Raw genomic sequence first — 57,516 nt, forward strand, 5'->3', positions numbered from 1 at the left:
GGAACAGGTACAGCAGCACCGAGGCGTCCTGGCCGGGGACGCCGCACTGGGCCGACAGCACGCTGCGGACCCCGCCCGCCAGGAACGCGGCGCCGAGGCTGAACGCCGGGTCGTGGCCGCGGCCGGAGCCGCCGGTGCGGCACGCGGCGAGCACGACGAGGCCGATGGCCCGCTCGGGTGCCTTCGCCAGCAGCGCCACGAGCTCGCCCGCGGTGAGCCGCCCGTCCGGTCCGGCCAGGAGCAGGTGGGACGTGGTGCCGTCCGCGGCCGGCTGGAGGGCGCCGTGGCAGGCGAGGTGCAGCATCGCCCCGGCGCCGGGGCGGCTGGTGGTCAGCCACTCGCGCACCTCCGCGGCGGTGCCGCTGCCGGACGCGCTGGGTGTGCCGCCGGCCCGCCTGCCGACGTACCGCGCGCCGGGATAGAACGCACGGTGGACGGCCTCCGCCGCGGCCCGTGCCGCGACCAGGTCGCCGGCCTGTCCGGAGGTCTGCGGGTCGGCGACGATCAGCCCCACGGGCAGGACCGGCACGGGCGGCGCCGCCGCGGAACGGCACAGCATCCGCGCCGACACGGCCTGCGAGAAGGCCACCAGCTGCACGGCGTAGGTCCCGTCGCCGCGCCGCGCCGCCTGCCACGGCACGCGGGCGAGGTCGCCCATCGGCACGAGCACGACCCTGGGCGGGCGGCCGGCCGGCGGGGGCGGCAGCGTCGGCAGGAAGCGTTCGACGAGCGGACCGACGACGGCCCGCCAGGCCCAGTCACACAGCCCATCGAGGCCGCCGCGAACCGTCCCGGGGGCGGAGTCACCCGTCGGGGCGGCGGTGATCAGGCGCTCCACGTCGGCGTCCGCGTCGAGGAGCAGGTCCGGCAGCGCCATCAGGCCGGGCGGCCCGGCGGCGGGCACCGCCACCGCCCAGCCGGCATCGCGGCCGGCGCCGGGCATGAGGTACACGAGGGCGTCGGCGTCCAGCGTCGTGAGCGCGGAGCGGATGTCGGGCAGGCCGGGCGGGTCGAGCAACCCGGCCGGCACAAGGTCGCCGCCGCCCTCTGACAGTGCGGCGCGGACGTCGGCACGCAGCGCGGCGGGGACGTCGCGGGCGCCGCCGACGGCCATCCGCCAGCGGGTGGCGAGGCCCTGCCGGTCGGCCCGCTCGAGGCGGGTGGCGACGTCGAGGAACCCGGTGGCGGCGTGGAGCGCCAGCCCGCACCCGGCGTCGAGCGCCTGGACGGCCGCGGCGGGATCGCCGGCGGCGAGGCAGGACCGGGCGATGTCCAGCGCGCCGGCCTCGCCGCCCGGGATGCCGGCGGCCGCCGCGTCGGGCTGCAGGAGCACGTCCCAGGCGTGGCCGCGCAGCCCGGAGAGCGCGGCGCGGCGCGCATCGGACGCGGGCCGGTGCACCGGGGTCCGCCGCTCGGGCACCGGCCCGCCGGCGCGGTCCCGCGCCTCCTCGTCGGTAACGGCGGCGGGACCGCCGGCCAGGCGGGCGACCTCGGCCGCCCGGCCAGGCCCGGCCTCGTCGTCGGGCACGCCCTGCATGCGGTTCTCCTCCGTGAGTACCGTGCGGCGCCGGGTCACTCCGGCGGGTCGATGCCGAGGATGTCCAGGGCCGCCTTGGTGATCCTGGACATCGCCGACTCGTCGGCAAGCAGGAGCGAGATCCGCTCGTCGGGCTCCGGACCGGTGCCGGGGACCATGTCGAGCCCTTCGGCGCCGGTACCGGAGCGGAACGTCTTGTCCAGGACGACGGCGACCGCCTTGACCGGGTCCTCCCCGGCCCGGATGCGGCGGTCGATTGCGTCCACTGCGGCCGCCGCGAGCTCGGCGAGCCGGGCGTCGTCCTTCTCGTGCCGCTGGCTGAGCGGCAGGTGGAGATGCTCGCGTGGCGAGTCGGGGTCCGGACGGGGCGATGGCGCCACTGGTGCCTGCTTTCTGCCGAGCGGGCGCTCGACGAAGTTCGCATACCACGTCGTGCTCTTCCGCATCGCCGCGAGAACGGTCTCCACATCCGCCGCGACGGCGCGCTCGTCGCCGAGCGGCTCCCCGGTCACCTTCGACCGCAGTTCGGCCCAGGCGTTGAGCGGCCAGAGGGAGGTGCCGGCCGTCGCCGTGACGCCGGACCAGGTGAGGATCTCGATGGCCAGCCTCGAGTGCCACGGGTCGCCGTTGAGTGCCGTGGACAGCCAGCCGGGCATGCGGGGGCGTTGCAGCGCGCCACGGGATCCGCGGCGCCGGCGGTGCCCGTCGACCGTGGCCGGGGTGAGCCGCCGGACGATCCAGCCTTCAAGGTTGTGGATGGGCACCTTGGCGTTGCGCAGGAGATCCTCCAGCACCGCTTCGACGTCATCGTAAAATCGATCCAGGCATTCGGGGCGCAGCCCGGCGATCGACGCCGCGCATCCCGGGTGCCCGCGCTGCAGCTCGAAGCCCTTGGTGCGCTGGTCGTAGACGAGCGGCCAGACGACGTCGTAGGCGCCTGCCGTGAGCGTGGTGTAGTCGCTTCCGGTGGCGTCGCCCGCCCGGTCCGCCAGCTGACCGAGGCGAGCCAGACCCCGCACGGTATCCGTCGATTCGGGCACCTGGAATTCCTTTCGTCTGGTAATGCTGCAAGCCTGCCCGAGGCCCCCCGCGCCAGCAAAGGCCATTACGCAAAAGATCCCACTACCCGCATCCGATGGCGGGCTTTCGGCTTTCCACCGTCCGTCGATCGGTCAAGGACCGGCAGCCGATATCACGACCTTTCATTGGACAAGTACTGGCCAACCTTTACGCAATAGTGCGGACATTGAAGAGTGACGTGGTCTCGACGGCGGAATCGGGGCTTACGCTGGCGCCCGTCAAATCTTTTCCGGTAGCAGTCCGAGAGGGGGGCCGGTGTCCGCAGAGGAGGAGCTCGTCCGCGAGCTGGTGCGGATCCGCCGGGGGTGGGGCCTGGACAGCCGCGATCTGCGCGGCCGGGTCGGTGAGCGGCTGGCGCGGCTGTGCGGTGTCCAACCGGCCGACAGCGACCGCGACGTCCGCGACCGGTTGCTCGCCTGGCTCGGCTCGCACGTCGTGGAGCTCCCGGCGGAACTGGCCCGCGCGACGGCGGTGGCGTTCGCGCTGGAGCGCGACGTCCAGCACCGGCACCTCACCCAGCGGGTCGCCTGGCTGGCGAGGGAGCAGTCGTGCGCTCCGCGCACGGTGCGCCGCCGGATGGATCACGCGCTGCGCCTGGTCGTCCGGGCGGCGCTGGACGAGGAGGCCACGCAACGGGATCCGGCCGGCCGGCGGCTGCGGTCGCTGCGCGCCGTGCTGCACCTGGGCGGCGGCACGCTGCAGCTGGACGAGACCTGCGAGACCGTCGTGACGGCCGGAGGCACGGGGTCGCCGGACCGCCAGGGGCGGCTGCCGGCGACGCACGAGTCGTGGCTGGCCGAGTGGACGACGGGGTCCCACTACACCGTGGTGCCGCTGGTGCCGTGCGAGCGGTTCGAGGTCGAGGTGCGCATGTCGCCGGGGACCCGGCTGCGGGTGCGCCGGCTGGAGGCGGTGCCTCCGGGCCGGGCCGGCCGCGACGAACCGCCGGTCGTCGAGCCGGCCGACCGGATCGAGGGCTCCACCGGGCTGCGGCTGATCTTCGACGACCTCGTCCCACGGCTCGGCTACGGGCTGATGTGGGCCGCCGGCGGTCACGTGCCGTCCCCCTCCCTTCCGTCGGACTAGTCATCGTCGCCGCGGGGTCTAGTCAACCCTGCCAATATCGGCAGTCTCCGCTGGTCGAGACGCTTCTTGCGTACCTTCTCGAAGCGGTGAGGAGCACGCCGATGACGACCATCCGAGCAACGGCCGACCCGGCGCCGGAGCCACTCCACGCGGTCCTGGCCCGTCTGGTGAACCATGTGCTGAACGGTGCGGTCGCACCGACCACCCGGCGGCTGCTGCACACCGCGTCCGGCGGTGACCCCGCGCTGCTGCGGGCGCTGGTGGCGATGGCTCTGGCCGACGGGACCCTGGTGTGGCAGGAGGACCGGTGGCGCTGGGCGCCGGACCTGTCCCAGGCGAGCCGGACGACCGGCCTGATCGAGTCCCGGGCGGCCACCATGAAGCCGGAGCAGCTGGCCGCCCTGCGCACCGTCACGGCGGTGGGTGCGGAGCCGTTCGCGGTGGTCACCCAGGCGCTCGGTGACCAGCCCCAGCCCGAGGGTGCGAACGACGAGACCCGCCTGACCCGGCGCGAGCGTGAGGTCCTCACGATGCTGGGCAGTGGTCTGAGCACCCGGGGCATCGCCCAGCGGCTGTGCCTGTCGCAGCGGACGGTGGCCAAGCATCAGGAAAAGGTCTACCGCAAGCTCGGCACGTCCGACCGGCTGACCACGGTCCTGCGGGCGCAGCGGCTCGGGCTGCTGAAGCCGGCCGCGGCCACCGTCGGCGACCGCTGAGCGCAGGCACGGCAGGGCCCGGACGCCGGTGCGGCGTCCGGGCCCTACGGCTCAGGAGATCTCGCTCGGCCGGGACTCGCGGTCCAGGCCGTCGTCGTCCACGACGACGACCTCGGCGACGCGGCCGTTGAAGTACACGGTCACCGGCCGCTCCTCCTTGTCCAGCAGGGCCAGCCGGGCGGTGGTGGCGCTCTCCATCGCGGACTGGACGTTCTGCAGGACGGAGGTGTACTGGTCGGCGTGGATGGCGTACTCGCGCTGGCCGATGAGGATCCGCTTGTGTGTCATGACGGTCTTCCCTTCTGTGGTGGATCGTTTCGCGGTGGGTTGAGCTGACGTCGGGGCAGGTCAGGCGACCGCTTCGACGGTGAATGAGAACGAGAAGTCCTGCGCGCGGCGCAGCGACCCGTCGGCCGGGTGCCGCCCCGCCCCGAACCTCTCGTGGGCCAGCAGGGATGTCCGGTAGAGCCCGATGCTGTCGCCGACGGCGCGTCGCAGCAGCTTGTAGGCGACATTGACGACGACCGCACCGGCGGCCACCGAGGCGACCGCCAGGGCCGCCTGCGGCGCGGCCAGCGCGAGCCCGGCCAGCTGCGCCGCCGCGCCCTGGACCTCGGCGTCCCCGAGCTCGGCGCGCATCAGGTCGCTGAGCTCGAGACTTCCGGTCGAGTCGCGGGACACGAAGACCGCGATGTCGAGGAAGTCGGTCGCCGGGCCGTGGTAGACGAGCAGCTTGTCCAGCGGCAGCCGGTCGCCGTCGCGGACGTTGCTGAACCGCTGGGTCTGCGCGGTGTAGACAGGCGCACCGGGGTGCGACCCGCCGGTCAGGACCACGGCGTCGACCCGGACGTCGGCGCCGAACACGGCCCGGTTGCGGTGCACGACCAGCTCACCGAGGCGGACGGCCACCCGTTCGGGTGCCGCACCGCGCGGGGTGAACAGCCGGACCGACGGGTCGGGACGGTCGTCGATCGCAAAGGCGACCTCCTCGGCGGTGGGTGCCGGCACCGGGCTCATGTCGAAGTCGATGAAGCGGACGGTGTACCGGATCTGCGGGCCGGACGGCATCACGACGGCGCGCGTGCCTCCGACCGCTATCTGACGGACAAGCTGCTCGAGCGGGGACTCCGGTGCGGTGCCGGAGCGCTGCGCGTGCACCCCGTCCTGCTCCAGGACGCTCAGGTCCTGCGGGCGTTCGGAGGTCAGGATGAGGAGGGTCTCCGGGCGCTCGGTGTCCGTCTCCACGCCGTCCGGCCAGGTCAGTGACACGCCTTCCAGACGGCCGGTCAGGTCGTCGAGGCCGAAGACGTAGGACTGCTTCGGGTCGAGCCTGATGCCCGACGGGCTGAACCTGGTCTGCAGGCTGATCTCCCCGCCGACGCCGATGTCGACGAGCGAGACGTAGACGGTCTGATCGCCGTCGTTGGCGATCCGCACGAAGACCCGGTCGCCGCGGTACAGGATCTCCCCGGCCGGGCGCAGCGGCTGCTCGACGCCGTCCACAATGCGGCCCCACCCGACGGTGACCTGCGCGGGCAGGGCGAATCCCGGGTCCTCGCGCAGCTCCCGCAGCCTTGCCGCGCGGGCGAGGCGCACCAGGTCGGCCTTGATCAGGCCGGCCTGCGTGCCGTCCGCCGGCCGGGGCGGGTGCAGCGGGCCGAACCGGTCGCACAGGGTCATGCCGCCGTCGTCGTCGATGCGGACGTCGGCGACGGTGGTCTCGCCGGGGACCGCCGTGCGCAGCAACGCCGTCGTGCCGATGGCCAGGACGAGGTCGGCGGCCCGCGGGTCGTCGGGGACCCCGACGGGCACGCTCGGCGCGGACGACCGGGTCTGGAACGCCCGCGCGCCGGGCGGCACCGCGGTCCACGTGCCGTGGAAGGTGAGCCTGGCGTGCACCTCCATGGATCCGGCCCGGTCCACGACGGCCGTGGCGATCGCGCCGGCCGGGTCGGCCTCCGTCGCCTCGGCGGGCATGACCGCGAACTCGTCGTCGAGCTTCACCCCGAGCAGCGGCGCGACCTGCAGCGTGATCCGTTCCGGGTTGGCGCCCGGCAGGATCCGCAGGGCACCCGCCGCTTCCAGGGCTTGGGTGCCGAAGAGCACCCGCGAGGCGGGCCCCTCGGCCTCCGGCCGCTGCTCCGGGGTGAGGGCGAGGACCGCCCGGCGGACCCGGTCCATCAGCGACGACCAGGCCACCGGCAGGTCCCCGGCGTCCTGCAGCGCCTGGACGAACGCCTCGGTGAACATGCCCATGCGTGGCCCACGGGCGGTCGTGTGCTCGAACGCGACCTCCTCCGGGGCGCAGGCGACCAGCCGGACCGCCAGGTCGTTGCCCAGGAACCGCCGGGGGCTCCCCCGGTACCTGGTGAGCTCCTCGGCGACGTGCTCCGCCGCCCACTCGTAGGGGTAGTGCAGCGCTTTGACCCGATGGTCCGGCTTGCGCGAGGCGAGCGCGGAGTGGCAGCAGTCGAGCATCACCGCGACGTTGCCGGTCCTGGCGGTGAGCAGCGCGAGCAGGCTCGACAGGGTGGCCGCGGTGATGCCGCGGAAGTCGCCCTCGGTCGACTTCTCCAGGTCGTTCGGCACGATGAACTGCACCGCCGGCCGGTCCTCGCGGGTCGGGTGCAGCTCGTCCGGCGGGGCGAGGAGCCGGCCGCCGTGACCGCTGTAGTAGACGAAGACCGAGTCGTCCGTGCCGGTCTCGGCTATCAGCTGTTCGTAGGCGGCGAGAATCCCTGCCCGCGAGGCCTCCTCACCCGTGCACCGGCGAATGGTGAATTCCCGCCGTGAGAGCGCCTCGTCCATCGCGTCGACGTCGTTTTCAACACCTGCCAGCCCGTTGGTCTGCGCGCCGATCAGCAATGCTTTCCGCGCCACAACGCCCCCTTACAAGGTGGGAGAAGAATTCCACCTGGGACGTTATTGGTTGCGTCGTGCGGCCGTCACTAGCGGAAGACTACGTTGGTTCACGTATTGTGCAGGACCGCCCTTGCGGGCGGGCGGTCGCGGTATCGGCCGAGGTGGCTTCCTACGAATCGGGGAACAACTGCAGCCGTTGCGCCGCCATGGCGGCCATCTGCCGGTTTTCGACATCCGACTTGCGCAGGATGTTGCCGACATGGACCGCCACGGTCCGCTCGGCGATGTGGAGCTTGCGGGCGATCATGCGGTTGGTGTCGCCGGCGTACACCAGCCGGAGGACCTCCAGCTCCCGCACCGTCAGCCCCCAGGGGTCGGCCGGGCGGCGTTGCTGCGGGATGCTCTGCTGTGCGTCCTCGCCGGGCGGCTCGACCGACTCGAGCGGGACCGCCGCCGACTCGGCGAGCGCCTCGACCGCCCGCGTCAGCGGCTTCGCCGACCGTTCGCGGGCCAGCCGGTACGCGCCGCCGGCGTCGCGGGCCACCGCCTCGCGCGGCCCGGCGCGCAGTGCCGCCTCGGCCGCCCGCCACAGCGCGTAGGCGCGGTGGTAGGGCCGGTCCAGCCGATGCCAGTCCGCGGCGATCCGCTCCCACTGCTCGGCGGTGTCGGCGGACCCCGCGCGGTCCAGCTCCGCCCGGCACTGCGCGGACAGGACGCCGACCTCCGACCCTGGCTCGACCTGGGTCGGCTCGATGAGCAGTTCCAGCTCCGCGAGCCGGCCGGCGAGCTCCTCCTGGTGCTGCTGCCGCGACAGCCGCCGCGGGGTGTCGGCGACGGCCCGCAGCGCGACCGCGCGGAAGCGCAGCAGCGACAGGACGTGTTCGGTGCCCTTGATCAGGCCGATCCCGCGCTCGACGGCGGCCGCCGCGGCGGCGTGGTCGCGCTGCCAGAGCGCCAGCTCGATGAGGCAGCAGGCGAGCGGGCCGAGGAACCGGGGATCCGTGCCGGCGTCGACCTGCAGCTCCCGGAGCAGCTCGGCGGCCCGGCCGAAGCGGCCGCGGGCGACGTGGATCTCGGCGAGGGTGAGCCGCGGGTACCGCGTCTCGCGCACCGGCCGGTCGTGGATGGCCCTGGTCAGCAGCGACTCGGCCTCGTCCCACCGGCCGAGCATGACCAGCGTCGTGCCGGCGTTGTTCGCAAGCACTCTGGTGCTCTTGGTCTGCGGCAGCCCGGCGGCCTCGCAGCGGTCGAGCTCGTCCAGGGCGACCTTCGCCGACTCGGTGAGCCGGCCGGCATGCTCCAGGGCGACGGTCAGGTTGCCGTACGCCCGGTGCAGGTCCTCGAGCTGGTCGACCTCCTTGGCGATCGCGACGGCGGAGAGCAGGTCCGGCACGCCCTCGTCGGGCTCGTCGAGCAGGGTCAGCGCCATGCCGACGGTGTTGAGGGCCCGGCCCTCCTCGGCCCTGGCGCCCGCCCGGCGGGCGTGTGCCACGGCGGTGCGGGCCGCGGCGAGCCCGTCGCGGTAGTGCCCGGACTGCACCTCCACGGTCGCCAGCGCGGCGAGCACCCTCGCCTTCGCCGCGCTCGGCGGCTCCTGCGGCAGCAGCGTGTCGGCCTGCCGGTAGGCGGCGATCGACGCGTCGTTGACGCCCTGCTCCCACAGGTACCGCCCGCGCCGCTCGTGCAGCTCCCCGGCGCGGACCGGCCGCTCGCCGGCGTCGACGGCGTCGATCGCGCGGCGCAGCAGCCGGAAGGCCTGGTCGAGGTCGCCGGCCCAGCGGGCGGCCTCGGCGGCGGAGCTGAGCAGCCGGTCCTCGGTCATCCCGGCGACCGTGCCGGCGTCGGGCACCAGGCGCCACAGCCGGTCCAGCACCCGCTCGTACTGGATCTGCGCGACCCGGTACGCCTGGCTGCGCTGCGCCTCCTCAGCCGCGACGACGGCCGCCCGCAGCGCCTGCGGCCAGCGGCGTGCCTCGAACCAGTGGTGCGCCAGCATCGCGGCCGGGTTGCCGTCGGCGGCGAGCGTGGGGTCCGCGGTGAGCGCCTCGGCGAGACCGGCGTGCAGCTCGCGCAGGTGCCCCGGGCCGAGGTCGTCGAGGACGACCTGGCGCAGCAGGGCGTGGCGGAAGTCGTACGTCTTGCGCTGCGGGTCGAGCCGCAGGATCTGCTGGTCGTCGCAGGCGCGCAGGGCGTCGTCGAGCTCGCGCGGGCGGATGTCGCAGACCTCGGCGAGCAGGTCGTAGCCGACGGCCTGGCCGGCCACGGCGGCGACGTCGACGACGCCCCTGGCGTGCGGACCGAGCTGGTGCAGCCGCGAGCTCAGCAGGTGCTCCAGCGACAGCGGCAGGTGGCTCGCGGTCGGGTCGGTCAGCCGCCCGTCGACGATCAGTTCCTCGGCGAAGAACGCGTTGCCGCCGGTGAGGCGGTGGTACTGCTGCACGACGGCCGGTTCGAGGGCGTCGTCGACGGACGCGCTGAGCAGCTCGCCGAGCTCCTCCTCGGTGAAGGCGGGCAGCTTGATGTGCCGGGTGCGGCGGCTGAACGTGGTCTCCGCCAGCAGGTCCATCAGCCGGCTGCCTTCGATCTCCCTGCCGGGGCGGTAGCTGAAGACGAACAGCACCCGCTCATCCGTCTGGGCCTGCACCAGGTACGGCACCAGGTCCAGCGTCGACGGGTCGGCCCAGTGCAGGTCCTCGAAGACGAGGATGGTCGGCCCGTTCGCGCCGAGGTGGTCGAGCATGCGCAGGACCGCGCCGAAGACCCGCATCTGGGAGACGGGTTCGGCGGCGGCGCCGGCCGCCGGCCCGCCCCCGGGTAGACCGGCGATCAGCTTCGTCAGTTCGGTGTAGGCGGGACCGCCGTACTTCGTCAGGTACCCGTCGCCGCGTTCCCGCACGAGCCGCCGGATCGCGTCGACCAGCGGCGCGTACGGCACGCCGACACCCAGGTTGATGCACGCCCCGGACAGCACGTGCAGCCTGCCGGACGGCCCCGCGCCCGCGCTGGCGGTCGCGGTGAACTCACTGATCAGGCGGCTCTTGCCGACGCCCGCCTCGCCGGCGATCAGGACGGTGCCGATGCCGGCCGGCGTGCCGACGGCGCCCAGGAGCCGCCGGAGCTGCTCCAGCTCCCCGCGCCGCCCGACGAACGCCGCACGGGCTGTCCGATCGCCTGCCATGGCGCCATCGTGCCGTGGACGGCTGACGATGTCAGCTGGACTCGGCGGATAGTCCCCGTCGGATACCAAACGTCAGACCGAAGCGGTGGCGCCCGGTAGCGACACGGACGGCAAGAGCCAGGAGAACGGGGGTGGCGATCAACGTCTGTCGTCGTTGACGGTACTGAGCCGCTCGGCGACGATCGCGCAGAGGTCGGCCGGATCGGCCCCGGCCGCGACGGCGGCGTCCCAGGCGCCGGCGAGCTCGCCGGCGAGCAGCCCGGCCAGTCGGCACTGGACGGTGCACGGCAGGCCACCGTCGGTCTCGTTGTCGCACATGTCGATCTCCGGTCGCTGTTGTCGCGCCCGCTTCGCCGGCCGCCTGGCCGGGCGCGGGACACACACGTGGTCATAACCGTTCACCGCAGGCCTCCTGTGGTCAGCAACCGGTCGAGGACGGTCGCGATGCCGTGCCGCTGCACCGCCTGGTGCACCATTCGGAATCCGCCCCCGTAGACCGGGTCCGGGTTGGCGCCGAGCCGGCTGCGCAGCTGCAGCGCCATCGGGGTGCCGCGCCGCCGCAGCCACGCGTAGGCGAAGAGTTCGCAGACGCCCTCCTCGACCACGTCGTCGACCGGCGCCCGCCCGCGCAGGGCGAGCCAGGCATGGCCGATCTCGTGGGCGACCGCCCGGCCGAAGTAGGTCGGTGGCATGCCCGCGACGATGCTGATCCCGGTCACCCGTGTCCCCTCCTCTCCACCGATCAGCTGTTCCGTGAGCCCGAGCAGGACCCCCGTCGCGAGCGGTCCGGCGACCGCCTCCGCCTCCTGCGGGCTCACGATGCGCACCCGCACCCGCTCCGGCAGCTCCAGCCCGATCTCGGTCATCTGCCGGCGCACCGACGGCAGGTGCAGCCGGGCCTCCCGTTGTGTCTCCACCGCGTCGACGAGGCAGCGCGGGCAGCGCATCATCCCCGCGGTGAACGGCCGCCACCCCGGCGGCGCGGGGTCGTCGTGGGTCCGGGCGCAGAACATGCACTCGGCCCGGACCGGATGCTCGGCGCAGGTGACCTCGCCGCGCAGCGACAGCCGGTACGCCGTCACCGGCCGGCGCCCGCAGACGGTGCACACCGGCGCCGCTACAACGGTGTCCATCGGCCGGTCACCTTGTCCCGGACCCACCCCCGCGTGGACGTGGTCTGCGAGGTCGACACGGCCACCGGTTGCCGCTGCTGGGGCGCGGGCGCGCCGATGTCGTGCGGCGGCGGCTTGCCGGTGAGCCGGTACCGGAAGTAGAAGCCCCAGTCCTCGATCGGCGGCCGGGCGCCGGGCACCTCGCTCAGCGTGGCCCGCAGCAGCCGCCGTCCGTCGGCGTCGAGCACCGCGTCGGCCCGCGCCGGGTCCCGGGTCGTGGACTGCTGATCACCGGTACTGAACACGCGCAGGACGAACAGGCCGAACTTGTAGCAGTCCGACTGCGTGGTGAGCCAGCGCTCCGGCCCGTCCCAGTCCGGGGCGTCGAGCTGGGCGATCTCGGCCATGCTGCCCTTCTTACGGATCCCGTCGCAGTCCACGAGCATCACCGACGGGTACTCGCCGATGCGGAACAGCTCGTTCTTGGCGTTGAGGTCGCCGAAGACCAGTTGCTCGGAGTGCAGCAGGTAGAGCGCGGCGGCCAGGTCCCGGCAGACCGTCATCCGCTGCTCCTCGGTGACGACCGGCATCCCGACGAGCATCGCCCGCTGCGCCGGGACCAGCAGGTTCTGCACCTCCCGCGGCGAGGTCTTCTTCGCGCCGGTACCGGGAAGCTTCCGCGTCTGCATGAACGACTTGTCGATCAACGGCATGAGCACCCCGCTGACCTGTGAGCCGTTCTCCACGACCCGCAGCGGCCAGGCCGTGCACCTGTCGAGCTTGGCGCGGCGGTCCGGGTCGAGCGCGTTGCGGAACTTGACCAGCTGCCGCGGCCCCAGCCGAGCGTCGTGGCCGGCCTTGTACTCCTTGTAGACCAGCGGTCCCGGCGCGTCGGGCAGCTGGATATTCGGCGCCTTGAAGACCCGCGCCTGCCCGCCCGTGCCGAGCAGCTTGCCGACGCTGCCGAGCTGCTGGAGGGTGACGACTTCGACGGCCACCGCGTCACACGGCCCAGACCGCGACGGCGGTGCGGTCGTCGTCGTGGGTCTTGCGGGCGAAGTCGACCTGCGCGGCGAACTGCAGCGGCGCCGGCGGCTCCCGCCACGCCTCGGCGAGGAACCTCCCGACGGTGCGGCTGCCGTCCTCCAGCGGATCGCCGATGCCGTCGCTCATGAGCACCACCACATCGCCCTTCTTCACCGTCGTGGTGACCCCGCGGGGGGCCGGGGGCCGGCTGAGGGGCAGCGCCTTCGTCACGGACGACGCCGCTCCTTCCCCACCGTTCTTGACCTCGAACATCGGCTGCCAGACGTGGCCGTCGCGCAGCACCCACGCCGAGGAGTCGCCGACGGCGTAGAAGTACGCGTCCACCTCCGGTTCCACCGGGCGCAGCTCGATCACCCCGAACAGCGCCGTGGCGGCCAGATGGTGGGCGACCTCGCCGACGCTGAGCTCACCGCCGTCCGGCGCCGGCTCGACGAGCTTGTGCCCGAGCCGGACGATCTCGTCGCTGAGCTGCGTCACGATCTCCGCCCACTCGATGCGTGCGGGGGATCTGCGGGCCAGCTCCAGCGCGACGAGCTCGGCGCCCAGCCGGGACACGACGGCCGCCGCCTTGTGCGAGAGCTTGCTGTTGGAGACGCCGTCGGAGACGACGACCACGAGGTGGCGGCGGTCCTCGGTGCAGCGGAACGCGTAGTCGTCCTGCCGGACGGTGCCGTTGTAGCGGTGGCTGAGGCCCCGCACGCTGGCCGCGCGCAGCTGCAGGACCCGGCGGTCCAGGTCGTCGTGGAGGTACACCCCGTCGAGGACGGTGTCGCGCCGGTCCCATTCGGTCGGATCGGGTCGCGGTTTGACCTTCAACGCGGCGGCGCCCGGTTCCCCGACCGAGTAGGGCGCGAACCCGCCCACCCACGCCGGCGCCGGCCGCACCGGCTGCTGGACCGGCCGGTGCACCACCTGCTGGACCGGCTGTTGCTCGGGCTGCTTCACCATCTGGTGCACGGGTTGGTGAGCCGGCTGTCGCGTGGGTTGGTGCACCGGCTGTTGCGTGGGTTGGTGCACCGGCTGTTGCGCCGGCTGTTGTGCCACCTGTTGTGCCGGTTGCCGCGCCGGGTGGGGCGCCGGTGACGGGGTGGGGGACGGCCGCCGTGGCGCCTGCGGGGGCGTCGCGGCGTGCGTCCTGATGATCGCCTCCGCCGCGACGACCGGGTCGAGCAGCTGCTCCGGCACCTGGCCGTGCTCCTCGTCCTGCGGCCAGCGCAGCGCACTGCCCCAGCTCTGGCCGTTGAAGTGGTAGACGGGCCGGACGACGACGGTCGGGTTTGCCTTGACGAGCGCGTTGAACGCCGCCTCCCAGTCGTCGCCCGGGATCGGCGCCGCGTCGGTGAGCACCAGCAGCAGCGGCGGCCGGCAGGCCGTGCCGGAGGACTCGGCCTCGGCCCGGTCCTCCTGCATCCACCGGTTGACCCACTCGAAGGCCATGGCGTAGCAACGCTCCCCCTCGACCTTCATGGGCACCCCCTCGATGTGCCCCGGCTGCGCCTGATTGAGCAGCCGCCGCACCGCCCGGCTGAACCCGATGGCGGTGAGCCGCACCCGGGACGCCAGGTCGGGGTCCGTCTTCAGCAGGTCGACGAACCCGCGGACGAACGCGTCGACCGACGCCTGCTTCGCCGGGTCCGCCCCGTCGCCGGCCGAGTCGACGAGCAGGTACATCGGCAACAGTTCCGGGCTCATACGAAGTCGTCCGGGTCGTACTGCTTGATGCCGGCCGGCAGGCTCGACTTCGGCGGCAGGATCGTGCCGGTGCTGCCGCTCGCGAGGCTGTACCCGGACTGGATCATGCTGGAGATGAGGATCTCGGCCATGCCGGTGATCGCCTTCGCCGGGTCGTGGCCCTTCTCCATCATGTACAGCGCCATCTTCTTCGCGCCGGTCGCCGGGTGGATGAGCGAGCCCATCACCTTGAGGTCGGCCTGGTCGACGCCGCACGGGATGAAGTTCGGGTAGATCTTCGCGTTCCTGAGCTGGTCGAACGCCGCCCGCCACACCGGGCCGTGGTCGGTGGGCTCGCCGTCGCTGATGAACCAGACCGCCGGGCGGTGCACGACGTACTGGTCGGCCTTCAGCTGCGCGACATTGGCGTCGATCTCCCGCTGCAGGGTCTGGAACGCGGCGGCGTAGCTGGTGCCGCCACGCACCGACAGCGACGGCAGGGTGAGGTTGGGGTCGAGCAGGTCGCACAGCGGCAGGCGGACCTGCGCGTCGTCGGAGAAGTCGATGAGCCCGAACCGCACCTTGTCGGACAGGATCGGGTTCTCCGACAGCGCGTCGACGATCGCCGGCATGATCTTGTTCGCCTCGTCGAGCTTGCTGCCCTGCATCGACAGCGATACGTCGACGACGAGGTAGAACGGCAGGAGCTTCGCTCCGGAGTGTTCCATGGTGTTCCTCTCCTTCGGTTGTTCGGTCACGGCCCGGCGACGGATGTCACGGGGCCTCGCAGCACCGGACGTGCCGTCGACGATCAGCGGCGCCCAGCCGTCCCGAGGTCCGGGACGGCCATGTCAGGAGGCCCCGGCGTTGGAAAGGCGCAACCCGGCGGACAGGCCGCTCACGGTGGCCGACAGGTCGGCGGTGGCGCGCGCCTGCTCCTGCAGCCGCTCGAGGTCGGCGGCCAGCCTGGCGTTGCCGCCGTCGAACCGCAGCGGCCAGATCGACCGCAGGTTCGGACGGCACAGGTTCTCGTAGTCGCGCTCGCTGCGGTTGGTACGGATGGCGGAGTCGAAGAACCGGTCGGCGGCGGCGGCGAGCGTCCGCGTCATCAACCGGACCTCGGCCAGCAGCGCGGTCTCCAGCTCGGCGATGCAGTGTTCGACCACGGCGGTCAGCTCGTCGTACAGCCCGTCGACGCCGACCTTGGCGGTCCGCTGGAAGCCCTGCGCATCCGGGTCCTGCCCGGCCGTCGGCGTCACGGACCGGGACACCCGTCTGCGTGACCCGTCCGGCATCACGACCCACTGGCTCCCGGTCGTCGCCGCCGCCGGAGCCGGTTGCGGAGGCACGGGCTGCGGCGGCACGGGCTGCGGCGGCACGGGCTGCGGCTGCGGCGCGACCGGCCTCGGCACGGCGCGCGGCGGTGGCGGCGACGCGAACGCGGCCGGCGCGGTGTCCCAGTGCACCCCGCGGATGACCGGCTGGGTCACCCGCAGCACGACGCTGCCGTAGTCCTCCTTCAGCTCGCACAGCCGCTGCAGCGCGTCGGCGATGACCGCCGCCCGCCTGCTTTCCGCGGTCACCCGCAACTGGTGCAGCGCGCGGGAACCGTCCGGGACGAGCTCCTGCGTCAGCCGCGCCCGCAGTACCGCCGCCACGTCGTCCCACAGCTGCTGCACCGACTCGTCCAGCGACGGGTCGATCCGGCTGAAGATCTTCGTGATCTCGGCCTTGGCGCGGTAGTACTCGTCCTGCTTGGCCTCCAGCGCCCCGTACACGTACTGGCCGCGGACCTTGCTCGTCCAGGTGGCCCGGTCGCCGTGGCCGAGGCCGCCGCGCACCCAGGCCCGCGCGTCGCCGACGGCCTCCGTGATCGCCTCGGTCAACGTCCGCCCGGCGTCACCGACGACCAGCGACGCGTCGTACCGGTCGACGAGCTTCGAAAGGTCGTCGGCGAGGTCGTTGCGCAGTTCCTCGGCGAGGGTCCGGAACTCGTCCTCCTGGTCGGGCAGCAGGTGCGCCAGCTCGCGGCCGTCGCGCAGCACGTCACCGGCGAACGCGGCGATGTCGGCGGCGACCTCGGACGCGACCGACAGCGCCTCGCGCACGACCGCCCGGTCCATCTCCGCCAGCCGGGTCGCCAGGTGCCGCAGCAGCGGGTGCAGCAGCTCGTCGAGGACCTCGTCGCGATCGGCGACGTCGGCGCTCAGCACCCGGATGTTGCGCTCCTGGGAGGCGTCCCGGACGCTCTTCACCGTGTTGTCGAAGTACTCGCCCTCCGGGTCGTTGGCCCGGTCGCGGTTGACGACGACCACGTAGTAGTCGTCGAGCGGCACGCCCCCGCGCGCGGAGTCCGCGAGGTTGCGCGTGTAGGAGTCCTCCGCCAGGTAGCTGGCGCCCTTGCGGTCGCCGCGCTTGACCATCACCAGCAGATCGATCTCGCTCTTCACCTGCTGCAGGAACTGCCGGTCGATGTCCAGCCCGGCCTCCCCCGACCCGGGCAGGTCGATGAGCCCGAGCCGCGTCGCGGCGCCGTCGAGGAACGACTGCTCGATCCGCACGCTGCGCACCGCGTGGTACGGCTGGATGTTCAGCGGGTCGCCGGTCTCCTTGCGCGGATAGGCGAGGTACGGCCGGAGGTTCTCGAACGGCACGGTGACCGTCCGCGCCCCGGCGAGCAGCAGCGCCTCGTAGCTGGCCAGCGACCGGTGCGCGGCATCCAGCTTGCGCAGGTAGTCGTCGGCCTTCGCGCCCGCGGCGTCGTTGCTGCCGGCGGCCGGGTACCGGTAGGCCCGGAACCCGTCGATGTCCCTGGGCGCCGGCCCCAGCCCCGCCTGCTCGTGCAGCGGGGCGAGGTACCCGTCCCGGAACGACTCCCAGGTGTGCAGCATCAGCGTCGCCGACGGCTTCCCCTCGGTGTGGTAGATGCTGCTGGCCGACGCGGTCGTGGGATTGAACCGCGTCGACGGCACCACCGTCTCCGGCAGGTTCGTGATCGTCCGCAGCAGCGTGCTCTTGCCCACCTTCGTCGAGCCGATCACCCCGACGTTGACGGTCTCCCGCTGCACCCGCGCGGTCGCCGCGTCGATCTGCCGCGCCGCGTCCCCGATCCGCCCGCGCACATCGGCCAGCCCGCGGCCCTGCCGCAGCAGCGCGTCGAAGGCGGCCCGGAACCGCGCCCGCTCCGGCACACCGGTCTCCTGCTGGACCGTCCGATCGGCCGTCTCCAGCATCTCGACGATCCGGTCAAGCCCGCCGACCATCGCCGACCAGCCCACACTGAGCTGATCCACGAACGCCCGCTGGCTGCGCCGCCCGGTCAGCGCCTCATTGATCCGAAGATGGATGTCAGTCTCGGTCACGCCCCGGCTCCTTCACTCGTCGCTCATGGCTCACTTGACGGACAGCACTCCCGCAACCGCTGTCCGTCAGAAACCGGGCGTCCGACACCCCGAACCGGGAAAGGGTCTGAGCGGCCCTGTTCGTCCTCGTGACGCTGCTGGTCACGGTGATCGCCGGGCTGACGTTGTACTTCGACCACTCCGGGGACGCCACGACGGCGGTGCCGATGCTGATCGCCTGCGTCCTGGTCGCTTTCGGCTTCGTCGTCGCCACCGGCCGGCTGGCGGCCGCCTACCGCCGCAGCCAGCGCCTCGCCGAGGAGCACCAGGTGCCGCCGAGCCGGGCCCTGCACGCGCTGATCCTGCGGCAGTGGCTGATGCTGCTGGTGGGCGTCACCGTCGTGGCCATCGCCACCGGCGCGCTCACCGGCGTCCGCATCCTGGCGGCCGACCAGATCGACCCGGTCGTCCCCGGGCCACCCCTCGCGGCGTCCGCCGCCACCACGACGAACGCGCGACCGCAGCCGTCACCGATCCGCCGACCCCGTCTCCGACGCCGTCGCCGTCACTGTCCTTCAGCGCCTCGGCGGACCCAGCGGCAGCGCCGACCCGAGCCCTTCGCTGGCGCCACGCCCGGGCAGCACCAAGTACCTCGACGGCGAACCGGAACTGGCCGGCCGCTCCGACGCGAAGGCGATCAACTTCTCGGCGCAGCGCTACCCGCGGCATCTCGTTCTGGTGCTCCACGGCCACCAGCAGCTACCTGCAGTGGAACGTCGCCGGCTCCAACCGCTTCGAGGCGGTCGGCGGCATCGACGACAACACCCAGAACGCCTTCGGCGCCGTCGTCGAGTTCCTCTTCTACGACCAGGACGGCCACCAGCTCGTCCCGAAGGCCGTCGAGGCCTCGGTCGGCCACGCCCAGGCCATCAAGATCGACCTCACCGGCGTCGTCAGCTTCCGCATGACCTGCTCCGGCCGCGACGCAAAGACCAGCAAGCAACCCAGCACCTACGCCGCTTTCGGCGATCCCATCGTCGTGCACGCCTGAACGCAGCAGAAACGCCCCTCACCTGCAGGTGAGGGGCGTCGCGTTGCCAGAGCCGCCTAACGGAATCGAACCGTTGACCTGTTCATTACGAGTGAACCGCTCTGCCGACTGAGCTAAGGCGGCAACGATGACCAAGTGTACGGCACGCCGTGGGGGCGCGCGCGAGGGGTTTCCCGGGTAACGTCCGGCGCGTGATCCCCGATGATCTGCCGGCCGCCCCCGGCGAGCTCACGGCCGAGCCCGGCGAGCCGCTCCTGCCGATGCCCGGCGTTGAGAAGCCCGTCGCGCAGGTCGGTGACCGGCCCAACGCGCTGGACCCCGACCAGATGGGCTTCACGCCGCGGCGGGCTGTGCCGTGGCTGAGTCCGGTGCTGCTCAGCGGCACCGCGGTGCGGGTCGTGCTGGCCGACCTGTTCGGGGCGTACCTGGACAAGCGCGAGCTGCAGGACTCGATGCCGGACCGGATCATGCGCGAGGCGCCCGGCTTCACCGGTGAGCTCGGCAGCGACGCCTCGGAGATCGTCGAGATCCCCGACGGCGAGCTGTGGGTCGACTACTGCGCCGACACCGGCGACGGGTTCAACGCCACCTACTCGGTCGCGTACCTGCTGGCGCAGGGATCGCTGAGCGTCGAGGGGCATGAGTTGCCACGCGGCGAGGTGCTGGTCCTCGGCGGGGATCAGGTCTATCCGACGGCGAGCGGCCAGCAGTACGAGGACCGGTTCAAGGGGCCGTTCCGCGCCGCGTTCCCCGACCCGCCCGTGGAGGGCCCGCGTCCGCGCATGTACGCGGTGCCCGGCAACCACGACTGGTACGACGGCCTGACCGCGTTCCTGCGGCTGTTCGTCCGCGGTGGCGAGGGCAAGATCGGGGGCTGGCAGACCCGGCAGTCGCGGTCCTACTTCGCGATCCAGCTGCCGAACCGGTGGTGGATCCTCGGCACGGACGTGCAGGCGGGCGCTTACATCGACGACCCGCAGCTGCGGTACTTCAACCGGGTCGCCGCACGCCTCGGCCCCGGCGACAAGGTCATCATCTGCCCGCCGTCGCCGAGCTGGGTGGAGGCGCACGAGGACCGCAAGGCGTACGACAGCCTTGACTACTTCGTGCGGACCGTGATCACCCCGACCGGCGCCGACGTGAAGCTGATGCTGTCCGGCGACCTGCACCACTACGCCCGCTACGAAGGGGCCGACCGGCAGCTGATCACGTGCGGGGGCGGCGGCGCCTACCTGTACCCGACGCATGAGCTGCCGCAGCGGCTCGAGGTGCCGCCGCGCCGTTCGCTGGTGCGCAACGCCAGCCCGTCGCAGTGGTTCGACTTCAAGGCGGCGTACCCGAGCAGGGCCCGCTCGCGCGGCCTCTCGCTCGGCGTGTTCTGGCGGGTGCCGTGGCGCAACCCGATGTTCCTCGGGCTGCTCGGCGTGCTGCAGACCCTGACGATGCTGGCCTTCGTCAACGCCGCCGACCGGGTCATCTCCGGCACCGAGCAGCGCCTGGTCACCATCCCCGCGATCATGATGGTGCTGATCGACGTGCTCAGCGCGTACTTCCTCGCCATGCCCGGGGTCGCCGGAAAACGCAGACCCAGGCACTGGATCCTCGGCCTGGGGCACGGCGCCGCGTTCGTCGGCATCGCGGTGCTCGGCACCTGGGCGTGGCTCAACCTGCCGTTCGTCGACCAGTCGTGGCCGCTGCCGCTGCTGATCGCGATCGTGCTGTACTTCCCGCTGTCATGCGTCGCGGCCGGCGAGCTGTTCGCGCTGTACCTGCTGATCGCCTCGAAGTTCGGCGTCAACCTCAACGAACTGTTCGCCGGCCAGGGCATCACCGGCTACAAGGGCTTCCTGCGGCTGCGGTTCGGCGCCGACGGCACCCTGACGATCTACCCGATCGGCGTGGACCGCACCGCCCGCCGCTGGCACGCGCAGCCGGCGGGCTCCTGGTTCGCCCCGCGCAAGCCGATGCAGCTGCGGCTCATGGAGCCCCCGATCGAGATCTCCTAGCCCAGGCCCACTTCCGGTGCCAGCGCGCCGGGCTGGGCGAGGGCGCGCAGGTCCTCCTCGACGGACCACACGTCGTCGGTGAGGTGCGTCGCGTAGTCCGAGTCGAGGATCTCGCAGTCGTTGCCGGCGAAGTCGAACCCGTAGGAGTGGTCCGACACGTCGACGACCCACGGCAGCACGCAGGAGCGCACCCGGCGGTCGAACGCGGCGAGCGCGGCGGCCGCGTCCTGCGGAAGCCGGGCGAGGAACGGCTCGACCGGCCGGATCGGCCCGGCGGTCCGCACCGGCGGCCGGTCCGGAAACCAGCGGGCCAGGTCGGCGTCGAAGTCACGGTCGCCGTACCCGGCAAGTCGATCGAGGGTGGGCGACATCCGGCGATCGTCGTGCGGCCGACCGCCATGACGCGGCCGACCGCCATGACGCGGTCGCTGGCCGTGACACGGCCGACCGCCGTGACGCGGTCGACCGGCTACAGCGCGACGCGGGTGGTCGGGGAGACGCTGCCGGCCGGCGGCGCGCCCGGCTCGGTGTACCGCAGCTCGGTCAGCTCCGGCGACCAGCGGGCCTCCAGGTCACGGGCGGCGCTGAACGCGTCCGCGACCGGCTGGAGCACACGGACGCCGATCCGCGCGGCCGCCGCCAGCGCCGCCGCCGACGGCGGGCTCCCGGCCCGGTCGCCGCGGATCGTGACCGCCTCGGCGGAGCCGGCGACCCGGCGACCGCCTCGGCGAGCTCCGTGCGCAGGCCTTCGGACCAGTCGGCGAGGGCGTCGGCGTAGGACGCGGTGGCCCGCAGCCGGCCGGTGACCGTGGCGGGGTCGGCGCCGTCGCCGAGGTGCCCGGCGAGCGACTGCCACCGCGCCGCGAACGCCTCCGCCCCCGCGCCCTCCCACGCCCCGGCGGCGGGACCGAGGTCCGCCGCGAGCCGGTCGCGGCGCCGGGCGAACCGGTCGGCGTCGGCGCGCAGCTGTGCCGCCGCCGACCGCAGCGGCTGGGGGGTGAGCTTCAGCCCGAACTCCAGCGCGTCGCCGGGCAGCGCACCGACCAGGCGCAGCAACGGCCACAGCGGGTCGCCGACCGGCGCTCCGCCGGCGACGAGAGCGGCGTCGACGCGGTGCAGCAGGTCGGTCCCGATCCCGGCGAGCCGATCCAGGGCGTCCATCACGCACCTCCCTGCGGCTGATGCCACCGCCGCGCGTCACGGCCCGGGCGCAACGCCGCCGCGGTCCCGGCGAGCCGATCGAAGACGTCCATCACGCACCCCACCCGCGGCTGATGCCACCGCCGCGCATCACAACCGGCGACCCGGCCCAGGGCGTCCATCACGCACCCCCGTGCGGCTGATGCCACCGCCGCGCGTCACGGCCCGGGCGCAACGCCGCCGCGGTCCCGGCGAGCCGATCGAAGACGTCCATCACGCACCCCACCCGCGGCTGATGCCACCGCCGCGCATCACGACCGGCGACCCGGCCCAGGGCGTCCATCACGCATCCTCCTGCCGCTGATGGTGCCGACGGGCGTCCTGGTCGGCGGTCCGGTAGCCCTGAGCGGCCAGGCGCAGCGCCTCCGCGGTCTCGGCGAGGCGGATGCCGTGGGCCGAGGCCTCGCGGGCGCGGGCGGTCAGCGCGGTGGTCAGGGTGCGGTGCAGGGCGCGGCCCAGCTCGCCCGGGCCGCCCGGTGCGTCGCCGCCGAGCGCCCGGGAGCCGGGGTCGGCGAGCGCCATCGTGGTGCTCGCCGAGGCCAGCTCGTCGCCGGCGGCGTCCAGCCGGCCGGCCAGATCGTCGAGTCGCATGCGGTCCCCCCGCCGTGTCCACGGTGCGCTGTCAGCAGGCCCCTATGCCAGGGAGCGGTAGTCGCCGAACGTCTCGGCGTGCAGCTTCTTGCGGGCCCAGGCGGCGGCGTCGGTGGCGGCGGTGACGGCCGCGCGGACCGAGCGGGACAGCTCGGCGCCGGTCTGCCCCCGCACGTGGTCGATCCGCACGTCGCGGATCGTGCCGTCGGCGGTGACCACCACCTCGACCACGCCGTCAGGGGAACGCACGCTCACCTCGACGGTCGCGACCGTCTTGTCGAACTCGGCGAGCAACGCATCGATGCGGCGATAGCGCTCCACCGCCTGCTCGATCCACGTCTCGTCGATCTCGCGCCCCATGTCGGCCCCTCCCCCGGGTGACCGTACGGCACCAGCCAGTGACACGAAACCCCGAACCGCGGCCTGTGGATAACTTCAGCCGCGCCACAGGGAGAGCATCATCGCTTCGACGGCGATGCGGGGTTTGACGTTGGTCTCGATCGCGACGCGGCACTCCAGGACCGACTCCAGGCGGCGCAGCGTGCTCTCCGGCGGCCACTTCTGCGCGGCGGCGGCGGCCAGCTCGTCGGTGTCGCCGTGGACCGGCTCGACCCCCGCGTTGAACGTGTGGACCAGCACGTCACGGTAGAAGCCGGCCAGGTCGACCAGGGCCCGGTCGAGGGCGTCGCGCTGGGCTCTGGTGGCGCGGGACTTCTGCCGGCGCTCCAGGTCCTTGAGCTGCCCGGCGGAGCCGCGGGCCGCCCCGGCGGCGCCCTTGCCGGTGCCGCCGGCGCCCAGGGCGGTCTCCAGCGAGGAGCGCTCCTTGGCGTCGGTCTCGACCACTGAGGCGGCGGCCTCGGCCTCGGCGGCCTCGATGAGCGCGGCGGCGGCGTCGAACGCGGCGCCGATGCCGGTCAGGCGGCGCGGCACCGCGAGGACCGCCTCCGGCGGGCGCGGGCCTGCGGGTCCCGGGCGAGGCGGCGGGCCCGGCCGACGTGGCCCTGGGCGGCCGCCGCCGCCCACGCCGCGGTCTGCTCGTCGAGGCCGTCGCGGCGGCGCAGGAGCGCGGCGATCGCGTCGGCCGGCGGCTGGCGCAGCGGGACGACCCGGCACCGGGAGCGGATCGTGACGGAGATGTCGTCGGGGTGGGTGCTGGGCGTGCACAGCAGGAAGACGGTGCGCGGCGGCGGCTCCTCGATGGCCTTGAGCAGCGCGTTGCCGGCGGCCTCGGTGAGCCGGTCGGCGTCCTCGACGAGCAGGACCTGCCAGCGGCCCTGGGTCGGCGAGCTGGCCGCGCGCAGGACCAGGGCGCGCATCTCGCCGACCGCGATCGACAGCCCTTCCGGCACCACGAAGCGCACGTCGGCGTGGGTGCCGCCGAGCGTGGTGTGGCAGGCCTGGCACTCGCCGCAGCCGCCCGTGGGGCACTGCAGTGCGGCGGCGAAGATGCGGGCGGCGACGGACCGGCCGGAGCCGGGCGGGCCGGTGAAGAGCCAGGCGTGGGTCATGCCGGCCTCGGGGACGTCGCCGCGGACGATCGCGCCGGCCGAGGCGACGGCGCGGGTCAGGGTCGCGACCGCGTCGTCCTGCCCGACCAGCTCGGCGAAGATCGGCGGCACCGTGCCCACGTCCACGCTCATACCCGCGACTCCCGGCTCCCGCCGGAATGCAGCCCGCCCGGACGCAGCTCGTCGGAGGGCAGCTCGTCGGTCAGCTCGTCGCCCGTGAGCACGGTGACCGTCTCGGCCACGTCCTCGAGGACCTCCACGATGCCGAACTCGTCCTCGGCGGGCATCAGGTGCCGGACCCGCTGCAGCACGCCGGTGGCGAGCGACTCGGCCGGCAGGGACGCGTCGAGCACCAGGTAGCGGCTCGGGTCGGCGTGGGCCAGGTCGAGGAACGCGTAGCGGACCCGCTCGTGGAACGCGAGGGACTCGCTCTCCAGCCGGTCGGCGTCGCCGCGGCGGCCGGCCCGGGCCAGGCCGACGGCCGGCTCCAGGTCGAGCAGGACGACCAGGTCCGGCTTGAGCCCGCCGGTCGCCCACTTCGACAGCCACGACACCTCGTCGACCGGCAGGGTGCGCCCGGCGCCCTGGTAGGCCAGGGACGAGTCGACATACCGGTCGCTGATCACCACGGCGCCGCGGGCCAGGGCGGGCCTGACCACGGAGGCGACGTGGTGGGCCCGGTCGGCGGCGTAGAGCAGCGCCTCCGCGCGGGGGGTCACCACCTCGCCGGTGATCTCCGGCGGGTCGAGCACCAGGCTGCGGATGCGCTCGCCGAGCGGGGTGGCGCCGGGCTCGCGGGTGACGACGACGTCGCGGCCGAGCGCCCGCAGCGACTCGGCGAGGTGGCGGACCTGGGTGGACTTCCCGGCGCCCTCGCCGCCCTCGAAGACGATGAAGATCCCCTGGGCCGCGAGGGGCTCGTCGGGGCTGAGCGGGCGGCCGCGGATCGAGCCGAGCACGTCGGCGAGGAGGGGCACGCCCTTCTTGTCGTCTATCTGCCGCAGGGCGACGATCCCCGCGATGACGCCGAAGATGCCGGCGATGGCGAGCAGCGGGCGGGTGCTGGAGACCTCGAAGTCCTTGAAGCCGAGGTTGAGGTGCCGCGACCCGCCGGCGCCGACGATGACGCTGGACACCGAGATGGTGAGCATGAGCACCACCCGGGTGCCCATCTGCACGAAGGCGAACGCCCGGCCTCGCATGTCGTCGGTGACCTCGCCACCGAGCAGGGTGGTGCCGGACAGGAACGCCATGCCGGCGCCGACACCGACGAGCAGCGCCCCGCCGACGGCGACGGTCAGGTGGGTGGCGAGGGCCAGGATCAGCACCGAGCCCGCCGCAAGGATGATCGACAGGCCGAACCAGCGGCGCCGTGACAGCGCCCCGACGATCCGCGGGCCTGCCGCGATGCCGACGCCGAGACCGAGGAAGAGCGTGGCGAAGAGCAGCGCGAAGCCGGCGTCGCCGGCGCTGAGCGACACGGCGTAGAACTTCGCGGTGCCGACGACCACGCCGCCGCCGGCGAAGGCGCCGAAGATGCCCAGCACCAGGCCGCGCACCAGCGGGGTCCGGCTGACGAACGCCCAGCCCTGGGTGAACTCCTTGAGCATCCCGGGCTTGCGCTGCACGGCGGCCGTGCGCCGGCCGCTGATCTCCTTGATGCCGAAGAACACGGTGACGGCGGTGGCAAGGAAGGTCAGCGAGTTGAACCACAGCGCGACCTCGCTCGGCTCGACGCCCTGCGGCCGGACGTCACCGCCGCCGAAGATCGCGACGACGAGCTTCTCCAGGCCGATGAGCACCAGGCCGGCCAGCACCGGCGTGATGCCGTACGTGGTGGCGAGCGTCAGCTGGTTGGCGGTCTCGAGCCGGGCCCGGGGCAGCAGGTTGGGCACCGCCGCCTCCTTGGCCGGCGTCCAGATCATCGCGGTGGTCTCGATGATGAACGTGGCGATGGCGGCCCAGGCGATCACGAGCGTGCTGTCGTCGACGATCAGCGCGGCGGCCGGCATCGAGGCGAAGAAGAGGAACCGGATCAGGTCGCAGACGACCATGGTGAGGCGCCGGTCGAACCGGTCGGCGAAGACGCCGGCGACCGGGCCGAGCACCAGCGCGGGCAGCAGGCGCACGGCGATGACCGAGCCGAACGCCACGCCCTGCGCCGCGGAGTTGTCCACCTGCGCGGCGGCGAAGGTGGAGGCGGCCAGCAGGCCGAGCCAGTCACCGAGGGACGAGAGCCCCAGCACCGCCCACAGGCGACGGAATGCCCGGATGCGCAGGACCGCCTTCAGCTCCCCGAAGCCGGACAAGTCGCTGCTCGCGATGGCGGCACCTCCTCAGTAGACCGCTTACTGTAACCACGCTACCGGTCCTCGGGTGTCGCGCACGTGGGGGCAGAAGCACGGACGCGAGGTTCTTTCATATTCACCGCGGACTCGGTACGGTGAGTCGTGTCCAGCTCACGTGCCGCCTTGCGGGCCCGCTACGACCGGGCCACCGCCGACCTCGACCCGCCGTTCGCGATCGTCGACCTCGATGGGTTCGACGCCAACAGCGCCGCGATGGTCGGCCGCGCGGCCGGCAAGCCGCTGCGGATGCCCAGCAAGTCGGTGCGGGTCCGGGCGCTGATCGACCGGGCCCTGGCCCAGCCGGGCTGGCACGGCGTCATGGCGTTCACCCTGCCGGAGGCGATCTGGCTGGCGGAGCACGGCACGTCCGGCGACATCCTGGTCGCCTACCCGACCGCCGACCGGGCCGCGCTGCACCGCCTCGCCACCGACGAGAAACTCGCCGCGACCGTCACCGTCATGGTCGACAGCCCCGCCCAGCTCGACCTGATCGACGCCGTCGTCCCGGCCGGTGAGCGGGCCGGGGCGGTGCGGGTCTGCATCGACCTGGACGCCTCCTGGCGCCCTGCCCGGGGCGTGCACATCGGCGTGCGGCGCTCACCCGTGCACAGCGCCCGGCAGGCCGGCGACCTCGCCGCCGCGATCGCCGCCCGGGCCGGGTTCCGCCTGGTGGGGCTGATGTCCTACGAGGCGCAGATCGCCGGCCTCGGCGACGCGCCGCCCGGACGCCCGGTGCGCGGCGCGCTCATCCGCATGATCCAGTCCCGCTCGTTCCCCGAGCTGCTGGCCCGGCGCGCGGCCGTCGTCGCCGAGGTCCGCCGCCACGCCGACCTGGAGTTCGTCAACGGCGGCGGCACCGGCAGCGTCCAGGCGACCGCGCAGGACCCGGCGGTCACCGAGGTCGCCGCCGGCTCGGGGCTGTTCGGCCCGTGGCTCTTCGACGGGTACCGCCGCTGGCGCCCGCAACCCGCGGCGTTCTTCGCGATGTCGGTCGTGCGCCGCCCGAACCCGCAGGTCGCGACCGTCCTCGGCGGCGGCTGGATCGCGTCCGGCGAGACCTCACCGACCCGGCAACCCCTGCCGTGGCTGCCGGAAGGGCTGAAGCTCATCGGCACCGAGGGCGCCGGCGAGGTCCAGACCCCTCTCGTCGGTCCTGGCGCGGCCGGCCTGCGGCTCGGCGAGCGGGTCTACTTCCGCCACGCCAAGGCCGGCGAGCTGTGCGAGCACGTCAACGAGGTCCACCTGGTGTCCGGCGACACGATCGTGGACGTGGTGCCCACCTACCGGGGAGAAGGCAAAGTGTTCCTGTGAGCGTGGGCATGCGGTGGCGGGCGGCGATGGAGCGGGCCCTCTACGGTGACGGCGGGTTCTTCGTGCGGCCTGACGGCGGGCCGGCCGCACACTTCCGCACCAGCGCACACGCCTCGCCGCTGTTCGCCGGTGCGATCGCCACCCTGCTGGAGCGCCTCGACGAGGCCCTGGACCGGCCCGCCCGGCTCGACCTGGTCGACGTCGGCGCCGGCCGCGGCGAGCTGCTGCGCGGCATCCTCGCCGCCCTCCCGCCGCCCGTGGCCGCCCGGGTCGCGGCCGTCGGCGTCGAGCTCGCTCCCCGCCCGGGTGACCTGCCCGACACGATCGGGTGGACCTCCACGATCCCGTCCGGCATCACCGGACTGCTGGTGGCCACCGAGTGGCTCGACAACATCCCGGTCGACATCGTGGAGCTCGATTCGCATTTGCGGCCGCGGTACGTCCTGAGCTCCGCCGACGGCACGGAGACCCTCGACGAGGCACCGCTGACGCCGGGTGACGCCGCCTGGCTGGCCGAATGGTGGCCGCTCGACGGCCTCCCCGAGGGCGCCCGCGCCGAGCTGGGCGGGCCGCGCGACGAGGCATGGGCGAGCGCCGCCGGCAGCGTGACGCGCGGGCTGGCGCTCGCCGTCGACTACGGCCACCTCGCCGGCTCGCGGCCGCTGTTCGGCACGCTCACCGGCTTCCGCGACGGCAAGGAGACCCCGGCGGTACCGGACGGGTCGTGCGATCTGACGGTCGCGGTCGCGTTGGACGCGCTGGGCGTACACCACCTGCTGATGACGCAGCGGGAAGCCTTGCGGCTCCTGGGGGTGCACGGCGGGCGGCCGCCGATCGCGCTCGCCTCCACCGACCCGTCCGGCTACGTGCGCGCCCTGGCGCGGGCCGGCGAGGCGGCGGAGCTCACCGACCCCGCGGGCCTGGGCGGCCACCACTGGGTCATGCGGTGGGTATGAACATTTGTCATACCCGCGGTACACTGGCGATCATGACGGCCAAGGTGACGTTGTCGTTCTCCGACCAGACCATCGCCGACGCCCGACGCTGGGCCGAGCGCGACGGCGTGTCGCTCAGCGCGTGGATCGACCGCGCCGCGCAGGAGCGCGCGCTGCGCGAGATCTTCACCGCCCACGCCGAGGCGGTGCGCCGGGCCAAGCCCGACCTGGAGCGCGCCGCGCTCGCCGACGAGGAAGAGATCGCCCTGGTCGACGCGGAGCTGTTCAGCGGGCGCCGTGCGGCGCGGTGAAGTCTGGCTGATCAAGGGCGCCCGTGAGCGCCTCGGACTGATCATCAGCTCCGACGTGTTCAACAGCACGGACGTGCCCGTCGTCATCGTCGCCGAGGTCACCGACCAGGAGGAGCTGCGCGACTCGCCGCTCGCCGTCGAGCTCGACGACCTGGTCGTCATGCCCGACCGGCTCTCCTCGCCGCTGAAGCGCTGGTTCACCGAGCGCGTCGCCGTCGCCGACACCGCCACGATGCACAACGTCTCGCGGGCGCTGCGGATCCTGCAGGACCTGTAGTGGCTTTAGTGTTACAAGCATGACCTCCGAGTTGACGGTCGGCACCGGCGCGGGCCTCGACACCGCCGACATGGTGCTCAACATCGGCCCGCAGCACCCCTCCACGCACGGTGTGCTGCGGCTCAAGCTCGTCCTGGACGGCGAGCGGGTGCTCAGCGCCGAGCCGATCATCGGCTACATGCACCGTGGCGCGGAGAAGCTCTTCGAGGTCCGCGACTACCGGCAGATCATCATGCTGGCCAACCGGCACGACTGGCTGTCGGCGTTCTGCAACGAGCTCGGCGTCGTCCTCGCCGTCGAGCGGCTCATGGGCATCGAGGTCCCCGACCGGGCCGTCTGGCTGCGCACCGCCCTGGCCGAGCTCAACCGGGTGCTCAACCACCTGATGTTCCTCGGCTCGTATCCGCTGGAGATCGGCGCGATCACGCCCGTCTTCTACGCCTTCCGCGAGCGCGAGACGATCCAGGCCGTCATGGAGGAGGCGTCCGGCGGGCGGATGCACTACATGTACAACCGCGTCGGCGGCCTCAAGGAGGAGGTCCCGGCCGGCTGGACCACCCGCGCCCGCGCCGCCATCGACCAGGTCCGCCGCCGCATGCCCGACCTGGACAACCTGATCCGCCGCAACGAGATCTTCCTCGCCCGCACCGTCGGCGTGGGCGTCCTGTCCGCCGCCGACGCCGCCGCCTACGGCGCCTCGGGCCCCGTCGCCCGCGCCTCCGGCCTCGACTTCGACCTGCGGCGCGACGAGCCCTACCTGGCCTACGGCTCGCTCACCGTCCCCGTCGTGACCCGCACGACCGGCGACTGCCACGCCCGCTTCGAAGTGCTCCTCGACCAGGTGTATGCCTCGCTCGACCTCGCACAGACCTGCCTCGACGAGGTCGACAAGCTCACCGGCCCGGTCAACGTGCGGCTGCCGAAGGTCGTGAAGGCCCCCGAGGGGCACACCTACGCCTGGACCGAGAATCCGCTCGGCATCAACGGCTACTACCTGGTCTCCCGCGGCGAGAAGACCCCCTGGCGCCTCAAGCTGCGCACCGCGTCCTACTCCAACGTCCAGGCCCTGTCGAAGCTGCTGCCCGGCACCCTGGTCCCCGACCTGATCGCCATCCTCGGCTCGATGTTCTTCGTCGTCGGCGACGTCGACAAGTAGCCTTCGCCGAAGCCACCCCGGACAGCCACGGGGCGACTTCGATCTGTGCAGGCTTGTGTCAATCGGTGACTGGACCGGTGGGTACCACGCTCCAGACGGCGACCTTCCCCGCCCCGCTTGATCGAAGGACACCCCCGGCCACCGGGACGACCACCGCCGTCCTTCGATCACGGTCGCAAGATCGTCCGCTGGCACCGAACCGTGGCCGCCGGCAGGAACACTCCGGTGCGCGGGCCGCCACCCCGCCACCCCGCCGCTCCGCCGGACCGGGTGGGTGCCGGTGCCTCCCCGATCTGTGCAGGGTTGTGTCAATCGGTGACTGGTCCGGTGGGTACCACGCTCCAGACGGCGACCTTCCCCCGCCCCGCTTGATCGAAGGACACCCCCGGCCACCGGGACGACCACCGCCGTCCTTCGATCACGGTCGCAAGATCGTCCGCTGGCACCGAACCGTGGCCGCCGGCAGGAACACTCCGGTGCGCGGGCCGCCACCCTGCCACCCCGCCGCTCCGCCGGACCGGGTGGGTGCCGGTGCCTTCCGGATCGCCGCGAAGTCGCGGCCACCGATGACCGGACCGGGGAGTACCACGCTCCAGACGGCGACCTTCCCCGCCCCGCTTGATCGAAGGACACCCCCGGCCACCGGGACGACCACCGCCGTCCTTCGATCACAGCCGCAAGGTCGTCCGGCGGCGAGCCGCGCCGGCCGCGGCGACACTCGACGACGGCAAACACCAATCATGGGCGGGCCGGACCCCGCGGCAGGCGCTCGCCCCGCCGCCGAACGCGCAACCACCGGCAAGAACGCTCCAGAGCGCCCGCCGCCGCACGCTGCCTTGCCAGGGATCCGCCGGATTGCCGTGGGTCCGGTCGACGCCGGCTGGCGCTCCCACCATGCCGCTCGGGTCGTCCGGCTCGTCCCGCACCGGCGCCACCGTGATCGAAGTCGCTGGCCGGCCGCCGGGACGGCTTTGGCGGCGACGCTGACAGCGCGAGCGCAGCGAGCATGGGGGCCGCGGGTGGGAACCCGCCGCAGCAGCCTTACCGCCAGCGGTCGTCGTTGCCTTCGAAGTCGACGATCTGGCGGGCGGGGCGGGAGCGGGCGTCGTCGCGGGAGCCGTTCCAGCCGTAGTCCTCGTCGTCGTCCTGGCGGGCGCGGCGCGAGACGCGCTCCTCGTCGGGGGCGGGGGCGGGGTCCTGCCAGCGCGACACGGGAGCCGCGGGCAGGGCGGCCTGCGCGGCGCCGAGGGCGGGCCGGTCGCGGCGGACCTCGGACCAGCGGGTCGTGCCGGTGTCGTCGCGGCGGGCTTCCTCGTAGCTGCTCTCGGACCACTGCCCGTCGGTCTCGCGCTGGCGCTCGCGCTCACGGCGGGCCTCGGACCGGCGTGGGCTCTCCCGGTGGGGCTCGTCGTCGGGGGTGGCGGGCACGTACTCCTCGTGCCGCACCGACGCCCAGCGGTCCTCGATCCGCACGTGGGTGCCGGTCTCGTCGGCGTGGACCGCGGCGCGGCGCTCGCCCATGCGCAGCTCGCGGCCGCCGCGCTCGTCGCTGTGCACCGACGCCCACCGGTCCGTGGTGCGGACCCCGGTCACGCTGCCGGCGTCGTCGTCCGGGTCGTGCGCGCGGCGGCGCCCACCCGGGCGTTCGACCTCCCGGGACGGCCCGTCGCCGGCGGCCCGCGCCATCCGCTCCCGCAGCAGCTGCTCGGTCCACGATTCCTCGCGGGGCGCCTCACGGGGTGCCTCACGGGATGCTTCGGTGCGTTCGATCCACTCGGACCGTTCGCTGCGTTCCGTCCATTCGGATCGTTCGGTGCGCTCGGACCGGCTGATGCGCTCGGCGCCCCAGCCCCGCTCGGTGCGGTCGGACTGCTCGTCCCGGCCCCCGCGGTCAGTGTGCTCACCACGTCCGCCGCGGTCGGCGTGGTCCCCCCGGCTTCGTTCGCCCCGGTCGGCGCCGTGCTCGCCCCGGTCGCCCCAGTCACCGCGACCCGAGTGCTCGCCGCGGCCGCGCTCGGCCCGGTCGTCGCCGCGGGCACCGTCGCCGCGGTCGGTCCACTCGGCCCGCCGCCTCCGCCCGCCGCCTTCGCCGTCCGCGCCGTCGCCGCGGGCACCCCACTCGCCGCGGGTGCCTCTGTCGCCCCGGCCGGGGTCAGCGTCGGCCCGGCCGCCGCGCGCGCCGCGGTCCGCCCGGTCGCCGTCGGCCCACTCGCCGCGGGCCGCGTGCCCGCCGGCGTCGCCACGGTCGGTCCAGTCACCACGGCCACGGTCGGCCCGGCCGGTGTCGCCGTCGTCGCCACGGTCGGTCCAGTCACCGCGACCGGTGCGGTCGGACTGGTCGACCCAGTCGGGGGCGTCGCGGCCGCCACGCCCGCGGTCATGCGACCCGCTCCGCCCGCCACGGTCACGCTCGGCCTGGTCGGGCTCGTCATCGCGGTCGGCCCAGCCGGCCCGGCCGGCGCGCCCGGCCCGGTCGGGCGCCTCGCTCCAGTGCCCGCCGTCGACGACCCGGCCGGCGTCCCTGCCGCCGTCGTGGCGCCCCGCTCGGCGGGGTCGTGCCAGTCCTGCCCGTCGCGGTCGGACCACTCGCCCGGGCGCTGGGGCCAGTCGGCGTCACGCTCGGCGACGCGCTCGGCGACCGGGCGGCGCTGCTGCGGGATCTCGACGGGGCGGGCGCCGTAGACGGTGCCGTCGCGGCGCTGGTCGGTCGGGTCGACGACCATGGTCTTGGTGGTGACCTGCACGGTCTCGGTGTGCCGCAGCACGCCCTGTGGCACCGCGGCGGAGCCGACCGGCTGTGGCCCGGCGTGCTGGGCGGCGGCCTGCTGCGCGGCGCGGGTGGCGCGTTCGAGCTGGCCGCGCATCATGTCGACCTGGTTGCGCAGCGCGTCGACGGTCTCGTGCAGCACGCCGATGCGCTCGACGAGCTGACCGTGCGTGGCGCGGGCCGCGTGCGTGATGTCGCCACGGATGTCGTCGCGGAGCGTGTCGAGCTCCTCGAACATCGCCTCTTCGATCTCGCTGCGCACGTTGTCGTTGTCGGGGCGCAGCGCGATGGACAGGCCGATGAGCACGACGACCCCGACGGCGAGCACCGCGGCGAGCTGCAGGACGAACCCGCCACCGAACAGCAGCAGCAGCGCGGCCAGCGGAGCAAGGCCGACGCCAGCCCAGAAGAGGATCTGGAGCACCTTCGCGCTCGGCCGTCCTCCGGTGGTTTCCGCGGCTGGCATGAGCAGAGACCTTACCTAGTCTTCAGAGCAAGGGAAATGCCCGCCCTCGGCGTCGAGGACGGGCATTCCACCACTACCGTGCGTTATCGGCGCGGCTAGGCGAGCGAGCCGTCCGAGGAGAAGACGAGCGCGATCGTCGCCGTGCCCTTCTTCAGCGCGTCGAGGCTCTGCGGGCCGCCCGCGTCGAGGCTGACGAACTTGCCGAACTGGATGCTGTAGGTCTTCTCCAGACCGGGCTGGCAGAACGGCCGCTGCGGGCACTCGGCCGGGCCACCGAGGACGGTGTCCTTGCCGGAGCACTTGGTGGCGAAGTCGCTGAGCGTCTTCACGCCGTTCTTGTCGGCGAACGCGGTGGTGACCGCGAACGCGTTCTGGTCGGCCGCCTTCGACGCCTTGCCGAAGGTCAGGCCGGCCTTGCCGCCGATGTCCTTGAGCGCGGTGACGGTCTTGTCGACGTCACCGGAGGCGAGGGTCTTGGCGTCCTTGCCGTTGACCTGCCCGTTGATGAACTCGGTCAGGGTGCCCGCATACTCCGGGACGACCTGGATGTCGCCCTTGGTGAGCTGGCCGTAGTAGACCTCGCGCTTGCCGATGGTCTGGACGGTCGCGTCGTAACCGGCGGCGTCCAGGGCGATCTCGTAGAGCGCGCCGAGCGTGGCGTTCTCGGCGAAGTCCGCGGCGCCGATCTTGATCGCCCCGCCCTTGCCCTTCTCGAGACCGGTCGTGAGGTTCTCGGCCTTGGCGAAGTCCTCCGCCGCGACCTTGGACGTCTTGCGGTCCACGACGACCGCCTTGTTGAGCTGGATCAGCTTCTCCGTGGTGAGTGCGTCGGAGACCTTGTCCAGCGCCGCGACGAGGGCCGGGTCGGCGGCCTTCGTGTTGATCGCGGCGATGATGTTGTCCGCCGTCTGGAGCTGCTTGTCGTCGGTGAGGACGACGAGTTTGTCTCCGGCGACCGGGGCACAGCCGGCCCCGCTCACACTCGCCGGCGCCTGGGTGCCCGAGGAACCCTCATCGCCGCAGGCCGCGAGGCCTACGGTGGCGAGGCCCAGAAGGACCCCGAGCGTGGCGCGCATGGCAGTTCGCAAAATGGCCCGCCTTCCGTGTCCCGGCGCGATCACTGTGACCGGCCGCGTGTCCGACGGACGGCGCATCGGCTTGAAGCCCGCCCGCTCCTCAATAGGCAACTCCGCCCATGTGGAATCGGCAACCGCAACCAGGCACGGTTTCGTAACGACCGGTCACACTCTGCCTGCGGCCTGCCGTAACACCTTGGGTGTGACCTTGCGCTCCACCAGGGCCATCAGGCCGTCGATGAGCAGCGCGAGCAGGGCGACGAGGACCGCGCCGGCGAGGATCTGGGCGTCGCCGCGGCCCGGGCCGAGCCCGAACCCGGCGGAGATGATGTTGCCCAGTCCGCCGCCGTTGACCAGGGTGGCGAGGGTCGCGGTGGCCACCACCTGGGTGGTCGCGATCCGCAGGCCCGTCGCCAGGTAGGGCACGGCCAGCGGCAGCTCCACCCGGAACAGCAGTTGATCCGTCCGCAGACCCATGCCCCGGCCCGCATCGCGAACCTCCTCGTCGATCGCCCGCATGCCGGTGTACGCGTTGGCCAGCAGCGGCGGCAACGAGAACACGGTCAGCGCGACCACCACGGCCGACTTGCCGATGCCGAGCGGGCTCAGCGACAGGATCGTCAGCAGCGCGATGACCGGCATCGCCTGCGTGATGTTGGACAGGATGACGACCACGCCGGAGCCGGCGCCGACGCGGCCGAGCAGGATCCCGACGGGCCACGCGACCAGGCAGCCGAAGAACACCGACAGGAACGAGATCTCCAGGTGCTCCTGCAGGCGGACCAGCACACCGTCGGGATTGGTCCAGTTCAGCGGGTCGTTGAACCACAGGAACATGTCATTGATTGCGCTCATGATGAGCCGCCTCCGCTGCGCTCCGGACCGCTCATGCCTTCGCCCTCCTGGTCCACGGCGTGAGGGCCCGGGTCAACGCGACCAGCAGCAGGTCCAGCACCAGCGCGAGCAGCACGCAGATGAGCGCGGCGGTGGCGATCTGCGCCTTGTAGAAGTTGTTGCGGAAGCCGCTGAGGATGAGCGCGCCGAGGCCGCCCTGGGAGCCGACGGCCGCGCCGACAGTGACCAACGCCACTGTCGAGACCGTCGCGAGCCGCAGCCCCGTGAGGATCGACGGCAGCGCGAGGGGCAGTTCGACGCGCAGCAGGCGGGCGGCCCGGCCGTATCCCATGGCGGTGGCGGCTTCGCGCACGTCGCCGGGCACCTGCTGCAGTCCGGTGAGGGAGTTGCGGATGATGACGATCAGCGCGTACATCACCAGCGCCACGATGACGGGGGTGCGGCCGGTGCCCAGGAACGGCGCCAGGAAGGCCAGCAGGGCCAGCGACGGAATCGTGTAAAGCACGCTGGCTGATGTCAGAATCGGCGTGGCGAGCGGGCGCACCCAGTACGCCAGCACCGCCAGCGGCACCGCGATGGCCACCGCGATCGCGACCGACCACACGGTGATGGCCACGTGATCCAGCAGCGCGTCCCGGATCGTGTCGGAGTTGTCCCGGACGTAACTCCAGGAAAACCAGGGGTTGCCCGCCTCACCGCGAGCCAGGAAGGACATGCGTGGACCGTACCGCGAAGGCCGACGCCGCGCCGATCACCCTCGATCGGCTCAGCAAGACGTACCCGAACAGCACCACGGCGGTCGACGAGCTGAGCCTGGACATCGCCGCCGGCGACGTGACCGTGCTCATCGGCCCGTCGGGCTGCGGCAAGTCGACCGTGCTCAGGATGGTCAACCGGCTGATCGAGCCGACCAGCGGCCGGGTGCTGGTCGCCGGCGAGGACGTGACCAGGGTCGACCCGGTGCGGTTGCGGCGCACGATCGGCTACGTGATCCAGAATGTGGGACTGTTCCCGCACCAGACGGTCCGGACCAACGTCGGCACCGTGCCGCGCATGCTGGGGTGGGACAAGGCCCGCGTCGCCGCGCGCACCGACGAGCTGCTGGACCTGGTCGGTCTCGAGCCGGGGCGGTACGCCGCCCGGTATCCGCACGAGCTGTCCGGCGGTCAGCGCCAGCGGGTCGGGTTCGCCCGCGCGCTCGCCGCGGACCCGGTGGTGCTGCTGATGGACGAGCCGTTCTCCGCGGTCGACCCGATCAACCGGGGCCGCCTGCAGGACGAGTTCCTGCGGCTGCGGCAGAGCGTGCGCAAGACGACGATCCTGGTCACGCACGACCTCCAGGAGGCGATCAAGCTCGGCGACAAGATCGCGGTGCTGTCCGACCACGCGCACCTGGAGCAGTACGCGACGCCCGCGGAGCTCCTGGCCAACCCCGCCAACGCGTTCGTCGAGCAGTTCATCGGCGAGGACCGTGGCGTGATGCGCCTGTCGGTGACCCCGATCCCCCGCGACCGGCTGCACCCGCTCGACGGCGCCCCCGACGGCCTGCCCAGCGTCCCTGCCGGCGCGACGCTGCGGGTCGCCTTCGGCACCATGCTGGCAGCGGGGACGGGCTCGGTGGTGGTGCGGGACGGCGACGAGCCGCTCGGGTTGTTGTCCGCCGCGGATGTACAGGTGGCGCTCGCCGAGGTCGACACCACCGCCCGTTGATGCGCGAAGACCGGCGGCGGGGGTGGCCGCCGCCGGTCTGTTCGCGGTGCCGTTACGTCCGCCGGCCCGCCATGGAGGCGATGCCGACGATCCAGCCGACGATGAGGCCGTAGCCGGCGCCGCCGGCGGCGTTGACGACCGCGGTCCCGAAGGACGCGTTCGCCAGCAGGAACGCGGTGAGGAGGGCGGCCAGCGCGGCCGCGAAGATGAAGGCGGCCCAACCGGTCAGGATCGCCGAGATGGTGCCGCGCGCGCTGGACAGCTGCGCGCCGACGAGCAGTGAGATGAACACCGCCGTGAACAGGATCAGCAGGATCGCCTTCAGGTCGGCGGCCAGCAGCTCACGGAACGACTGATCGCTGTCGATGTTCCATTGGGGCCACGCGAGGGTCTCCAGGAAGAGCCCCCTGTTGCCCTCGTTGACCCAGTCGACGTACCAGGGGCTGCCGAAGATCAGCACCAGCAGGAATGCCACCAGCGTGCCCGCGCTTGACGCGGAGCGGTAGCGCGAACGAGTAACAGCCATGCCCCGGATTAGTCCCGGGAAACAATTTTTGTAAACAGATACCGATAGTTACTTCGATGGCGACATCAGGTAGTCGATGAAGGCCGCGCGGACCAGCGGCTCGGACTCCCCGTAGCTGTGGTCGGTGACCTCACGCCAGAGCGCGACGACGTCGTCGATCGTGGCGTCCAGCGAGCCGAGCCAGCCGTCCTGCGTGTCGTCGTTGCTGGACGTGACGTGCTTGAACAGGTCCCAGAAGAACTTCACGTCGCGACGCTGCCGGGCGAGGTTGAAGGCGCGTTCGCGGAGTTCCTCGGTGGACAGCGCGTCAAGCTCCGCAAGGGTGGCGTCGGTCATGAACACAGCTTAGCGAGGGCGGCGCGGCGGTCAGCGGTTGCTGCCCCACCGCTCCTCGACGCCCCAGTCCTCGTCCGTGGTGCGCGCCGGCAACTGGCTGGTCCAGCCTCCGGTGCGCGACGCCGACCAGCCGTTGTCGGGCTCGGCCTGGCCGGTGCCGTAGTCGCCGCGGGTCGAGGACGTGCTGGGGGTCCAGATCTCCTCCTCGACCTCTTCCTCCGCGATCGTCGGCGGCCTGCCGAAGGTCTCGATGAGACGGGTCACGACCAGGCCGATGACGATCGCGCCGCCGGCGACCGCGAGGGGCGCGATGTTCCACTTCTCGGCGGCGGAGTACCGGAACAGCACCGTCATGGCGGCGACCGCGAGGACGGTGCCGAACACGCCGCCGCGGCGGCCGTAGGCGGAGGTGCCGCCGACGAGGGCCGCGCCGAGGGCGAGGGCGGTGGTGGCGAGGCCGGCCGCCGCCATGCCGTTCTCGGTGGTGGCGACCTCGCGGACGTCGAGGGCGGTCAGCACCCCGGCGGCCGAGGCGAGCAGGGCCGAGCCGGCGATCGCGAGGCCGGTGATGGTGGCCGCGCCGCCGCCGCGGCGGCGGGCCGGGTCGGCGACCGGGCGGAAGCGCCCGACGGCGCGGCGGACCGGCCGGATCAGGCCGACGGCACCGCCGACGACCCCGACGAGGACGACCGCGAGCAGCCAGTACAGCGCCTTGTCGTGCGGGTCGTACGCGCCGGTGACGACCTTCTCCGCGTTCTGGTCGGCGATCCAGGCCATGAGCGCGAGGCCGACGCCGAGGCTGGCCGCCCAGCCGGGGACGTGGAAGCCGACGACCAGGACCGCGATGACCACGCCGACGCCGAGCGCGACGAGGGCGGTGATACCGGCGGTCATCGCCAGGCCGCGGTGGGAGTTGTCGGCGAAGAACAGCGCCGACGCGTACGCGATCGGGCCGAGGGCCAGGTTGACCGCGCCGGCACGCAGGGTGAGCCCCATGGCGATGGCGACGAGTCCCAGTTCGGCGCCGGCGAGCAGCAGCGACTCGAACTCGACGCCGCGCAGCGCCTCCGGGCGGGCGTCGCGCAGCAGGTACAGCAGCGATGCGGTGGCAAGCAGGAGCACCATCTCCCACAGCGCGTGCACCGCCAGCCGGTCGCGGCCCGGCTCGCCGTGCTCGGGGTCGTCGAAGACGTCGCCGAGCTGCGCGGGGCTGGGCGCGGCCCGCCTGGCGGCGAGGCCCAGCGTGCTCTCCGTCGGCGGCACGCTGTAGTCGGTGTTCGCCGCGTAGGAACCAGGGGTGTAGACCGACTGGTTGGACACGCCGAGCGTGGGCGCGTCCTCGGGCACGCCGCCCGATCGGAAGTCGGGCTCCTCACGGAACCCGGGTTCACCGCGGAACCGCGAGTCGTCGTACGCCATCGCGCGCGCCTCCTGCCAGCCGACGACCGGTACGGGTCGCACAGTAACCGCGGATTGTGACCTGCGACAGTCTTTGGGCGTGGAAGACGACAGTGTTTGTTCCAGATGGCTATCGATCGAGGCTTTCGTCCTCGGTGCGATCGCCCTCCTGGCGGCCGTCCACGCGCCCCTGCCTGGGAAGATCCTTGTCCCGCTGGCTCGGGGGCACCCGGCAGGCCCGTTCCAGCCACAATGCGGCGGCAACCAGCACGATCGATGCGGCGACGCCGAGCAGCGCCTGCGGCAGGTTGTCCGAGACCTTGGCCAGGACCCCCTTCTGCGTCAGCAGCCAGGTGGACATGCCCAGGTAGAGGCCGCCGAACAGGGCAGCGACCAGGGCGGATGCCTTACCGAGGACGGCGTACCGCGCGATGACGAGGGGCTGCAGCGGCCCGGCGCCCTCCTTGCGGAGGATCCGGTTGCGGGTCGAGTAGGCCTCGAAGCCCTCGAAGATCGCCAGGCCGATCAGGGTCAGCGGTGGCAGCCAGGGCAGCGTCGGCATGCTGTTCCACAGGCTGCTGATGCCGATCCAGGCCAGCGCGGTCGTGGCGAGCGCGGCGATGACGAGGGTGGCTGGGCGGGTCGGCTCCATACGGCCCTTGGGCCCGGTCGCGTTCGGTTCGTCGGATGACGGCGTGGCCATCGGCTCGGCTCCAGATCACGATTCGAGGTGGATGTCTTCCCGCGGGCGCAGGTCGGCGAGGTCGGCGGCGACCGGGGAGGCCCGGACCAGGTCATAGAGCCACCCGTGGCCCGGCAGCTGCCCATAGGGCTGGATGTCGAGCCACGGCCGGAGCACGAACGCCCGGAGATGTGCCCGCGGGTGGGGCAGGGTCAGCTCCGGATCGTCGGTGGTGACCGGCCGGTCGTCGTCGTCCCAGACGGCGATGACGTCTACGTCAAGCGTACGCGGGCCGAAGCGGCGCTCCGGGTCCCGCACGCGACCTGCGGTGTCCTCCAGGCGGTGGGCCCGGTCGAGCCAGTCGCGGGGGGTCGCGCCCGGGTCGACGGCGAGCAGGACCGCGTTGAGGTAGTGCGGCTGGTCGGGGTCGCCCCACGGGGGTGTCTCGTACACCCCGGAGACGGCCACCACGACGTCACCCAGCCCCGCGACCGCGCCGCGGAGGTTGGCCTCGCGGTCGTCGAGGTTGCTGCCCAGGGCGAGCACCGCTCTCGTCACGGGCGTGCCCGGCGGATGGTCACGGCGACGTCGGCGAACTCGTGCGGGATCGGCGCCTGCGGCTTGTGCACGGTGACGGTCGCGGCGAGGACCAGCGGGTCCCGCAGGCACACGTCGGCGAGGCGCTGCGCGAGGGTCTCGATGAGGTTGACCGGCTCCCCGGCGACGACCTCGGCGAGGCCGCCGGCCAGTTCGCCATAGTGCACGGTGTCGGTGACCTCGTCGGACGCCGCGGCCGGCGCGAGGTCGAGCTCCAGGATCACGTCGATCACGAAGTCCTGGCCGTCGGCGCGCTCGAAGTCGAACACCCCGTGGTGACCGCGGACCCGGAGCCCGGTCAGGCTGATCCGGTCGGCTGTCATCTCACCACCCGCTCATCCGGCGGCCTGGACGGCCTGCCACACCTTGATCGCGTCAACATTCCCACGGACCTCGTGGACCCGCACACCCCAGGCGCCCGCGGCGATGGACAGCACGGTCGTGGCGATCGTCGCCGCCTCCCGGTCCTCCGTCGGGCGTGGCGTCCCGTCCGGGGCCTCCAGCAGGCGGCCCAGGTGGGACTTGCGGCTCGATCCGACGAGGACGGGGTACCCGAGGGCGACGAGCTCCGGCAGGTGCGCGGCGAGCCGCCAGGTGTGCTCGGCCTTCTTCGCGAATCCCAGCCCGGGGTCGAGAATCAGCCGGTCGGGTGAGACGCCGGCGGCGACGGCCTCATCGACGCGCTCCAGCAATTCGGCACAAACCTCTTTCACGACATCGTCGTAAAGGGCTAAATCGGCCATTCTCCGCGAATGACCTCGCCAGTGCATGAGGACCCAGGGGCAGCCGGCCTCCGCGACCACGCGGGCCATTCCGGGGTCGGCGAGCCCGCCGGACACGTCGTTGACCAGGGCGACCCCGGCCGCAATGGCCTCGGCGGCGACCGCGGCCCGCGTCGTGTCGATGCTCATGGCGACCCCCGCCGCGGCGAGTTCGCGGATCACCGGCAGGACCCGGTCCAGCTCGGTGCGCGCGTCGATGCGCTCCGCACCGGGGCGGGTGCTCTCGCCGCCGATGTCGATCACGTCGGCGCCCTCGTCGACCATCTGCATGGCGTGGTCGACCGCGGCACCCAGCCCGGCGTAGCGACCGCCGTCGGAGAAGCTGTCCGGAGTCACGTTGAGCACCCCCATGACCACGGGGGAAGGACGGCGAAGGAGCGTCACTTGAATGAAGGTACTCACCTTCACTCTGTCACCTGTCCCCCACCAGGGGTAACCGTTCGGACGCCTCATCAGCAACACTGATCACGGACCGGTCAGCTTGTTGGAAAGAGGGCTGCAACGTACTCTCTGCAAGTGAACGTTATTCGGACCGTTAAACCCGACAATGGGCATTTAGCAGGGCAAACGCCCGGATAAGGTTCCGCTGGAGGACGACACAGCAGCCGGGGTCGTATGACCGGGTCGTCTTATCAGCGAGGCTTAACGCGCGGCGTGCACCTCGCCCGTCGCGCCTCCGGGGAGGTCTGATGATGTTGTTGGAGATCGGCCAGGCGTTGTGGGGGGAGACCACCCGCGTCGCTGATGCGATCGCCCTGGCGCCGTCGCCGGAACCCACACCGAAGACGATCAACACCGACGGCATCCTGAACTTCTTCACGACCAAGATCGTGCCGATCCTCCTTGCCGCGCTCGGCGTGATCTTCATCGGGCGGGCCAGCAAGGGTGAGGTCTCGCGGGTGCTGACCAGCTCCGCCATCGCGATCATCGGCCTGGCCTTCGTCGCGGGCGCCGCGTCGCTGTTCTTCTTCGGCGACTCGCTCGTCAAACTGCTCTTCAACTAGAGCTGCCGTGCCTTACTGGCCTCACTGCTGAGACGAGTGAATAACACATGCGGCTGCGCACTGACGACGACATCTACCGGGCCCGCCTGGTCTACCTGGGGCCGCCCGGCTACACCCTTCCCATCCAGCTGCCGTATGCGCAGTACGGGGTGTTCGCGCTGCTGGTGCCGTTGTTCATGTTCATCCGTTACCTGATCACGCTGCAGGTCGACTACTTCCCCGCCTACGAGATCGCCCTCGCGATCGTGGCGACGTCGCTGATCTTCCGCTACGTCGACCCCGATCGTCCCGCCCGGATGGTGGTCCGCACAGCCCTGACCGACTGGCGCCACACCCGGGAGCCGAGCCACGAGCAGCGCGATGCCAGGCTCGTGGCGACCAGGGTGCGCATCCGCCCGGAACTCACCGGTGATCTCGCATGACCAACCCGCCTCCCCGTCGCACTGGGGGCTATTCCAACCAGCCGGACATGGATGACGACGCTGCGCACACGTCCGACTACGATGGCGGACTGAGGGCCGCCGCCGAGGGCGGTCGCGTGGCGATGTTCCGTGGACCGGCGCGCGGCCCGGCGGCCGACCGCCCGGCGAGCGCGCCGCCCGCGGCCGACGTCGACTCGCCGTTCCTCGGCCTGTTCGACGACCCGCCCGGCGGGCGCCCCCGCGATCGGGTGAAGGCCCTGGAGCCCGGTAGCAACCGGCCGATCTCGGGCATCCCGGTGTCGGCGGCGCCGTCGTCCGGCGCGGGACGGGCCCCGGAGGACCTGCGCGCCCCCAAACGGGTGGTTCCGCGCACCGAGGCGCTGCCGGCCGCCGGCTACGAGCGGCGGCAGCTGGACCGCCCGCCCGTCGAGCGGCAGCCGATCGAGGCCGCTCCCCCCGCGCTGCCCTCGGGCGCGGACCGCCTGGAGCGCAGCGGCGAGCACCCCGGCTATCCCGAGATCCTCGACTGGAGCGGCGAGCACCCCCGCCTGCTCGGGCGGCCGGGCGTCGCCGAGCGGCGGCCGGGCGACCGTGGCCAGGTCGAGCGCGGCCAGTCTGAGCGCGGCCAGTCTGAGCGCAGGCAGGTCGATCGTGGGCAGCCCGAGCGCGGGCAGGTCGAGCGGCAGCGCGGCGAGCGGCAGCCCGCACAGCGGCAGCCGGACCGTTCCTCACGGCTGCCCAGCCGGCCGTCGGGCGGAAGCGCCAGTCGTACACCGGCGAAATCGAATGGCAAGGTGGTGCCGGGCCGGGAGATCGTGCCTCCGGCGCGCCGCAACCCGCAGGACGCTCCCGGACCGTCGCAGCGGCCGGTCAGGAACCCGCCGACGACGAAGCCCGGCAAGCGGACCCCGCTGGACCGCACCCCGAAGCCGCGGCACAAGGACCGCCAGGCGTCCATCGACCTGGCGATCACCGAGATCGCCGGGCACCTGACGTTCACGCCCAACACCGTCACGGCGTGGTACTGGCTGCCCGAGGTCCGCTGGGCGTTCCGCCCCGACGCCGAGCGCGAGGCGCTGCTGTCGGCGATCTCGGAGCAGTACGCCGGGCTCGCCGGCTTCCGGCTGCACCTGCGCCGCACCACCAAGCCGTTCCCGGCCGACCAGTGGGCCCGCGTCGTGGACAACAACACGCCGTTTCCGCTGCCGTCGGCCGGTGCCGGCCCGTCGTGGGCGGATCACCTGGTCGCCGCGCAGAAGCACCTCCTGGCGATCAACCACGCCGAGGGCCAGACCTACCTCGGCATCTCCTTCGCCCGGCGCACCCTCGGCGACACCTTCGCCGAGCGCATCGGCTCCCTGTTCCGCCGCGGCGTCGCCGACGCCGAGCGCCGCCGGATGGCCCGCACCGTCGAGCAGTTCGACGAGGTCCTCGGCGCGTTCGGCATGCGCGGCCGGCGGGTCACCGCGTTCGAGCTGGAATGGCTGCTCTACCGCTCCGTCGCGCTGTGCATGTCGCCGCCCGGGCAGATCACCAGCCTCGACGGCGGCTGGGACCGCGGCGACCTGCTCGCCCTGACCGAGCAGGTCGAGCGGTATCGCACGCCCTACGGCTCCACGGTCAAGCTGGTCAACCGGGTCAGCGGCGAGGAGCGGCACGTCGCGGTCCTCACCGTCGGGCGGATGGAGCCCCTGGAGATCCCCGAGCGGCACGAGCCGTGGCTGCACTTCCACGAGCGGCTGCCGTGGCCGATGGAGCTCTCGTCGCGGATCGACATCCTCGGCCCCAACGACTCCTTCCGCAATCTCGAGCACCGGCTCCGGCTGATCCGCTCCCAGCAGGCCGACTACAGCGAGCACGGCATCGACGCCCCGCCGGAGCTGGAGCGGCTCGCGAAGCGCGCCCTCACCATCGGCGACGAGATCAGCACCGGCCTGCCCGTTGACTCCTCGCGTGCGCACGGCTGGCACCGCATCGCGGTCGGCGGCCGCACCCGGGAGGAGTGCCTGGAGCGGGCCCGCCGGGTCACCCAGATGTACTCCCGGGAGATGCGGGTCGCCCTGCAGCACCCGAAGCAGCAGGACTGGCTGGCCCGCGAGTTCATCCCCGGCGAGCCCCTCGCCAACACCGGTTACCTGCGCCGCATGCCGGTGAAGCTCTTCGCCGCCGCCCTGCCGCAGGCCGCCTCCACCGTCGGCGACCGCCGCGGCGACCTCATCGGCCGCACCGCCGGCACCTCCCGCCGGCCCGTCTTCCTCGACCTGCACTTCCCCATGGAGGTCCGCGAGCGCTCCGGCCTGGCTGTCTTCGTCGCCGAGCCCGGCGGCGGCAAGTCCACCCTCATGGGCGCGCTGGGCTACCTGAACGCGCGCCGTGGCGTGCAGGTGACGCTGCTCGACCCCTCCGGGCCTTTGGCCAGGCTGTGCGCGATGCCGGAGCTGGCGCCGTACTCCCGGGTGCTCAACCTGACCGGCTCCGAGCAGGGCACGCTCGCCCCGTACTCACTGATCCCGACCCCGCAACGCGGCCACTACGTCCCCGGCTCCGCCGGCGACCGCGAGTTCGAGATCGCGATCTCCAATGCCCGAGCCGAGCGCCGGATGCTCGTGCAGGACATCTGCATGATGCTGGTCCCGCCGCAGGTCGCCCGCGAGGCCTCCACCGCCACGATGCTGCGCCACGCCGTGCGCCAGGTGCCGGCCGAGGAGTCCTCGACCCTCGAGGACGTCATCCGCTCGCTGCGCGACACCGGCGACCACGACGCCCTGGAGCTGGGCAACCTGCTCCTGGACACCGCCGAGATGCCCCTCGCCATGCTCTTCTTCGGCACCCCGCCACCCGGCCTCCTCGGCGCCGACGCCACCCTCACCGTCATCACCATGGCCGGCCTCCGCCTCCCCGACCTCAAGATCGAGCGCGAGTACTGGTCCGCGGAGGAGTCCCTCGCCCTGCCGATGCTGCACACCGCCCACCGGCTCGCCGTCCGCCGCTGCTACGGCGGCGACATGACCCAGCGCAAGCTCGTCGGCCTGGACGAGGCCCACTTCATGGAAGGCTGGCGCTCCGGCCGCTCCTTCCTGGTCCGGCTCGCCCGCGACTCCCGAAAGTGGAACCTCGCGGCGCTGGTCGCCTCCCAGAACCCGAAGGACATCCTCGGCCTGGACGTGCAGAACCTCGTCTCCACCGTCTTCGTCGGCCGCATCGCCGAGGACTCCGAGATCGCGGCCGAGGCGTTGCGCTTGCTGCGGGTCCCGACCGACGTCGGCTACGAGCAGACCCTGGCGGCCCTCTCCCAGGTCGACACGTCCTCGTCCTCGCGGCTGGGCTTCCGCGAGTTCGTGATGCGCGACGTCGACGGCAGGGTGCAGAAGGTCCGCGTCGACGTCTCCTATGTCCGGGACCTCCTGCGCTACCTGGACACGACACCGGGGGGTGTACACGTCGACGGCGCTGTCGGCGGCGAGGTCGTGGACATCCACGACGACGACCCGGAGGTCGACAGGTGAGACGCCTGCCCGTGTATGCAGCCGTGGTCATCGTCGCCGCGGTGGCAACGCTGTTCGGCGGCCCGGTAGGCCCAGCAGCGGCGACCCCAGCGCCGGTACAGGCGCCCGGGGATCCGTTGTGCTCAATCCAAGAGTGGCGCGTTCCGGGTAACTTCCAGAACTGCGCAGATCGACTTCAGGTTGATATTCAGTCTCGGGTAAGCTGCTTGGATGCACCAACACCGAGCGCACCGGACTCCGGCATGGCCGGATGGTTCGCGAGCAGACCCGAATCCGGCACTGGTCTGCGCTTCGCCTACCGTTACGGCGAATACGGATACGCTGGCTACGATTTCACTACGTATGACCTGAAATGCGCATCGGTAGTCACCAATCCCAGTGCCGAGTTTGAAAGCACAATCGCCAACGGCGAATTCTTGATCGCCACGTCGATAATCGGCGCATCGAACGCACTCCGCGAGCGGGCCTGGGATCCGTCGACCATGTGGGGATGGGCAGACCCGCTTGTTGATACCGCCACCAAGGCGGTATACGAAAAGGTATTCACCGCCTTCGGCGCAGTGACACTCGCGGTCGTCGGACTATACCTTCTTTGGCGTTCACGTCAGGCGGATTTGTCGGCCGCCGTCACCACGGCGGGTTGGGCGATTTTCGTCATGGTTCTCATCACCGGGATCGCAGCATGGCCAAAGCTTTCAGCCAGCCTTGCCGACAGGACTCTAATTGGCAGCTTGGGTGTGATACATGATGCCGTCGGCCCGCCTGATGAGAGCATCTCCGCCGAGCAGTGCCGCAACCCAGAACCTAAAGCATGCATAGACACACGCGCTCCCGCCGTCCGAGCGAGCGACACTGTAGTGGACGGGCTGCTGTACAGTAATTGGCTTCGCGGAACGCTCGGATCAGCCGACAGCGTCACCGCCCAGAAGTATGGTCCTGCACTGTACGATGCTAAGTCGTTTACCTGGGACGAGATCAACAGAATCCGCGCAGCGGAGACCCGGGCACGGCAAGACGAAGAGGAACGGATCCGGCTCAAGCGTCCTGGACCTCCAATCGAGTCCAACGAACGCAAGGTTCTGACGGATCTGAAAAACAAGCGCTGGATGCAGATTGCCGAACAGATTAAGGTAGAGGATCCCGAAGCATACGAACACCTGCAGGGCAGCAAGGGCATGGATCGCATCGGTGCCGGATTCCTTGCAATCCTGTCAGCACTGTTCTTTGCCTTATTCGACATAACAGCTTCCGTACTTGTGCTTCTTGGATTTCTAATTTTTCGCTGGGCAGTTATCGCGGCTCCAATCCTTGGAACCGTCGGTCTTCTCCGCCCCGCCAACGCCGGATTGCGACGACTTGGCAACGCCGTGATCGCCGCAGTATTCAATATCGTCATCTTCGGAACAGGTTCTGCGATCTACCTGCTCGCAGTAACCGTGATCCTTGGTACCGCTTCGCTAGCTGGATGGCTGCAGGTCCTGCTGATCTGGCTGACCGGGGTCGTCGGATGGTTGCTGCTGCGCCCATACCGCCGGATCACACAACTCGGCGGGAAGGATTCGACTCGGGCGATCACCTCGGCCGGCAGTTGGCACCGGCTGTTCCTGCGTGATGTACGGCAGGCGGCCGCGCTGAAGGTCGTTGACGCCGGCGGGACGAATGAGCCGCGGCAGCGTGGCGAGGACGGGCCGGTGCGGCAGCGGCCGGAGTCGCGGGACGAGGATCCGTTGTCGGTGGGCGCCGGCGAACGGTCGGCCGGTACCAGCGAACGGGTCGCGAGGCCCGAGGAGCGGCCGTCGCGGCAGGACAGTCCGCAGCGCCGGCGGCGGCAGCCGGTATGGGAGGAGCCGGACTCGCCCGCGGAGACCGCGCCGTCGTATTCGATTTATCGGCCCGACTCGGAGCGGTCCGTGCCAGACCGGTCGCCGGCTCGACGGCCGGAGTCGGCAAACCTGCCGGGGTGAGCATCCATGCGTACGGTTCTGCGTCTGCTCGGCACGCGGTATGGCATCGCGATGGTGCTCATCGTCGTGGTGCTCGTGGTGGTGGGGTTCGGCCGGACCGTGTTCACCGAGGGCGATCAGCCGAACAATGACGCGCTCGGGCCGACCGTCGCTCCGGCGACTGCGGCGTCGCCGGATCCGTTCAGTTCCCTCGGTGACGACGGGTTCCAGGACGACCAGGCGTCGGTGGCGCCGTCACTGAGCAAGGGTGCCGCCGATGCGAATGCGGTGGCCACGCGGTTCGGGAAGGCGTGGATACGCAAGGCGGGGATTACCGGCGAGCAGTGGCGGGCGGGGTTGAAACCGGACGCGTCGAGTGAGCTGATGGAAGACCTCGCCGATACGGACCCGAACGACGTGCCGACCGCCACCATCACCGGCCCGGTGGTACTGGAGAGCTTCGGGCAGGTCGCGACCGCGAAGGTACCGGCTGACGGCGGGACGATCGTCCTGCAGCTCGAGGCCCTGAATGGGCGCTGGCAGGTCACCTCGCTGGACTGGGAGGTGGCGTGACCGACTTCGACACCGCCGACGAGCACAGCGAAAACGGCCGGCGCAGAATCCGTCCCGCGCTCCTGGTCGCACTTGCGGCAGTGCTGATTCTGCTGTGCTGCGGCGGTGGCGTGGTGTCGTTCTTCCTCGACGCTGCGAACAAGACCGTCACGTACGACTCCGGCTGCGGCAACGGCAAGCTGGTCGATGTGTCGGCGGAGATGCCGAACCACCGCAGACTCGGCCCCGAGCAGGTGCGCAACGCGGCGATCATCGTACGGGTGGGGCAGGATCTGAATGTGCCGCCGCGGGGTTGGGTCATCGCCGTCGCGACCGCGATGCAGGAATCGTGGCTGCGTAATCTGCCGAACCTCGGCAAACGCAACGACCACGACTCGCTCGGACTGTTCCAGCAACGTCCCAGCACCGGCTGGGGCACACCCGAGCAGATCATGGATCCGAAGTACGCGTCGCGGAAGTTCTACGAGAAGCTGGTGACGATTCCCGGCTGGCAGAGCATGAGCCTGACCCGTGCCGCACAGAAGGTGCAGCGCAGTGCGTACCCCAACGCGTATGCCAAACATGAGGAACTGGCGTCGACGGTCGTCAACTCCCTCACCGGCGGCGCGGCGCGTGCCGTCGGAGACCAGACCGAGCTGCAATGCGTCAATGCCGGGCAGATTGCCGCGTCCGGATGGACGGCACCGGTCAAGGGAAAGGTGGGATCCGGGTTCCGGACCGCGTCCCGCCCAACCCATCAGGGCGTCGATCTCATCGTGCCGAGGGGGACCGTCATCCACGCCGCGGCGGCGGGCCGGGTCATCAAGGTTCGTTGCGACGCGATCGGGCCGAACGGGAGTTTCTGGGGCTGTGACCGGGACGGTTCACCGTCGGTTCGCGGCTGCGGCTGGTTCGTCGACATCATGCACGCCAACGGCATCATCACCCGGTACTGTCACATGGTGAAACAGCCGAGTGTCGTCGTCGGCCAAAGCGTCGCACCCGGCCAGGAAATCGGCCTGTCGGGCACGACGGGGCATTCTTCGGGCCCTCACCTGCACTTCGAGACGCACCGCAACAATGACTCGAGCAAGAACGGCGCCGTCGATCCGGTGCAGTTCATGCAGCTGATGGGCGCACCACTCGGAGCCGAGCCGTGAGCGACCGTCCCAGCGACGACGATCTTCCCGACTGGGATCTGATCGCCGGCAACGCCGAACGCATTCCGTCGGGCATCGAACTGGTACCGGCCGCATCTGTCCGTGATTTGCGGGGGCGGCGGGCGGTGGTCGGACTGCCAGGCCTCGGCTGGCGCGGCGATCTGCGCGTCGATGACGCCGTGGTGCAGGCGAGCCGGACCTACGTGCCGGTGCTGCCGGAGCAGGAGTGGTACCGGGCGGAATCGGAACAGACCGAGGTCTTCGCGCCGCTGGTGCCGATCGAGCGGGTCTGGGTGGAGCGGACCTCTTCGACGGTGAAGCCGGCGCAGGACGGCTCGGACCTGGTGGGGCGGCTGGTGTCGCTGGACGCGCCTCCGGCACGGCCGCCGAGACCGGTCCGCGACGTGGGGTGCGTCACGGGGCTGCGGGTGATCAGGCTGCCCGGACCGGATGACAAGGTCGGGAGAGATGAGCGAGATCTGCGTGCGGTGACGGAGCCGTACAACAGCGCGGAGGGCGACATCTGCGTTCGGGTGTGTACGGAGTTGGACTGGTACCGATGGGCTTGGAGCGGCCAGGCGCCAAAGACCCTCGAACTGCCGATCCACCTGGTCTGGGTCGAAAGCTAGGCGAGTTTCTTCGCGCTGCAAATTAACCAGCTACGATTGTTCTCCAACAGGAATTGCCATTCTTGTAATGACAGAGTCTCTCGTCCGTCCGCTTCTGGAACCAAAACGTTCAGCGTGACTTTTGCTTCAGCACGCTTCCCCGTAACTTGTACGTCGAAGCTGGCGGGCTTCACCGTGATCATGATGGAAAAACGGGCCTCGCGGCTTTTGACATCCGTTAACGCCGTCTCGACATCTGCCAGATTGGCCCCAGGACATTCGAATAGCTTCGCCCGAATGTTATCCCTCGAGGAGAATTTTGCGTCCAAATACTGTTCAAGGACCCCTTCAGGCGTGCTGCGATCCGGGGTAGTTGCCTTGTCGTACAGGACGTACGCCGTGATCCCACCGCCGAGGCACAACCCCACCGCCACAACCGCCACCACGAGCAGCAGTGTCTTGCGCAGGCCCAGGCCTCGTTTAGGGGGCTCCGGCGCCCGCGGCGGAACCGCGCCAGGCCGACCGAGCGGCTCATCCTTGCCGAGCACCTCGCCCTCGAGCACCTCGCCGTCGCCGGGCCGGGATCGGGGGATCGACCTGCCCTGATCGATGCTCGGCTCGTTCGGCTTCGATGGGTCCACGCATCAGAGGCTATCCGTCCGCGCGAAGACTGGCATCCTCCCGCGCCGCCGGCGAGGCGATCACTAGAGCGCAAGATCGCAAGGACCGGCAACATCCCGTGCAAGATCGGAAGGGGTGGATGCGGTGTGGCGACCAGAGCTTGCACCTGCGGGAACGTAAGACTCCCAGTGCGCCTACTGACTGCTTCCGCGGTCTGCGTTACCGTTCCCGCATCTGCTGGATCGGAAAGGGGCACGGTGGCACGCCTGCGGGCACGGATCGAGCGAGCGGCTGCGCTGCATCGGCACACCGCTGCGCTGGTCGCCGCCGCCGGGCCGGTCCTCGACGGATACTCGCCGAGCGCGGCGCCGACCAGTCAATACGCGGAGCAGCACGACCTCACCGCGGAGCTGCGGGCCGACGCGAACCTGCTGGCCCCGGGCTGGCTGGGCGCACAGCTGGACGCGCTCGCGCCCACCACGCCGCTCGGTGGGCCGTTGCCGCCGACGTTCGTGCGGGTCGGGCAGGCGCATCCGCTGGATGACGCACGGTTCCCGGTCGTGGTGCCGTTGCTGCGGGCGGGGCACATCGCCATCGACGCCGACGCCAGGGACAGCCGGGTCGCGGGGCTGCTGCGCAGTCTGGTGCTGCGGCTGCTGGCGTCGTCGCCGCCGGGGTCGGTGCGGATCCGGGCCATCGACGCGGTCGACTCGGGGTCCACGTTCGGGTGGTTCACCGGTATCGAGTCGATCATGCCGACGCCGGTGAGTGACGCGGAGGGTCTTCGCGCGGTACTGGACGAGGGCGAGCAGTGGATCGCCGCCCGCACCGACAGCCCGGGGCCGACGCTGCTGATCGTGATCGCCTCGCTGCCAGAGCTCACCGAGGGCAGGGATCTGGCCAGGATCGCGGGGCTGGCGCACGCGGGGCCCGCCGGGCGGTTGCACCTGATCGCCGCGGGCTGGCCGCCGCCGCCGTTGACCGCGGAGACGACGCAGGCGCCGCTGCCGCACGCGACACAGATCGCCATCCGCAACCCGCACGCATGGGTGGGTGACCCGCCAGGAGCCACGTTCTCGGGCACCGGGGTGACCCCGGCCCGGCTCAACGCCCCGGTGTATCTCGACCCGGATCCGCCCGCCGATCTGGTACGCCGTGTCTGCGCCCAGCTCAGCGGCCCTTGGAGTGCGCCACCGGCCCCGGTGGGTGAGCCGAGCCGCACCGCGTGGCTGAACTACGTCTCCGCGGGGCAGCGGCTGGATGCAGTGCGGCGCGAGGTGATCGCGGTCGTCGCGGAGCACAAGGCGGCGCTGAAGGCCGCCCGCGACGACCTCGCCGCGATCCGCGCGAAGCTCGCCCACCATCAGGCGTACCTGACGGAGGTTGCCCGGGAGGCGGGTGGCCGGCCGTTCGAGCTCGTGCCCAGCTGGCAGGAGACGCAGACCGCGGCGGCGGTGCTGACCGGCGCGGCCCAGCCGGCCGGTCGCCGCAGGAACGCCGCACCGGCGCCGGCCGCGGCGTGGCCGCAGCAGGGTTCCCGCACGGCGACGCTGCCCGTGAGCGCACCACCGACACCGCCGGTGAGCGCACCACCGGCGCCGCCCAGCGTCACCAGCCCGGCGCCGCCATCGACGGGCAACCTCTACATGGGCTCCACCGCGGGCAACACGGGCGCGATCATGGGCCCGTACCAGACGGGTGCGTTGAACGGCCCGACGGGCGCTCAGCCGGCCTACCGCCCGCCGGTGAGCGGCGTGCCTGTTCGCCCACAGAGCCCGGGTCACGCGCAGAGCTATGCGAAGAGCCCGGCCCAGGTGAGCGGCGGGCCGGCGCGGCCACCGGTCAGCGGTGGCCCGGTCAGGCCGGCGGCCGTCAGCGGCGTGCCGGCCTCCGTGGCCTCCGGTGCCACCGGGACGGGTGTCGTGCGCCCTCTGAGCCCTCCAGCGCCCGAGTCGCTGCCCGGGAGGGTGTCCCATGCCCTCCGCGTGGCGGCGGCCGGTCTGAAGCAGTCTGAGGGCGCGCTCGCCGCCCCCGACAGGTCGGGCACCGCGTCCAGCACGCGAGTCTGGATCAACGCCGCGATCTACTTCACGTTCGCGGTACTGGCCGCGGTCGTTCAGGTGCCGACGCTGCTGGCGGGCGAGCGGTTCGACGAGATCAGCCTCCTGGCGCTGCCCTGCGCGCTGGTGCTGCCGGCCCTCGCATTCGGCCTGGGCTGGCTGACGATCGGCGCGACAACCCGGCGCCCCACGGCGAGGACCCCGGTGATGGGTTTGGCGATCAGCCTCCTCGCCCTGATCCCCATGATCGTCTTCGCCGCCGTCCTGTTCCTGGGCTGACCCTCAACGGCACGCGGGAACAGCGACAGGAAGCGGAAGGCCTAGCCGTGCAGGATCAGGGACATGGCCTCGGCGCGTGACTTCGCGTCGTCGCGGAGCAGGCCGCGGACGGCAGACGTGATCGTGCGCGAGCCGCCCTTCTGAATGCCGCGCATCGACATGCACATGTGGGTGCACTCGATGACCACGATGACGCCGCGCGGGTTGAGCTCGTTCATCAGCAGGTCGGCGATCTGCGAGTTGAGCCGCTCCTGGACCTGCGGGCGGCGGGCATACACCTCGACCAGCCGGGCCAGCTTCGACAGGCCGGTGATGCGCCCGTCGTGGCCGGGGATGTAGCCGATGTGCGCGACGCCGTGGAACGGCAGCAGGTGGTGCTCGCACATCGACATGACCTCGATGTCGCGGACGAGGACGAGCTCCTCGTGGTCGGCCTCGAAGGTCGTGGAGAGGACCTGGGCCGGGTCGACGCGCAGGCCGGCGAAGAGCTCGGCATAGGCGCGGGCGACCCTCGCGGGCGTCTTGCGCAGCCCGTCGCGGTCGGGATCCTCGCCGACGGCCAGGAGGATCTCGCGGACCGCCGCCTCGATGCGCTTCAGGTCGACGTTGCGCTCGACCTCGACGCCGCCGAGCTTGCCGCTGACGAGCCTGGCCGCGACGTGGTCGAGCTCGACCCCGGCCGCGTCGATCAGGTCACGGTCGGCGGTTTGATCCTGGGACACACCGAGCCCGACGCCATTGTCGTCGGGCTCGGTGCTGCTGATCTCGCTCAGTTCTTGCCGTCCGGGGTTTCGCCGCCGCTGGTGATCCGCACGTGGTCACCGTCGCCGTTCAACCCGACCGGCTGGCCGACGTCGGCACCGTTGGCGCCGGACTCGAGGGCCCGCCGCCGGCGGCCGTTGCCGCTGTAGGGAGCCATCGGGGGGCGCTTGACCACGCGGGCGCAGATACGGGCCATGTCGGTCTGGGAGATGGTCTCCTTCTCGAACAGCTCCTCGACGATCTGGTCGAGCACGTCGCGGTATTCGACCAGGATCTCCCACGCCTCGTCGTGCGCGATCTCGATGAGGGCGCGCATCTCGCCGTCGATCTCGGCCGCGACCTTCTCCGAGTAGTCCCGCTCGTGGCCCATCGTTCGGCCGAGGAACGGCTCGCCGTCGCCCACGCCGTACTTGACGGCGCCGAGCTTGGCGCTCATCCCGTACTCCGTGATCATCGAACGGGCGAGCGCGGTCGCCTTCTCGATGTCGTTGCCGGCGCCGGTGGTCGGCTCGTGGAAGACGAGCTCCTCGGCGGCCCGGCCACCCAGCGCGTAGGCCAGAGTGTCGATCATCTCGGAGCGGGTCTGCGTGTACTTGTCCTCGGTCGGCAGGACCAGGGTGTGGCCCAGCGAGCGGCCGCGGGACAGGATCGTCACCTTGTGCACCGGCGCGGAGTGCGGCAGTGCCCAGGCGACCAGCGCGTGGCCGCCCTCGTGATACGCGGTGACCTTCTTCTCGTGGTCGCTCATGATGCGGGTGCGCCGCTCGGGACCGGCGATGACGCGGTCGATCGCCTCTTCGAGGTAGTCGTTGGTGATCGCCCGCTTCTCGTTGCGGGCGGTCAGCAGCGCCGACTCGTTGATGACGTTGGCCAGGTCCGCGCCCGTGAAGCCGGGCGTGCGGCGGGCGACCGAGTCGAGGTCGACGTCGGGCGTGAAGGGCTTGCCCTTCGCGTGGACCCGCAGGATGGCCTTGCGGCCCTCCATGTCGGGGCGGTCGACGGCGATCTGCCGGTCGAAGCGGCCCGGGCGCAGCAGGGCCGGGTCGAGGATGTCGGGCCGGTTGGTCGCCGCGATGAGGATCACGCCGCCCTTGGTGTCGAAGCCGTCCATCTCGACGAGGAGCTGGTTGAGCGTCTGCTCGCGCTCGTCGTGCCCGCCGCCCATGCCGGCGCCGCGGTGACGGCCGACGGCGTCGATCTCATCGACGAAGACGATGGCGGGCGCGTTGGCCTTGGCCTGCTCGAACAGGTCACGGACCCGGGAGGCACCGACACCGACGAACATCTCGACGAAGTCGGAGCCGGAGATCGAGTAGAACGGCACGCCGGCCTCGCCTGCGACGGCACGGGCCAGCAGCGTCTTGCCCGTGCCGGGCGGGCCGTAGAGCAGCACGCCCTTCGGGATCTTGGCGCCGAGTGCCTGGTATTTGGCCGGGGCCTGCAGGAAGTCCTTGATCTCGTGCAGCTCTTCGACGGCCTCATCGGAGCCGGCCACGTCGGCGAAGGTCGTCTTCGGCGTGTCCTTGGAGATCAGCTTCGCTTTGGACTTGCCGAAGTTGAGCACCCGCGAGCCGCCGCCCTGCATCTGCGACATGAACAGCAGCAGGAGCACGACCAGCACCGCGATCGGCAGCAGGTTGATCAACAGGCTGACGAATATGTTGTCCTGCGTGACATTGACGTTGTATTGGTCGAGCTTGCCGGCGGCCTGCAGCTTGGCGAGCTCATCCTGCAGCTCGTCGGCGGACTGCGCGGAGAACTGGGTCTCGACCTTGTCGGTCTTGGTGTTCTTGATCGTTTCCTTCGACCTCAGGTCAAGTCTGAGCGTCTGCTCCTTGTCCTGAATCACCGCCTTCTTGGCCTTGCCCTCACGCAACAGGGCAAGCACCTGCGATGTGTCCGCCTTCGTGTAGCTGGGGCCGGACGTGAAGAAGGAACTGAGGATGATCGCACCGATGATCACCAGGAGGATCCAGACCACCGGCCGGCGGAACAAACGGGTACGTTCCATGTTGTCGTCGGGCACACGCGGCGCCCGGCCCCTCCATCCGTAAGACCGCTGACCGCGTCGGACCCACTGTGCCGACGCGATGTCGAAAGCGTCGAGGAGAATGGTCCGGTTGACGCTCGCGACCATTTGACGGTACACCGTGGCACCGACAGTCGCGGATCGGCGTGGGCCGCCGACGAGATGCTCCCAGCAGACTCTCAGGAAGAACGGGGTCAGCCGCGCCCGTAGACCGACGGCTTGAGCACCCCGACGAAGGGCAGGTCACGGTACCTCTCGGCATAGTCGAGCCCGTATCCGACGACGAATTCGCTGGGGATGTCGTAGCCGACGTAGCGCACCGGGACGTTCACTCTCAGCGCATCGGGCTTGCGCAGCAGCGCCACCACGTCGACCTGGGCCGCGGAGCGGCTCTGCAGGTACTTGAGCAGCCACGACAGCGTGAGGCCCGAGTCGACGATGTCCTCGACCACGATCACGTGGCGACCGGCGATGTCGCGGTCCAGGTCCTTGAGGATGCGAACGACCCCGGAGGACGTCGTGCCCTGACCGTACGAGGAGACGGCCATGAACTCGAGCTCGACCGGTGGACCGACCCGGCCCAGCGCACGGGCGAAGTCCGCCATGAACATGACGGCGCCCTTGAGCACACCGACGAGGAGGATCGACTCGGCGTCGGCGTAGTCGGCCGCCACCTGCTTGGCGAGCTCCGCCGTCTTGTCCCGGATCTGCTCCTCGCTGATGATCACGTGGTCGATGTCGGACGCGTGCCAGGTGGTGCCGTCGGCCATGGGCCTAGCCTGCCCCATCGGCCCTCCCGGATCGACGGCGGGTCACCCCCGAGAGACCCACATCGCAGGAACGAGGAGCCCGGACAGCAAACAGGAGCAGGGAACGGAACAGGAGCGGGGGACCTAGTAACCGAGCGCCGCGCCATCCGCCCGGGGCTCGGAGCCGGCGACATAGCCCGACGGCGTGCGCCAGATCGCCTGCCCGTAGCCGAAGGCGCCCTGCTCGTCGACGATGCTCACCTGGTGACCACGCCTGCGCAGGTCCTCGGCGGCGTCGGCGA

The 57,516-nt window shown here is 71.7% G+C and carries 51 protein-coding genes, 1 tRNA gene and 1 pseudogene (2 of these 53 cut by a window edge); 19 read left to right on the forward strand and 34 right to left on the reverse strand.

What is annotated here, in order from left to right:
* Positions 1–1,537, reverse strand: partial view of a CHAT domain-containing protein gene (locus OHA72_RS04700; protein ID WP_327006621.1) — the 5' portion only. It extends 182 nt beyond the left edge of the window; 1,537 of the gene's 1,719 nt are visible here — the first part of the coding sequence; its start codon is at positions 1,535–1,537; the stop codon falls past the left edge of the window.
* Positions 1,538–1,572: 35 nt separating this feature from the next.
* On the reverse strand, positions 1,573–2,577 hold the full coding sequence (locus OHA72_RS04705; protein ID WP_327006622.1) for a hypothetical protein: 1,005 nt from the start codon (positions 2,575–2,577) through the stop codon (positions 1,573–1,575).
* Positions 2,578–2,872: 295 nt separating this feature from the next.
* On the opposite strand from OHA72_RS04705, the gene OHA72_RS04710 reads away from it, so the two are divergent.
* Both OHA72_RS04710 and OHA72_RS04715 read left to right on the forward strand, forming a co-directional pair.
* Positions 2,873–3,703, forward strand: coding sequence for a hypothetical protein (locus tag OHA72_RS04710; protein ID WP_327006623.1), 831 nt, complete (start codon positions 2,873–2,875; stop codon positions 3,701–3,703).
* Positions 3,704–3,804: 101 nt separating this feature from the next.
* Positions 3,805–4,419 (forward strand): helix-turn-helix transcriptional regulator, encoded by a 615-nt coding sequence (locus tag OHA72_RS04715; RefSeq protein ID WP_327006624.1) that lies wholly within the window; start codon positions 3,805–3,807, stop codon positions 4,417–4,419.
* 51 nt (positions 4,420–4,470) lie between these two features.
* Here the strand turns inward: OHA72_RS04715 and OHA72_RS04720 are convergent, their stop codons facing one another.
* The 9 genes from OHA72_RS04720 to OHA72_RS04760 all read right to left on the reverse strand — a co-directional run bounded on the left by OHA72_RS04720 (position 4,471) and on the right by OHA72_RS04760 (position 17,651).
* The gene (locus OHA72_RS04720) at positions 4,471–4,707 is read right to left on the reverse strand and encodes a hypothetical protein (protein WP_327006625.1); all 237 of its coding nucleotides are present in this window, start codon (positions 4,705–4,707) and stop codon (positions 4,471–4,473) included.
* Positions 4,708–4,767: 60 nt separating this feature from the next.
* Complete coding sequence (locus OHA72_RS04725) at positions 4,768–7,299, reverse strand: caspase family protein (protein WP_327006626.1); 2,532 nt, start codon at positions 7,297–7,299, stop codon at positions 4,768–4,770.
* Between the two features lie 151 nt (positions 7,300–7,450).
* Positions 7,451–10,459, reverse strand: coding sequence for a helix-turn-helix transcriptional regulator (locus OHA72_RS04730; protein WP_327006627.1), 3,009 nt, complete (start codon positions 10,457–10,459; stop codon positions 7,451–7,453).
* 138 nt (positions 10,460–10,597) lie between these two features.
* On the reverse strand, positions 10,598–10,861 hold the full coding sequence (locus tag OHA72_RS04735; RefSeq protein ID WP_327006628.1) for a hypothetical protein: 264 nt from the start codon (positions 10,859–10,861) through the stop codon (positions 10,598–10,600).
* The gene (locus tag OHA72_RS04740; protein WP_327006629.1) at positions 10,858–11,592 is read right to left on the reverse strand and encodes a protein DA1; all 735 of its coding nucleotides are present in this window, start codon (positions 11,590–11,592) and stop codon (positions 10,858–10,860) included. The genes OHA72_RS04735 and OHA72_RS04740 overlap by 4 nt, the downstream gene beginning before the upstream one ends.
* Entirely contained in the window at positions 11,577–12,569 is a 993-nt protein-coding gene (locus tag OHA72_RS04745) for a protein kinase (protein WP_327006630.1), read from the reverse strand. The genes OHA72_RS04740 and OHA72_RS04745 overlap by 16 nt, the downstream gene beginning before the upstream one ends.
* 4 nt (positions 12,570–12,573) lie before the next feature.
* Entirely contained in the window at positions 12,574–14,310 is a 1,737-nt protein-coding gene (locus OHA72_RS04750; RefSeq protein ID WP_327006631.1) for a protein phosphatase 2C domain-containing protein, read from the reverse strand.
* Positions 14,307–15,017 (reverse strand): vWA domain-containing protein, encoded by a 711-nt coding sequence (locus OHA72_RS04755; RefSeq protein ID WP_327006632.1) that lies wholly within the window; start codon positions 15,015–15,017, stop codon positions 14,307–14,309. Before OHA72_RS04755 ends, OHA72_RS04750 begins: the two co-directional genes overlap by 4 nt.
* A 123-nt stretch (positions 15,018–15,140) precedes the next feature.
* On the reverse strand, positions 15,141–17,651 hold the full coding sequence (locus tag OHA72_RS04760; RefSeq protein WP_327006633.1) for a hypothetical protein: 2,511 nt from the start codon (positions 17,649–17,651) through the stop codon (positions 15,141–15,143).
* 349 nt (positions 17,652–18,000) lie between these two features.
* Here OHA72_RS04760 and OHA72_RS04765 point away from each other — a divergent pair, with 349 nt between their 5' ends.
* Positions 18,001–18,681 carry an NPCBM/NEW2 domain-containing protein gene (locus OHA72_RS04765; RefSeq protein ID WP_327006634.1) on the forward strand — a complete coding sequence of 227 codons (681 nt, stop codon included), beginning with the start codon at positions 18,001–18,003 and terminating at the stop codon, positions 18,679–18,681.
* Positions 18,682–18,731: 50 nt separating this feature from the next.
* Here OHA72_RS04765 and OHA72_RS04770 read toward each other — a convergent pair.
* A tRNA-Thr gene (locus OHA72_RS04770) sits at positions 18,732–18,804 on the reverse strand.
* 137 nt (positions 18,805–18,941) lie between these two features.
* Between OHA72_RS04770 and OHA72_RS04775 the strand changes: the two genes are divergently transcribed.
* Positions 18,942–20,687: a metallophosphoesterase gene (locus OHA72_RS04775; RefSeq protein WP_442788696.1), complete on the forward strand. Its 1,746-nt coding sequence runs from the start codon at positions 18,942–18,944 to the stop codon at positions 20,685–20,687.
* Here the strand turns inward: OHA72_RS04775 and OHA72_RS04780 are convergent.
* The 6 genes and pseudogenes from OHA72_RS04780 to tmk form a co-directional block, all read right to left on the reverse strand.
* A complete protein-coding gene (locus tag OHA72_RS04780) occupies positions 20,684–21,058 on the reverse strand; it encodes a hypothetical protein (protein ID WP_327006636.1) in 375 nt (124 codons plus the stop codon). The genes OHA72_RS04775 and OHA72_RS04780 overlap by 4 nt on opposite strands.
* Positions 21,059–21,230: 172 nt before the next feature.
* On the reverse strand, positions 21,231–21,848 hold the full coding sequence (locus tag OHA72_RS04785; protein ID WP_327006637.1) for a WXG100 family type VII secretion target: 618 nt from the start codon (positions 21,846–21,848) through the stop codon (positions 21,231–21,233).
* A gap of 321 nt (positions 21,849–22,169) precedes the next feature.
* On the reverse strand, positions 22,170–22,478 hold the full coding sequence (locus tag OHA72_RS04790) for a hypothetical protein (RefSeq protein WP_327006638.1): 309 nt from the start codon (positions 22,476–22,478) through the stop codon (positions 22,170–22,172).
* Between the two features lie 42 nt (positions 22,479–22,520).
* The gene (locus tag OHA72_RS04795; RefSeq protein WP_327006639.1) at positions 22,521–22,838 is read right to left on the reverse strand and encodes a YbaB/EbfC family nucleoid-associated protein; all 318 of its coding nucleotides are present in this window, start codon (positions 22,836–22,838) and stop codon (positions 22,521–22,523) included.
* Between the two features lie 75 nt (positions 22,839–22,913).
* Positions 22,914–24,097, reverse strand: a pseudogene (locus OHA72_RS04800) (DNA polymerase III subunit delta').
* A gap of 17 nt (positions 24,098–24,114) precedes the next feature.
* The gene (tmk, locus tag OHA72_RS04805; protein WP_327011462.1) at positions 24,115–26,232 is read right to left on the reverse strand and encodes a dTMP kinase; all 2,118 of its coding nucleotides are present in this window, start codon (positions 26,230–26,232) and stop codon (positions 24,115–24,117) included.
* 204 nt (positions 26,233–26,436) lie between these two features.
* Here tmk and OHA72_RS04810 point away from each other — a divergent pair, with 204 nt between their 5' ends.
* Genes OHA72_RS04810 through OHA72_RS04830 form a run of 5 tightly spaced genes read left to right on the forward strand, consistent with a single transcriptional unit; the run spans position 26,437 to position 30,324 of the window.
* Positions 26,437–27,645 (forward strand): amino acid deaminase/aldolase, encoded by a 1,209-nt coding sequence (locus OHA72_RS04810; RefSeq protein ID WP_327006640.1) that lies wholly within the window; start codon positions 26,437–26,439, stop codon positions 27,643–27,645.
* A gap of 2 nt (positions 27,646–27,647) precedes the next feature.
* A complete protein-coding gene (locus tag OHA72_RS04815; RefSeq protein ID WP_327011463.1) occupies positions 27,648–28,601 on the forward strand; it encodes an SAM-dependent methyltransferase in 954 nt (317 codons plus the stop codon).
* 32 nt (positions 28,602–28,633) lie between these two features.
* Positions 28,634–28,891, forward strand: coding sequence for a DUF6364 family protein (locus OHA72_RS04820; RefSeq protein ID WP_327006641.1), 258 nt, complete (start codon positions 28,634–28,636; stop codon positions 28,889–28,891).
* Positions 28,878–29,168, forward strand: coding sequence for a type II toxin-antitoxin system PemK/MazF family toxin (locus OHA72_RS04825; RefSeq protein WP_033363511.1), 291 nt, complete (start codon positions 28,878–28,880; stop codon positions 29,166–29,168). The genes OHA72_RS04820 and OHA72_RS04825 overlap by 14 nt, the downstream gene beginning before the upstream one ends.
* 19 nt (positions 29,169–29,187) lie before the next feature.
* The gene (locus tag OHA72_RS04830; RefSeq protein WP_327006642.1) at positions 29,188–30,324 is read left to right on the forward strand and encodes an NADH-quinone oxidoreductase subunit D; all 1,137 of its coding nucleotides are present in this window, start codon (positions 29,188–29,190) and stop codon (positions 30,322–30,324) included.
* Between the two features lie 1,041 nt (positions 30,325–31,365).
* Here OHA72_RS04830 and OHA72_RS04835 read toward each other — a convergent pair.
* The gene (locus tag OHA72_RS04835) at positions 31,366–32,910 is read right to left on the reverse strand and encodes a hypothetical protein (protein WP_327006643.1); all 1,545 of its coding nucleotides are present in this window, start codon (positions 32,908–32,910) and stop codon (positions 31,366–31,368) included.
* On the opposite strand from OHA72_RS04835, the gene OHA72_RS04840 reads away from it, so the two are divergent.
* The gene (locus OHA72_RS04840) at positions 32,880–33,656 is read left to right on the forward strand and encodes a hypothetical protein (protein ID WP_327006644.1); all 777 of its coding nucleotides are present in this window, start codon (positions 32,880–32,882) and stop codon (positions 33,654–33,656) included. The two genes, OHA72_RS04835 and OHA72_RS04840, sit on opposite strands and share 31 nt — an antisense overlap.
* Here OHA72_RS04840 and OHA72_RS04845 read toward each other — a convergent pair.
* The 3 genes from OHA72_RS04845 to OHA72_RS04855 form a co-directional block, all read right to left on the reverse strand.
* Positions 33,653–34,711 (reverse strand): glycine betaine ABC transporter substrate-binding protein, encoded by a 1,059-nt coding sequence (locus tag OHA72_RS04845; RefSeq protein WP_327006645.1) that lies wholly within the window; start codon positions 34,709–34,711, stop codon positions 33,653–33,655. The two genes, OHA72_RS04840 and OHA72_RS04845, sit on opposite strands and share 4 nt — an antisense overlap.
* 87 nt (positions 34,712–34,798) lie before the next feature.
* Positions 34,799–35,488, reverse strand: a complete 690-nt coding sequence (locus OHA72_RS04850) for an ABC transporter permease (protein ID WP_327006646.1) — start codon at positions 35,486–35,488, stop codon at positions 34,799–34,801.
* Positions 35,489–35,519: 31 nt separating this feature from the next.
* A complete protein-coding gene (locus OHA72_RS04855) occupies positions 35,520–36,203 on the reverse strand; it encodes an ABC transporter permease (protein WP_327006647.1) in 684 nt (227 codons plus the stop codon).
* 2 nt (positions 36,204–36,205) lie between these two features.
* On the opposite strand from OHA72_RS04855, the gene OHA72_RS04860 reads away from it, so the two are divergent.
* Entirely contained in the window at positions 36,206–37,198 is a 993-nt protein-coding gene (locus OHA72_RS04860; protein WP_327006648.1) for an ABC transporter ATP-binding protein, read from the forward strand.
* Between the two features lie 52 nt (positions 37,199–37,250).
* Here OHA72_RS04860 and OHA72_RS04865 read toward each other — a convergent pair whose 3' ends face one another.
* The 7 genes from OHA72_RS04865 to folP form a co-directional block, all read right to left on the reverse strand.
* Entirely contained in the window at positions 37,251–37,724 is a 474-nt protein-coding gene (locus tag OHA72_RS04865; RefSeq protein WP_327006649.1) for a hypothetical protein, read from the reverse strand.
* Positions 37,725–37,772: 48 nt separating this feature from the next.
* Positions 37,773–38,060, reverse strand: a complete 288-nt coding sequence (locus tag OHA72_RS04870) for a hypothetical protein (RefSeq protein ID WP_327006650.1) — start codon at positions 38,058–38,060, stop codon at positions 37,773–37,775.
* 30 nt (positions 38,061–38,090) lie between these two features.
* The gene (locus OHA72_RS04875) at positions 38,091–39,479 is read right to left on the reverse strand and encodes an ABC transporter permease (protein ID WP_327006651.1); all 1,389 of its coding nucleotides are present in this window, start codon (positions 39,477–39,479) and stop codon (positions 38,091–38,093) included.
* A gap of 109 nt (positions 39,480–39,588) precedes the next feature.
* Positions 39,589–40,161, reverse strand: coding sequence for a DUF3180 domain-containing protein (locus OHA72_RS04880; RefSeq protein ID WP_327006652.1), 573 nt, complete (start codon positions 40,159–40,161; stop codon positions 39,589–39,591).
* 15 nt (positions 40,162–40,176) lie between these two features.
* The gene (gene folK / locus OHA72_RS04885) at positions 40,177–40,698 is read right to left on the reverse strand and encodes a 2-amino-4-hydroxy-6-hydroxymethyldihydropteridine diphosphokinase (RefSeq protein ID WP_327006653.1); all 522 of its coding nucleotides are present in this window, start codon (positions 40,696–40,698) and stop codon (positions 40,177–40,179) included.
* On the reverse strand, positions 40,695–41,060 hold the full coding sequence (folB, locus tag OHA72_RS04890; RefSeq protein ID WP_327006654.1) for a dihydroneopterin aldolase: 366 nt from the start codon (positions 41,058–41,060) through the stop codon (positions 40,695–40,697). The genes folK and folB overlap by 4 nt, the downstream gene beginning before the upstream one ends.
* A gap of 12 nt (positions 41,061–41,072) precedes the next feature.
* On the reverse strand, positions 41,073–41,870 hold the full coding sequence (gene folP / locus OHA72_RS04895; RefSeq protein WP_327011464.1) for a dihydropteroate synthase: 798 nt from the start codon (positions 41,868–41,870) through the stop codon (positions 41,073–41,075).
* 338 nt (positions 41,871–42,208) lie between these two features.
* Here folP and OHA72_RS04900 point away from each other — a divergent pair, with 338 nt between their 5' ends.
* From OHA72_RS04900 to OHA72_RS04930, 7 genes are read left to right on the forward strand one after another with little or no spacing between them, the layout of a single operon-like run.
* Positions 42,209–42,523, forward strand: a complete 315-nt coding sequence (locus OHA72_RS04900; protein WP_327006655.1) for a hypothetical protein — start codon at positions 42,209–42,211, stop codon at positions 42,521–42,523.
* 47 nt (positions 42,524–42,570) lie between these two features.
* The gene (locus OHA72_RS04905) at positions 42,571–42,945 is read left to right on the forward strand and encodes a hypothetical protein (protein WP_327006656.1); all 375 of its coding nucleotides are present in this window, start codon (positions 42,571–42,573) and stop codon (positions 42,943–42,945) included.
* A 47-nt stretch (positions 42,946–42,992) separates the two neighbouring features.
* Positions 42,993–46,451: an ATP-binding protein gene (locus OHA72_RS04910; RefSeq protein WP_327006657.1), complete on the forward strand. Its 3,459-nt coding sequence runs from the start codon at positions 42,993–42,995 to the stop codon at positions 46,449–46,451.
* Positions 46,448–48,415, forward strand: a complete 1,968-nt coding sequence (locus OHA72_RS04915; protein WP_442788517.1) for an MFS transporter — start codon at positions 46,448–46,450, stop codon at positions 48,413–48,415. The genes OHA72_RS04910 and OHA72_RS04915 overlap by 4 nt, the downstream gene beginning before the upstream one ends.
* Positions 48,416–48,421: 6 nt before the next feature.
* On the forward strand, positions 48,422–48,967 hold the full coding sequence (locus OHA72_RS04920; protein ID WP_327006658.1) for a hypothetical protein: 546 nt from the start codon (positions 48,422–48,424) through the stop codon (positions 48,965–48,967).
* Positions 48,964–50,106 (forward strand): M23 family metallopeptidase, encoded by a 1,143-nt coding sequence (locus OHA72_RS04925; protein ID WP_327006659.1) that lies wholly within the window; start codon positions 48,964–48,966, stop codon positions 50,104–50,106. The genes OHA72_RS04920 and OHA72_RS04925 overlap by 4 nt, the downstream gene beginning before the upstream one ends.
* A complete protein-coding gene (locus OHA72_RS04930; RefSeq protein WP_442788518.1) occupies positions 50,103–50,735 on the forward strand; it encodes a hypothetical protein in 633 nt (210 codons plus the stop codon). The genes OHA72_RS04925 and OHA72_RS04930 overlap by 4 nt, the downstream gene beginning before the upstream one ends.
* Here the strand turns inward: OHA72_RS04930 and OHA72_RS04935 are convergent.
* Entirely contained in the window at positions 50,732–51,355 is a 624-nt protein-coding gene (locus OHA72_RS04935) for a hypothetical protein (RefSeq protein WP_327006660.1), read from the reverse strand. The two genes, OHA72_RS04930 and OHA72_RS04935, sit on opposite strands and share 4 nt — an antisense overlap.
* 237 nt (positions 51,356–51,592) lie before the next feature.
* Here OHA72_RS04935 and OHA72_RS04940 point away from each other — a divergent pair, with 237 nt between their 5' ends.
* Positions 51,593–53,674: a hypothetical protein gene (locus OHA72_RS04940; RefSeq protein WP_327006661.1), complete on the forward strand. Its 2,082-nt coding sequence runs from the start codon at positions 51,593–51,595 to the stop codon at positions 53,672–53,674.
* Between the two features lie 41 nt (positions 53,675–53,715).
* On the opposite strand, the gene folE is transcribed toward OHA72_RS04940, so the two are convergent.
* The 4 genes from folE to OHA72_RS04960 all read right to left on the reverse strand — a co-directional run.
* Positions 53,716–54,366: a GTP cyclohydrolase I FolE gene (gene folE, locus OHA72_RS04945; RefSeq protein ID WP_327011467.1), complete on the reverse strand. Its 651-nt coding sequence runs from the start codon at positions 54,364–54,366 to the stop codon at positions 53,716–53,718.
* Between the two features lie 77 nt (positions 54,367–54,443).
* Complete coding sequence (gene ftsH / locus OHA72_RS04950) at positions 54,444–56,447, reverse strand: ATP-dependent zinc metalloprotease FtsH (RefSeq protein WP_327006662.1); 2,004 nt, start codon at positions 56,445–56,447, stop codon at positions 54,444–54,446.
* Positions 56,448–56,659: 212 nt separating this feature from the next.
* On the reverse strand, positions 56,660–57,235 hold the full coding sequence (hpt, locus tag OHA72_RS04955) for a hypoxanthine phosphoribosyltransferase (RefSeq protein WP_327006663.1): 576 nt from the start codon (positions 57,233–57,235) through the stop codon (positions 56,660–56,662).
* A gap of 123 nt (positions 57,236–57,358) precedes the next feature.
* Positions 57,359–57,516, reverse strand: partial view of a gamma-glutamyltransferase family protein gene (locus tag OHA72_RS04960; RefSeq protein ID WP_327006664.1) — the final stretch only. 1,462 nt of this gene lie beyond the right edge of the window; only the last 158 of its 1,620 coding nucleotides appear in the window; the start codon falls outside the window, past its right edge; the stop codon is at positions 57,359–57,361.

Source organism: Dactylosporangium sp. NBC_01737 (assembly GCF_035963215.1).
Classification (GTDB): domain Bacteria; phylum Actinomycetota; class Actinomycetes; order Mycobacteriales; family Micromonosporaceae; genus Dactylosporangium.

What these genes read in the sequence shown, in the direction of transcription:
- ftsH (WP_327006662.1), bottom strand. Translation starts at nt 56,447, where the DNA reads ATGGAACGTACCCGTTTGTTCCGCCGGCCGGTGGTCTGGATCCTCCTG.
- OHA72_RS04790 (WP_327006638.1), bottom strand. Translation starts at nt 22,478, where the DNA reads ATGCGACTCGACGATCTGGCCGGCCGGCTGGACGCCGCCGGCGACGAG.
- folP (WP_327011464.1), bottom strand. Translation starts at nt 41,870, where the DNA reads ATGGGGGTGCTCAACGTGACTCCGGACAGCTTCTCCGACGGCGGTCGC.
- OHA72_RS04845 (WP_327006645.1), bottom strand. Translation starts at nt 34,711, where the DNA reads ATGCGCCGTCCGTCGGACACGCGGCCGGTCACAGTGATCGCGCCGGGA.
- OHA72_RS04880 (WP_327006652.1), bottom strand. Translation starts at nt 40,161, where the DNA reads ATGGCCACGCCGTCATCCGACGAACCGAACGCGACCGGGCCCAAGGGC.
- hpt (WP_327006663.1), bottom strand. Translation starts at nt 57,235, where the DNA reads ATGGCCGACGGCACCACCTGGCACGCGTCCGACATCGACCACGTGATC.
- OHA72_RS04755 (WP_327006632.1), bottom strand. Translation starts at nt 15,017, where the DNA reads ATGGAACACTCCGGAGCGAAGCTCCTGCCGTTCTACCTCGTCGTCGAC.
- OHA72_RS04920 (WP_327006658.1), top strand. Translation starts at nt 48,422, where the DNA reads ATGCGTACGGTTCTGCGTCTGCTCGGCACGCGGTATGGCATCGCGATG.
- OHA72_RS04900 (WP_327006655.1), top strand. Translation starts at nt 42,209, where the DNA reads ATGATGTTGTTGGAGATCGGCCAGGCGTTGTGGGGGGAGACCACCCGC.
- OHA72_RS04720 (WP_327006625.1), bottom strand. Translation starts at nt 4,707, where the DNA reads ATGACACACAAGCGGATCCTCATCGGCCAGCGCGAGTACGCCATCCAC.
- OHA72_RS04865 (WP_327006649.1), bottom strand. Translation starts at nt 37,724, where the DNA reads ATGGCTGTTACTCGTTCGCGCTACCGCTCCGCGTCAAGCGCGGGCACG.
- OHA72_RS04905 (WP_327006656.1), top strand. Translation starts at nt 42,571, where the DNA reads ATGCGGCTGCGCACTGACGACGACATCTACCGGGCCCGCCTGGTCTAC.
- OHA72_RS04750 (WP_327006631.1), bottom strand. Translation starts at nt 14,310, where the DNA reads ATGAGCCCGGAACTGTTGCCGATGTACCTGCTCGTCGACTCGGCCGGC.
- OHA72_RS04830 (WP_327006642.1), top strand. Translation starts at nt 29,188, where the DNA reads ATGACCTCCGAGTTGACGGTCGGCACCGGCGCGGGCCTCGACACCGCC.
- OHA72_RS04795 (WP_327006639.1), bottom strand. Translation starts at nt 22,838, where the DNA reads ATGGGGCGCGAGATCGACGAGACGTGGATCGAGCAGGCGGTGGAGCGC.
- OHA72_RS04850 (WP_327006646.1), bottom strand. Translation starts at nt 35,488, where the DNA reads ATGAGCGCAATCAATGACATGTTCCTGTGGTTCAACGACCCGCTGAAC.
- OHA72_RS04855 (WP_327006647.1), bottom strand. Translation starts at nt 36,203, where the DNA reads ATGTCCTTCCTGGCTCGCGGTGAGGCGGGCAACCCCTGGTTTTCCTGG.
- folB (WP_327006654.1), bottom strand. Translation starts at nt 41,060, where the DNA reads ATGACAGCCGACCGGATCAGCCTGACCGGGCTCCGGGTCCGCGGTCAC.
- OHA72_RS04780 (WP_327006636.1), bottom strand. Translation starts at nt 21,058, where the DNA reads ATGTCGCCCACCCTCGATCGACTTGCCGGGTACGGCGACCGTGACTTC.
- OHA72_RS04820 (WP_327006641.1), top strand. Translation starts at nt 28,634, where the DNA reads ATGACGGCCAAGGTGACGTTGTCGTTCTCCGACCAGACCATCGCCGAC.
- OHA72_RS04870 (WP_327006650.1), bottom strand. Translation starts at nt 38,060, where the DNA reads ATGACCGACGCCACCCTTGCGGAGCTTGACGCGCTGTCCACCGAGGAA.
- OHA72_RS04730 (WP_327006627.1), bottom strand. Translation starts at nt 10,459, where the DNA reads ATGGCAGGCGATCGGACAGCCCGTGCGGCGTTCGTCGGGCGGCGCGGG.
- OHA72_RS04715 (WP_327006624.1), top strand. Translation starts at nt 3,805, where the DNA reads ATGACGACCATCCGAGCAACGGCCGACCCGGCGCCGGAGCCACTCCAC.
- OHA72_RS04740 (WP_327006629.1), bottom strand. Translation starts at nt 11,592, where the DNA reads ATGGACACCGTTGTAGCGGCGCCGGTGTGCACCGTCTGCGGGCGCCGG.
- OHA72_RS04910 (WP_327006657.1), top strand. Translation starts at nt 42,993, where the DNA reads ATGGATGACGACGCTGCGCACACGTCCGACTACGATGGCGGACTGAGG.
- OHA72_RS04875 (WP_327006651.1), bottom strand. Translation starts at nt 39,479, where the DNA reads ATGGCGTACGACGACTCGCGGTTCCGCGGTGAACCCGGGTTCCGTGAG.
- OHA72_RS04785 (WP_327006637.1), bottom strand. Translation starts at nt 21,848, where the DNA reads ATGGACGCCCTGGATCGGCTCGCCGGGATCGGGACCGACCTGCTGCAC.
- OHA72_RS04775 (WP_442788696.1), top strand. Translation starts at nt 18,942, where the DNA reads ATGCCCGGCGTTGAGAAGCCCGTCGCGCAGGTCGGTGACCGGCCCAAC.